Source organism: Nocardioides currus (genome assembly GCF_003057875.1).
Lineage (GTDB): Bacteria > Actinomycetota > Actinomycetes > Propionibacteriales > Nocardioidaceae > Nocardioides > Nocardioides currus.
Genome location: NZ_PYXZ01000008.1, coordinates 56413 through 114083, shown reverse-complemented (window position 1 = coordinate 114083; position 57671 = coordinate 56413). Strand labels below are relative to the sequence as shown.

General features: G+C 72.0%; 48 protein-coding genes (2 of these 48 only partly in view). 28 read left to right on the top strand and 20 right to left on the bottom strand.

Annotated elements, in window-relative coordinates:
- The 9 genes in view from C7S10_RS17220 to C7S10_RS17180 are tightly spaced (at most 12 nt apart) and all read left to right on the top strand, a layout consistent with a single transcriptional unit that may run on beyond the window.
- Positions 1-419, top strand: partial view of a nitrilase-related carbon-nitrogen hydrolase gene (locus C7S10_RS17220; protein ID WP_108345769.1) — the end only. The gene continues 430 nt to the left of window position 1, outside the view; 419 of the gene's 849 nt are visible here — the last part of the coding sequence; its start codon lies off the left edge, out of view; the stop codon is at positions 417-419.
- Between the two features lies 1 nt (position 420).
- The gene (gene hydA / locus C7S10_RS17215; RefSeq protein WP_108345674.1) at positions 421-1860 is read left to right on the top strand and encodes a dihydropyrimidinase; all 1440 of its coding nucleotides are present in this window, start codon (positions 421-423) and stop codon (positions 1858-1860) included.
- Positions 1861-1872: 12 nt separating this feature from the next.
- Positions 1873-2901 (top strand): TIGR03842 family LLM class F420-dependent oxidoreductase, encoded by a 1029-nt coding sequence (locus tag C7S10_RS17210; RefSeq protein ID WP_108345673.1) that lies wholly within the window; start codon positions 1873-1875, stop codon positions 2899-2901.
- Between the two features lie 5 nt (positions 2902-2906).
- Positions 2907-3779 carry an ABC transporter permease gene (locus tag C7S10_RS17205; protein WP_108345768.1) on the top strand — a complete coding sequence of 291 codons (873 nt, stop codon included), beginning with the start codon at positions 2907-2909 and terminating at the stop codon, positions 3777-3779.
- A complete protein-coding gene (locus C7S10_RS17200) occupies positions 3779-4603 on the top strand; it encodes an ABC transporter ATP-binding protein (protein WP_108345672.1) in 825 nt (274 codons plus the stop codon). The genes C7S10_RS17205 and C7S10_RS17200 overlap by 1 nt, the downstream gene beginning before the upstream one ends.
- A complete protein-coding gene (locus C7S10_RS17195) occupies positions 4600-5421 on the top strand; it encodes an ABC transporter permease (protein WP_108345671.1) in 822 nt (273 codons plus the stop codon). The genes C7S10_RS17200 and C7S10_RS17195 overlap by 4 nt, the downstream gene beginning before the upstream one ends.
- Positions 5422-5431: 10 nt before the next feature.
- Positions 5432-6598, top strand: coding sequence for an ABC transporter substrate-binding protein (locus C7S10_RS17190; RefSeq protein WP_108345670.1), 1167 nt, complete (start codon positions 5432-5434; stop codon positions 6596-6598).
- Positions 6599-6600: 2 nt separating this feature from the next.
- On the top strand, positions 6601-7929 hold the full coding sequence (locus tag C7S10_RS17185) for an aspartate aminotransferase family protein (protein WP_108345669.1): 1329 nt from the start codon (positions 6601-6603) through the stop codon (positions 7927-7929).
- Positions 7926-9437, top strand: coding sequence for a CoA-acylating methylmalonate-semialdehyde dehydrogenase (locus C7S10_RS17180; RefSeq protein ID WP_108345668.1), 1512 nt, complete (start codon positions 7926-7928; stop codon positions 9435-9437). Before C7S10_RS17185 ends, C7S10_RS17180 begins: the two co-directional genes overlap by 4 nt.
- 3 nt (positions 9438-9440) lie before the next feature.
- On the opposite strand, the gene C7S10_RS17175 is transcribed toward C7S10_RS17180, so the two are convergent.
- Positions 9441-9734 (bottom strand): Dabb family protein, encoded by a 294-nt coding sequence (locus C7S10_RS17175; protein WP_108345667.1) that lies wholly within the window; start codon positions 9732-9734, stop codon positions 9441-9443.
- Positions 9731-10423 carry an SGNH/GDSL hydrolase family protein gene (locus tag C7S10_RS17170; RefSeq protein WP_108345666.1) on the bottom strand — a complete coding sequence of 231 codons (693 nt, stop codon included), beginning with the start codon at positions 10421-10423 and terminating at the stop codon, positions 9731-9733. The genes C7S10_RS17175 and C7S10_RS17170 overlap by 4 nt, the downstream gene beginning before the upstream one ends.
- 233 nt (positions 10424-10656) lie before the next feature.
- On the opposite strand from C7S10_RS17170, the gene dnaK reads away from it, so the two are divergent.
- The 4 genes from dnaK to C7S10_RS17150 are packed head-to-tail and all read left to right on the top strand — an operon-like array spanning position 10657 to position 14773.
- The gene (gene dnaK, locus C7S10_RS17165) at positions 10657-12534 is read left to right on the top strand and encodes a molecular chaperone DnaK (protein WP_108345665.1); all 1878 of its coding nucleotides are present in this window, start codon (positions 10657-10659) and stop codon (positions 12532-12534) included.
- Positions 12531-13157, top strand: coding sequence for a nucleotide exchange factor GrpE (gene grpE, locus C7S10_RS17160; RefSeq protein WP_243395445.1), 627 nt, complete (start codon positions 12531-12533; stop codon positions 13155-13157). Before dnaK ends, grpE begins: the two co-directional genes overlap by 4 nt.
- A 6-nt stretch (positions 13158-13163) precedes the next feature.
- Complete coding sequence (gene dnaJ / locus C7S10_RS17155) at positions 13164-14351, top strand: molecular chaperone DnaJ (protein ID WP_108345664.1); 1188 nt, start codon at positions 13164-13166, stop codon at positions 14349-14351.
- On the top strand, positions 14348-14773 hold the full coding sequence (locus tag C7S10_RS17150) for a heat shock protein transcriptional repressor HspR (protein WP_108345663.1): 426 nt from the start codon (positions 14348-14350) through the stop codon (positions 14771-14773). The genes dnaJ and C7S10_RS17150 overlap by 4 nt, the downstream gene beginning before the upstream one ends.
- Here C7S10_RS17150 and C7S10_RS17145 read toward each other — a convergent pair.
- From C7S10_RS17145 to C7S10_RS17130, 4 genes are read right to left on the bottom strand one after another with little or no spacing between them, the layout of a single operon-like run.
- Positions 14737-15519 carry a lysophospholipid acyltransferase family protein gene (locus C7S10_RS17145; protein WP_108345662.1) on the bottom strand — a complete coding sequence of 261 codons (783 nt, stop codon included), beginning with the start codon at positions 15517-15519 and terminating at the stop codon, positions 14737-14739. The genes C7S10_RS17150 and C7S10_RS17145 overlap by 37 nt on opposite strands.
- Before the next feature lie 48 nt (positions 15520-15567).
- On the bottom strand, positions 15568-16299 hold the full coding sequence (locus tag C7S10_RS17140; protein WP_108345661.1) for a pentapeptide repeat-containing protein: 732 nt from the start codon (positions 16297-16299) through the stop codon (positions 15568-15570).
- Entirely contained in the window at positions 16296-17228 is a 933-nt protein-coding gene (locus tag C7S10_RS17135) for a PfkB family carbohydrate kinase (RefSeq protein WP_108345660.1), read from the bottom strand. Before C7S10_RS17135 ends, C7S10_RS17140 begins: the two co-directional genes overlap by 4 nt.
- Entirely contained in the window at positions 17225-17779 is a 555-nt protein-coding gene (locus C7S10_RS17130) for a cysteine hydrolase family protein (protein ID WP_108345659.1), read from the bottom strand. The genes C7S10_RS17135 and C7S10_RS17130 overlap by 4 nt, the downstream gene beginning before the upstream one ends.
- 100 nt (positions 17780-17879) lie before the next feature.
- On the opposite strand from C7S10_RS17130, the gene C7S10_RS17125 reads away from it, so the two are divergent.
- The 4 genes from C7S10_RS17125 to C7S10_RS17110 all read left to right on the top strand — a co-directional run bounded on the left by C7S10_RS17125 (position 17880) and on the right by C7S10_RS17110 (position 22471).
- On the top strand, positions 17880-18248 hold the full coding sequence (locus C7S10_RS17125) for a DUF445 domain-containing protein (RefSeq protein ID WP_108345658.1): 369 nt from the start codon (positions 17880-17882) through the stop codon (positions 18246-18248).
- Positions 18205-18753 carry an Abi-alpha family protein gene (locus C7S10_RS23220; protein ID WP_480241882.1) on the top strand — a complete coding sequence of 183 codons (549 nt, stop codon included), beginning with the start codon at positions 18205-18207 and terminating at the stop codon, positions 18751-18753. Before C7S10_RS17125 ends, C7S10_RS23220 begins: the two co-directional genes overlap by 44 nt.
- Before the next feature lie 251 nt (positions 18754-19004).
- Complete coding sequence (gene clpB / locus C7S10_RS17115; RefSeq protein WP_108345657.1) at positions 19005-21590, top strand: ATP-dependent chaperone ClpB; 2586 nt, start codon at positions 19005-19007, stop codon at positions 21588-21590.
- An 83-nt stretch (positions 21591-21673) separates the two neighbouring features.
- The gene (locus C7S10_RS17110) at positions 21674-22471 is read left to right on the top strand and encodes a CPBP family intramembrane glutamic endopeptidase (protein WP_108345766.1); all 798 of its coding nucleotides are present in this window, start codon (positions 21674-21676) and stop codon (positions 22469-22471) included.
- Positions 22472-22480: 9 nt separating this feature from the next.
- Here C7S10_RS17110 and C7S10_RS17105 read toward each other — a convergent pair whose 3' ends face one another.
- Positions 22481-22876, bottom strand: coding sequence for a DoxX family protein (locus C7S10_RS17105; protein WP_108345656.1), 396 nt, complete (start codon positions 22874-22876; stop codon positions 22481-22483).
- 4 nt (positions 22877-22880) lie between these two features.
- The gene (locus C7S10_RS17100) at positions 22881-24287 is read right to left on the bottom strand and encodes an FAD-binding oxidoreductase (protein WP_108345655.1); all 1407 of its coding nucleotides are present in this window, start codon (positions 24285-24287) and stop codon (positions 22881-22883) included.
- Positions 24288-24320: 33 nt separating this feature from the next.
- Here C7S10_RS17100 and C7S10_RS17095 point away from each other — a divergent pair, with 33 nt between their 5' ends.
- Positions 24321-25241: a 2-hydroxyacid dehydrogenase gene (locus C7S10_RS17095; RefSeq protein WP_243395444.1), complete on the top strand. Its 921-nt coding sequence runs from the start codon at positions 24321-24323 to the stop codon at positions 25239-25241.
- 17 nt (positions 25242-25258) lie between these two features.
- Here C7S10_RS17095 and C7S10_RS17090 read toward each other — a convergent pair whose 3' ends face one another.
- Entirely contained in the window at positions 25259-26398 is a 1140-nt protein-coding gene (locus C7S10_RS17090) for a CDP-glycerol glycerophosphotransferase family protein (RefSeq protein WP_108345654.1), read from the bottom strand.
- A gap of 37 nt (positions 26399-26435) precedes the next feature.
- Here C7S10_RS17090 and C7S10_RS17085 point away from each other — a divergent pair, with 37 nt between their 5' ends.
- Positions 26436-27773 carry an NAD(P)-binding protein gene (locus tag C7S10_RS17085; RefSeq protein WP_108345653.1) on the top strand — a complete coding sequence of 446 codons (1338 nt, stop codon included), beginning with the start codon at positions 26436-26438 and terminating at the stop codon, positions 27771-27773.
- A gap of 4 nt (positions 27774-27777) precedes the next feature.
- On the opposite strand, the gene C7S10_RS17080 is transcribed toward C7S10_RS17085, so the two are convergent.
- On the bottom strand, positions 27778-28494 hold the full coding sequence (locus C7S10_RS17080) for an NYN domain-containing protein (protein ID WP_165807205.1): 717 nt from the start codon (positions 28492-28494) through the stop codon (positions 27778-27780).
- A 264-nt stretch (positions 28495-28758) separates the two neighbouring features.
- Between C7S10_RS17080 and C7S10_RS17075 the strand changes: the two genes are divergently transcribed.
- Positions 28759-30525 carry a sensor histidine kinase gene (locus C7S10_RS17075; protein WP_133176548.1) on the top strand — a complete coding sequence of 589 codons (1767 nt, stop codon included), beginning with the start codon at positions 28759-28761 and terminating at the stop codon, positions 30523-30525.
- On the opposite strand, the gene C7S10_RS17070 is transcribed toward C7S10_RS17075, so the two are convergent.
- The 3 genes from C7S10_RS17070 to C7S10_RS17060 are packed head-to-tail and all read right to left on the bottom strand — an operon-like array spanning position 30522 to position 32070.
- Complete coding sequence (locus C7S10_RS17070; protein WP_108345650.1) at positions 30522-31328, bottom strand: NAD-dependent epimerase/dehydratase family protein; 807 nt, start codon at positions 31326-31328, stop codon at positions 30522-30524. The two genes, C7S10_RS17075 and C7S10_RS17070, sit on opposite strands and share 4 nt — an antisense overlap.
- Before the next feature lie 5 nt (positions 31329-31333).
- Positions 31334-31810 carry a YdeI/OmpD-associated family protein gene (locus tag C7S10_RS17065; protein WP_207769432.1) on the bottom strand — a complete coding sequence of 159 codons (477 nt, stop codon included), beginning with the start codon at positions 31808-31810 and terminating at the stop codon, positions 31334-31336.
- Positions 31807-32070 carry a hypothetical protein gene (locus C7S10_RS17060; RefSeq protein WP_133176547.1) on the bottom strand — a complete coding sequence of 88 codons (264 nt, stop codon included), beginning with the start codon at positions 32068-32070 and terminating at the stop codon, positions 31807-31809. The genes C7S10_RS17065 and C7S10_RS17060 overlap by 4 nt, the downstream gene beginning before the upstream one ends.
- A gap of 189 nt (positions 32071-32259) precedes the next feature.
- Between C7S10_RS17060 and C7S10_RS17055 the strand changes: the two genes are divergently transcribed.
- From C7S10_RS17055 to C7S10_RS17040, 4 genes are read left to right on the top strand one after another with little or no spacing between them, the layout of a single operon-like run.
- Positions 32260-33627 (top strand): hypothetical protein, encoded by a 1368-nt coding sequence (locus tag C7S10_RS17055; protein WP_108345648.1) that lies wholly within the window; start codon positions 32260-32262, stop codon positions 33625-33627.
- On the top strand, positions 33620-34207 hold the full coding sequence (locus tag C7S10_RS17050; protein WP_207769431.1) for an AAA family ATPase: 588 nt from the start codon (positions 33620-33622) through the stop codon (positions 34205-34207). Before C7S10_RS17055 ends, C7S10_RS17050 begins: the two co-directional genes overlap by 8 nt.
- The gene (locus C7S10_RS22605; protein ID WP_207769450.1) at positions 34204-34491 is read left to right on the top strand and encodes a hypothetical protein; all 288 of its coding nucleotides are present in this window, start codon (positions 34204-34206) and stop codon (positions 34489-34491) included. The genes C7S10_RS17050 and C7S10_RS22605 overlap by 4 nt, the downstream gene beginning before the upstream one ends.
- A 43-nt stretch (positions 34492-34534) precedes the next feature.
- A complete protein-coding gene (locus C7S10_RS17040) occupies positions 34535-35473 on the top strand; it encodes a hypothetical protein (protein WP_108345647.1) in 939 nt (312 codons plus the stop codon).
- Positions 35474-35475: 2 nt separating this feature from the next.
- On the opposite strand, the gene C7S10_RS17035 is transcribed toward C7S10_RS17040, so the two are convergent.
- Positions 35476-36633, bottom strand: coding sequence for a pyridoxal phosphate-dependent aminotransferase (locus C7S10_RS17035; protein WP_108345763.1), 1158 nt, complete (start codon positions 36631-36633; stop codon positions 35476-35478).
- Between the two features lie 29 nt (positions 36634-36662).
- On the opposite strand from C7S10_RS17035, the gene C7S10_RS17030 reads away from it, so the two are divergent.
- Positions 36663-37298, top strand: a complete 636-nt coding sequence (locus tag C7S10_RS17030) for a class E sortase (protein WP_108345646.1) — start codon at positions 36663-36665, stop codon at positions 37296-37298.
- A gap of 10 nt (positions 37299-37308) precedes the next feature.
- Positions 37309-37839 carry an orotate phosphoribosyltransferase gene (pyrE, locus tag C7S10_RS17025; protein WP_108345645.1) on the top strand — a complete coding sequence of 177 codons (531 nt, stop codon included), beginning with the start codon at positions 37309-37311 and terminating at the stop codon, positions 37837-37839.
- On the opposite strand, the gene C7S10_RS17020 is transcribed toward pyrE, so the two are convergent.
- Together C7S10_RS17020 and C7S10_RS17015 are read right to left on the bottom strand one after the other, a co-directional pair.
- The gene (locus C7S10_RS17020; protein WP_108345644.1) at positions 37802-50152 is read right to left on the bottom strand and encodes a DUF11 domain-containing protein; all 12351 of its coding nucleotides are present in this window, start codon (positions 50150-50152) and stop codon (positions 37802-37804) included. The genes pyrE and C7S10_RS17020 overlap by 38 nt on opposite strands.
- A 118-nt stretch (positions 50153-50270) precedes the next feature.
- The gene (locus tag C7S10_RS17015; RefSeq protein WP_108345643.1) at positions 50271-50999 is read right to left on the bottom strand and encodes a DedA family protein; all 729 of its coding nucleotides are present in this window, start codon (positions 50997-50999) and stop codon (positions 50271-50273) included.
- Between the two features lie 67 nt (positions 51000-51066).
- Here C7S10_RS17015 and C7S10_RS17010 point away from each other — a divergent pair, with 67 nt between their 5' ends.
- Positions 51067-51705: a TrmH family RNA methyltransferase gene (locus tag C7S10_RS17010; protein ID WP_108345762.1), complete on the top strand. Its 639-nt coding sequence runs from the start codon at positions 51067-51069 to the stop codon at positions 51703-51705.
- 5 nt (positions 51706-51710) lie between these two features.
- Here C7S10_RS17010 and C7S10_RS17005 read toward each other — a convergent pair whose 3' ends face one another.
- The 4 genes from C7S10_RS17005 to C7S10_RS16990 form a co-directional block, all read right to left on the bottom strand.
- On the bottom strand, positions 51711-55016 hold the full coding sequence (locus tag C7S10_RS17005; RefSeq protein WP_108345642.1) for a N,N-dimethylformamidase beta subunit family domain-containing protein: 3306 nt from the start codon (positions 55014-55016) through the stop codon (positions 51711-51713).
- 86 nt (positions 55017-55102) lie between these two features.
- The gene (locus C7S10_RS17000; protein WP_108345641.1) at positions 55103-55591 is read right to left on the bottom strand and encodes a SigE family RNA polymerase sigma factor; all 489 of its coding nucleotides are present in this window, start codon (positions 55589-55591) and stop codon (positions 55103-55105) included.
- On the bottom strand, positions 55588-56469 hold the full coding sequence (locus tag C7S10_RS16995; RefSeq protein ID WP_108345640.1) for a hypothetical protein: 882 nt from the start codon (positions 56467-56469) through the stop codon (positions 55588-55590). The genes C7S10_RS17000 and C7S10_RS16995 overlap by 4 nt, the downstream gene beginning before the upstream one ends.
- Positions 56470-56523: 54 nt before the next feature.
- On the bottom strand, positions 56524-57057 hold the full coding sequence (locus C7S10_RS16990) for a sigma factor-like helix-turn-helix DNA-binding protein (protein ID WP_165807204.1): 534 nt from the start codon (positions 57055-57057) through the stop codon (positions 56524-56526).
- Between the two features lie 151 nt (positions 57058-57208).
- Here C7S10_RS16990 and fbaA point away from each other — a divergent pair, with 151 nt between their 5' ends.
- Positions 57209-57671, top strand: the 5' portion of a protein-coding gene (fbaA, locus tag C7S10_RS16985; RefSeq protein WP_108345638.1) for a class II fructose-bisphosphate aldolase. It continues 572 nt past the right edge of the window; the window shows 463 of its 1035 coding nt (coding positions 1-463); the start codon lies at positions 57209-57211; its stop codon lies beyond the right edge, outside the window.

Here is a 57671-nt window from a genome sequence, read left to right as displayed (position 1 = left end):
CGGTCGGCAAGGTCGGCGTCTACATCTGCTACGACCGGCACTTCCCCGAGGGCTGGCGCGAGCTCGGACTCGCCGGCGCCCACATGGTGTTCAACCCCAACGCCACCAAGCCCGGTCTCTCCAACCGGCTGTGGGAGGTCGAGGGCCCGTGCGCGGCGGTGGCCAACGGCTACTTCGTGCTCCAGCCCAACCGGGTCGGTCGTGAGGACAACGAGTACGGCGACGACGCGGTCGACTTCTACGGCACCAGCCAGGTCATCGACCCCCGCGGCAACTTCGTCGGCGAGCGCGGGTCCGCGGAGTCCGAGGAGCTGATGATCCGCGACATCGACCTCGACATGGTGCGGCAGATGCGCGACGACTGGCAGTTCTACCGCGACCGCCGGCCCGACTCCTACACCCAGATCGCGCAGGCCTGACGTGGGCACGCTGCTGGTCCGCGGCGGGACGGTCGTCAGCGCCTCCGGCCGCACCGAGGCAGACGTGCTGGTCGACGGCGAGCGCATCGTCGCCGTACTCCAACCGGGCTCGACGCTGCTCGGCCACGACCTCGCGTCCTCCGTCGACACCGTCGTCGACGCGACGGGCAAGTACGTCATCCCGGGCGGCATCGACGCCCACACGCACATGGAGCTGCCCTTCGGCGGCACCAACGCCAGCGACACCTTCGAGACGGGCACCACCGCCGCGGCGTGGGGAGGCACCACCTCGATCATCGACTTCGCCGTCCAGAAGACCGGCGAGGCGGTCGAGACCGGGCTGGCGGCCTGGCACGAGAAGGCCGGGGGCAACTGCGCCGTCGACTACGGCTTCCACCAGATCATCGGTGGCGTCGACGAGCAGTCGCTGAAGGCCATGGAGACGTTGGTGGACGAGGGGATCACCAGCTACAAGCTCTTCATGGCCTACCCCGGCGTCTTCTACTCCGACGACGCGCAGATCCTCAAGGCGATGCAGAAGGCCGCCGACCTCGGCCTGATGACGATGATGCACGCCGAGAACGGCCCCGCCATCGACGTGCTCGCCGAGCAGCTCTACAACCAGGGGAAGACCACCCCCTACTTCCACGGCATCGCCCGGGCCTGGCAGCTCGAGGAGGAGGCCACGCACCGCGCGATCATGCTGGCCGACCTGACCGGCGCCCCGCTCTACGTCGTCCACGTGAGCGCCAAGCAGGCCGTCGAGCAGCTCGCGGCGGCCCGCGACCGCGGCAAGAACGTGTTCGGCGAGACCTGCCCGCAGTACCTCTACCTCTCCCTCGAGGAGCAGCTCGGCGCGACCGGCGACCCGACGTGGGGCGACTTCGAGGGCGCCAAGTGGGTCTGCTCCACGCCGCTGCGCTCGCGGGCGGAGGGACACCAGGACGCGATGTGGCAGGGCCTGCGCACCAACGACCTCCAGATGGTCTCCACCGACCACTGCCCCTTCTGCATGAAGGACCAGAAGGAGCTCGGCCGGGGTGACTTCCGCGCGATCCCCAACGGCATCGGCTCCATCGAGCACCGGATGGACCTGCTCTACCAGGGCGTCGTCACCGGCGAGATCACCCTCGAGCGCTGGGTCGAGCTGACCTCGACGACGCCGGCACGGATGTTCGGGCTGTACGGCACCAAGGGCGTGATCGCCCCGGGCGCGGACGCCGACATCGTGGTCTACGACCCGGCCGGCCACACGTCGATCGGCCTCGAGAAGACACACCACATGAACATGGACCACTCCGCCTGGGAGGGCTTCGAGATCGACGGCCACGTCGACGTCGTCATCTCCCGCGGCGACGTCCTCGTCTCCGACGGCGCCTTCCACGGCCGCGCCGGCCACGGCCGCTTCCTCAAGCGCGGCCTGACCCAGTACCTCACCTGAGAGGCATCACCCATGGACTTCGGTGTCGTCCTGCAGACGAACCCACCCGCTTGGCGGACCGTCGGCCTCGCCAAGCAGGCCGAGGAGCACGGCTTCGACTACGTCTGGACCTTTGACTCCCACCTGCTGTGGCAGGAGCCCTACGTCATCTACTCCGCGATCCTCGCCGAGACGCACCGCGTGATCGTCGGGCCGATGGTCACCAACCCCGCTACGCGCGACTGGACGGTGACCGCGTCGGTCTTCGCGACGCTCAACGAGATGTACGGCAACCGCACGGTCTGCGGCATCGGGCGTGGCGACTCCGCGGTCCGCGTGCTCAACGGCAAGCCCACCACGCTCCAGGAGGTGCGCGAGGCGACGCACGTGATCCGCGAGCTGGCCAGCTGCCGGCCCGTCGAGGTCAACGGCACGACCCTGCAGTTCCCGTGGGCGCGGACCTCCGAGCTGGAGGTGTGGATCGCGGCGTACGGACCGCTCGCGCTGAAGGCGACCGGCGAGGTGGGCGACGGATTCATCCTCCAGCTCGCCGACGTGGACATCGCGACCTGGATGATCGCCGCCGTCCGCGACGCCGCGGAGAAGGCCGGCCGTGACCCCGACGCCATCACCTTCTGCGTCGCGGCGCCGATGTACGTCGGCGACGACACCCCCGAGTCATGGGCGCACATGCGCGAGCAGTGCCGCTGGTTCGGCGGGATGGTCGGCAACCACGTCGCCGACATCGTCGCGAAGTACGGCGACAGCGGGGACATCCCCCAGGCCCTCACCGACTACATCAAGGGCCGTGAGGGCTACGACTACAACGAGCACGGCCGGGCCGGCAACACGCACGCCGAGTTCGTGCCCGACGACATCGTCGACCGCTTCTGCGTGCTCGGCACGCCCGAGGACCACATCGCCAAGCTGCAGGCGCTCCGCGACATCGGGGTGCACCAGTTCGCGGGCTACCTCCAGCACGACAACAAGGAGGAGACGCTGCGGGTCTACGGCGAGACGATCATCCCCGAGCTGCGCGACCACGTGGTCGCGAAGGCGTGACGCCGATGCGTCGGAGCCTGCGTGCGGTCCTGCTCGGCGTCCTCGGCGTCGCGCTGGTCGCCGCGCTCTGGGACCTCTACAAGGCGTTCGGGCCCGAGGACGGGGTCCTCGTCGGGGAGCGCACGCTGGTCCTGCCGCGCGCGACCGACCTCGCGATGCCGCACACCTGGGAGATGGTGCAGCGCCTCTTCGAGCCGGCGACCGGCCTGCCCGGAGCGCCGACGGCGTTGGGTGCGGTGGTCGACGCGGCCGGGTTCACGCTCGGGATCGCGGCCCGCGGCTGGCTGGTCGGGGTCACGGTCGGCCTGCTGCTGGCGCTGCTGATGACGCGGTTCAAGACGGCCGAGTCCGGCCTGCTGCCGTGGGTGGTGCTGAGCCAGACCGTCCCCCTGATCGCGATCGCTCCGCTCGTACGCCGCTGGGGCGCCCAGGTCGAGATCGGCTCGTTCTCCTGGGAGAACGAGCACTCGGTGGCCCTGATCGCGGCCTACCTCGCGTTCTTCCCGGTCTCCATCGGCGCGCTGCGCGGCCTGAAGTCGCCGGCCCGCACCCACCTCGAGCTGATGCACGCCTACGGCGTCGGCTGGTGGCGCACGCTGCTCACGCTCCGGCTGCCGGCCAGTGTCCCGTTCCTGCTGCCCGCGCTGCGGCTCGCCGCGGCCAGCGCCGTCATCGGCTCGGTCGTCGCGGAGGTCTCGATCGGGCTGCGCGGCGGGATCGGCCGGATGGTCGTCGAGTACGCCCAGTCGGCCGGCGGCGACCCCGCCAAGGCCTGGGCGCCGATCTTCGGCGCGGTGGCGGTGGGCCTCGTGGCCGCCGGCGCCGTTGGCCTGCTCACCCTCGCCCTCAAGCCCTTCCGACTGACGGAGACCAGCTGATGACCCCCGCATCCACGGCCGCCATCGAGGTCACCGGCGTCGACCGCATCTTCCGCCGCCGGCGCGACGAGGTGGTCGCCCTGCGCGACGTCAGCGTGAGCGTCGCCGCCGGTGAGTTCGTCTCGCTGATCGGGCCGAGCGGGTGCGGCAAGAGCACCCTGCTGCGCCTCGTCGCCGACCTCGACACCCCCACCGCCGGCAGCATCTCGGTGTTCGGCAAGACCCCGCGCCAGGCCCGCCGCGACCAGGACTACGGCATCGCGTTCCAGCAGGCCGGTCTGCTGCCGTGGCGGACCGTCGCCTCCAACATCGAGCTGCCGCTCAAGCTCCACGGCGTCGGCTCGGCCGAGCGCAGGGCCCGTTCCGACGAGCTGCTCGAGCTCGTCGGCCTCGAGGACTTCGGCAAGCACCACCCCGACCAGCTCTCCGGCGGCATGCAGCAGCGCGTCGCGATCGCCCGGGCGCTGGCCGAGAGCCCGCGCCTGCTGCTGATGGACGAGCCGTTCGGCGCGCTCGACGAGATCACCCGCGAGCGGATGCAGAACGAGCTCGTCCGGATCTGTCGAGACACCGGCGCGGCCGTGCTGTTCGTGACGCACTCGATCCCCGAGGCGGTCTTCCTCTCCGACCGGGTCGTGGTGATGTCCCCCCGGCCCGGGCGCATCGTCGACATCGTCACCGCGGGCGGGGCCGGCCTCGGCAGCTCGCACGAGCGCACCGACGAGGTGCGCGACGCGGCGGAGTTCTTCCACACCGTGGCGGCCGTCCGCGAGCACCTGCACGGGTCGCCCGTCGCCGGGGTGCGGGGGGTGGAGAGCCGATGAGCGCCGCCGTCACCACCGCCGTCGCCGAGGCGACGCGGCCGAGGCTGCGCCTGCGCGACCTGCGGCTCGGGACGGTCCTGGCCCCACTCGTCGTCGGGGTGGTCTTCCTCGGCGGCTGGCAGCTCCTGGTCGACGGCCTCGGGATCGACCCCTACATCGTGCCGGCGCCCAGCGCGATCTGGGACCAGGTCGTCGCCGGTTGGTCCAACATCGTGGACGGGATGCAGGTCACGGGTCGCAACGCCCTGATCGGGATGCTGGTCGGAGGGGTGATCGGCGTGCTCGGCGCGATCCTCGCCAGTCTCTCGAAGGTGGTCGACCAGATGGCGGTGCCCATCGTCTCGGCCCTCTCGGTGGTGCCGATCGTCGCGCTCGCGCCCGTGCTCTACACGATGTTCGGCGCGGCCGTCGACACCGGAAGGATCGTCGTCGCCGCCCTCGCGGTCTCGATCCCGGTCTACTTCAACACCCTGCGCGGCCTGCGCCAGGTGTCGACCGTCCATCGCGAGCTCATGTCGGCGTACGCCGCGACACCGACCCAGGTGATCCGCACCGTCACGCTGCCGACCGCGACGCCGTACGTCTTCACCGGACTGCGCATCGCCTCCTCGCTGGCGGTGATCTCGGCGCTGATCGCGGAGTACTTCGGCGGCCCCGTCGGCGGGCTCGGCAAGGCGATCACCTCCGCCGCGGCGAGCAGCAACTACCCCCTCGCCTGGGCCTACGTCACCGGCTCGATCGTGCTCGGGCTCGCCTTCTACGTCGTCACCCTCCTGGTCGAGCTCTGGTTCGCCCGGCACACACCACCCACCCCCTGAGGAGCAACAGATGAGAAGAACACGTTGGAACGCCCCCGGGCTCAAGATCGGCATCGCGGCGCTCACTCTCGCCCTGACCGCCACGGCGTGCGGCGGCGACGACGGCGACGCCGACGCCGACGCCGGGGACTCCGGCTCCGGCTCGGGCGACCTGACCCCGGTCTCCCTCCAGCTCCAGTGGGTGGCGCAGGCCCAGTTCGCCGGCTACTACGCCGCCGTCGAGCAGGGCTTCTACGAGGACGAGGGCCTCGACGTCACCATCGCCGAGGGCGGTCCCGACATCGTCCCGCAGGACGTGCTCGCGGCCGGTGACGTCGACTACGCGATCTCGTGGGTGCCCAAGGTGCTCGGCTCGATCGAGCAGGGCGCCGGCATCACCGACGTCGCCCAGATCTTCGAGCGCAGCGCCACCACGCAGATCTCCTTCAAGGACAAGGGCATCACCTCGCCCGCCGACCTGAAGGGCAAGAACGTCGGCAGCTGGGGCTTCGGCAACGAGTGGGAGCTGTTCGCCGGCATGCAGGACGCCGGCGTCGGGCTCAAGGACATCGAGCTCGTGCAGCAGGCGTTCGACATGAACGCCTTCCTGGCCGGCGACATCGACGCGGCGCAGGCCATGACGTACAACGAGTACGCCCAGGTCCTCGAGACCGTGAACCCCGACACCGGCGAGCTCTACCAGCCCGACGACCTCAACGTCATCGACTGGAACGACGTCGGCACCGCGATGCTCCAGGACGCCATCTGGGCCTCGAGCGACCGGCTCTCCGACGAGGCGTACGCCGAGCAGACGGTCGCCTTCATCAAGGCCTCGATCAAGGGATGGGCGTTCGTGCGCGACGACCCGCAGGCCGGCGCCGACGCGGTGACCGCGGCCGGCTCGCAGCTCGGCACCAGCCACCAGCTGTGGATGACCAACGAGATCAACAAGCTCATCTGGCCCTCGACCGACGGCGTCGGCATGATCGACGAGGCGGCCTGGGACCAGACGGTCGACATCGCGCTCAACACCGAGAACGAGACCGGCGCGACCATCATCACCGAGCCGCCGCCCGAGTCGGCCTACACCAACGAGTACGTCGAGCAGGCGCTCGAGGAGCTGCGTGACGAGGGCGTCGACGTCGACGGTGCCGACTTCTCGCCGATCGAGGTCACGCTCAACGAGGGGGGCAACTGACCATGACGCAGGCAGCAGCAGGGGACCTCGACCGCCACGTCGTCGAGCTGGACCGCGCCCACGTCTTCCACTCGTGGTCGGCGCAGGGGGCGCTGGCGCCGATGGTGGTGGCCGGGGGCCTCGGCTGCCGCGTGTGGGACCACGCGGGCCGGGAGTGGCTGGACTTCTCCAGCCAGCTGGTGAACGTCAACATCGGGCACCAGCACCCCCGGCTCGTGGCGGCGATCCAGGAGCAGGCGGCGCTCCTGACCACGATCTCGCCCCCGACGGCCAACCTGGCCAGGGGCGAGGCCGCCAAGCGGATCGTCGATCGCGCACCCGACGGCATGAACAAGGTGTTCTTCACCAATGGCGGCGCCGACGCCAACGAGAACGCCATCCGGATGGCGCGCCAGTTCACCGGTCGCGACAAGGTCGTCTCGACCTACCGCAGCTACCACGGCAACACCGGCGCCGCCGTGGTCGCCACCGGCGACTGGCGGCGCGTGCCCAACGAGTACGCCCGGGCGCACGTCCACGTGTTCGGGCCGTTCCTCTACCGCTCGGAGTTCTGGGCCAGCACCCCCGAGGAGGAGTGCGAGCGCGCGCTGCGCCACCTGGCCCGCGTCATCGAGTGCGAGGGACCGGCCTCGGTCGCGGCCATCCTGCTCGAGACCGTGCCCGGGACCGCCGGCGTGCTCGTGCCCCCGCCGGGCTACCTCGCCGGCGTCCGGGAGCTCGCCGACAAGCACGGGATCATGCTGATCCTCGACGAGGTGATGGCCGGGTTCGGCCGCACCGGTGACTGGTTCGCCTTCGACGCCCACGACGTCGTGCCCGACCTGATCACCTTCGCCAAGGGCGTCAACTCCGGCTACATCCCCGCCGGTGGCGTGGTCATCAGCGACCCGATCGCCGCGCACTTCGACGACGTCGTCTACCCCGGCGGTCTCACCTACAGCGGACATCCGCTGGCGATGGCCTCGATCGTGGCGTCGATGGACATCATGGCCGACGAGGGCATCGTCGAGAACGCCGCGCGCATCGGGCGCGACGTGCTGGGCCCGGGCCTCGCCGAGCTGGCCGAGAGGCAACCCCTCATCGGGGAGGTGCGCGGGCGGGGCGTCTTCTGGGCGCTGGACCTCGTTGCCGACCCGGAGACCCGCGAGCCGGTCGCACCGGCCGTGATGGGTCGGGCCAAGGCCCTCATGCTGGAGCGGGGCCTGCTCCCGTTCCTGGCCGACAACCGCATCCACGTGGTGCCACCGTGCGTGGTCACCGACGACGAGGCCGGCACCGCGCTGGCCGTCTACGACGAAGCCTTCACCCTGCTCACCAAGGAGCTCGCATGACCAGCGCCACTTCTGACCTGCCCGTCCTCGACCACTGGATCGACGGCGCGACCAGCGTCGGGTCCTCCGACCGGACCGGCGACGTCTTCGACCCGGCTCGCGGCGTCGTACAACGCCGTGTCCGCCTCGCCTCGGCCGCCGACGTCGACACCGCCGTCGGCGTCGCCAGGAAGGCCTTCTCGTCGTGGGGCCAGGCCTCCATCGCCAAGCGCCAGTCGGTGATGTTCGCCTTCCGCGAGCTCCTCAACAGCCGCCAGGACGAGCTGGCCGCGATCCTCACCTCCGAGCACGGCAAGGTCCTCTCGGACGCGGGCGGCGAGATCGCACGCGGGCTCGAGGTGGTGGAGTTCGCCTGCTCGCTGCCGCACCTGATCAAGGGCTCGATGTCGGAGAACGTCTCGACCGACGTCGACGTCTTCTCCCTCAAGCAGCCGCTCGGGGTGGTCGGGATCATCAGCCCCTTCAACTTCCCGGCGATGGTGCCGCTGTGGTTCTTCCCGATCGCCATCGCGACGGGCAACTGCGTGATCCTCAAGCCCAGCGAGAAGGACCCGTCGGCGGCCAACTGGCTGGCCGCGCTGATGGCCGAGGCGGGCCTGCCGCCCGGTGTCTTCAACGTCGTGCACGGCGACAAGGAGGCCGTCGACGCGATCCTCACCCACCCCGACATCGCCTCGATCTCGTTCGTCGGCTCCACCCCGATCGCGAAGTACGTCTACGAGACCGGCACCGCCCACGGCAAGCGCGTCCAGGCCCTCGGCGGGGCGAAGAACCACATGCTCGTCCTCCCCGACGCCGACCTCGACCTGGTCGCCGACTCGGCCGTCAACGCCGGCTTCGGCTCCGCGGGCGAGCGCTGCATGGCGGTCAGCGTGGTGCTGGCCGTCGACTCGGTGGCCGACCCGCTGATCGAGAAGATCACCTCGCGGATGGCGACCCTGACCATCGGCGACGGCACGCGGGGGACCGACATGGGTCCGCTCATCACCCGCGAGCACCGCGACAAGGTCGCCTCCTACGTCGACGTGGCGGCCACCGACGGCGCGAGCGTCGTCGTCGACGGCCGCGGCCAGGAGGTCGACGGCGACCCCGAGGGCTTCTGGATGGGCCCGACGCTGATCGACCAGGTGCCGACGACCTCGACCGCCTACACCGACGAGATCTTCGGCCCGGTGCTCTCGGTGGTGCGCGTGTCCGGCTACGCCGAGGGCATCGAGCTGATCAACTCCGGCCTCTACGGCAACGGCAGCGCGATCTTCACCAACGACGGCGGGGCCGCCCGCCGCTTCCAGCGCGAGGTCGAGGCGGGCATGGTCGGCATCAACGTGCCCATCCCGGTGCCCGTCGCCTACCACTCGTTCGGCGGCTGGAAGTCCTCGCTCTTCGGCGACGCGAAGGCCTACGGCCCCCACGGCGTGGACTTCTTCACCCGCGAGAAGGCGATCACCCAGCGCTGGCTCGACCCGTCCCACGGCGGGCTCAACCTGGGCTTCCCGCAGCACACCTGAGCGTCAGGCGAGCGGCTCGTAGTCCAGCTCGAGGAAGTCGGCGACCTCGAGCACCCAGCGCTCGGCCACGAAGGCCGTGTGGACCGGGTGCTCGTTGTAGCCGGCGTACGCCGCGGCGTCGGCGAACTCCATCGAGAAGCCGAAGGTGAAGTCGTTCTTGGCGCTGGTCTGCGCGAGCTGCTCGAAGCGCTCGACGCCGGGGATGGTCGACAGCTCACGCGCGGTCGCGAGGAAGTCGGCCTCCTCGGACGAGCCGGTCGGGTGCACGAGGCGGAAGGCGACGGTGTGGCGGATCACAGCAGCCCCCGTGCGGAGAGCTCGTCGGTGACGTGCTGGCCGAAGGCGGCGTGGCCGGCGTCGGTGAGGTGCAGCCGGTCGGGCAGGTAGCTGAGGTCGTCCCATCCGGTGGTGTCGATGAAGGGGACGCCGTACGCCTTGCACAGCGTCGCGAGCGTGGCGTCGACCCGGGGGACGAAGCCGGCGCGCGACGGCGCGGACGCGGGACCGACGACGACCACGGTGCGCCCGCGCAGCGACGACATCAGCGAGCGGAAGCCCGCCTGGATGTCGACGGCCGGCTGGTCGTAGTCGTTGAGGCCCCCGGCGACCACGACGAGGTCGGCGCCGCGCGCAGCGCCGGTGCGGGTGGCGAAGCGGCGGTCGCCGCACGGGCTGGCGTGGCGGGAGAAGCCCGACCCGGAGAAGCCGGCCACGGTGACGCGACCGGGCAGCCGGCTCGGCCACGACGAGCGGAGGTCGGCCAGGCCGAGGCCGACCGTCCAGGAGTCGCCGATGACCGTGATCGGCTCGCCGGTCCCGGTGACGGCCTGAGCACGGGCGGCCGCGTCGCGCGCGTGACGCTCGCACAGGGCCGCCTCCGAGCCGCGGGCGCGGGCGGCCAGCGTGGTGACCAGCAAGGTCGCCAGCAGCGCCGTCAGGACGAGGACGACAGGGAGCGGGAAGCGGCGCGAGGCCCGAGCGAGCACGGGGAAATCATGCGGTACGTCCGGCCTCTGCGCGACCTGTTCCGGGTGAGACTCCCAACACTCGGCAAATTCGTCGTCCCGATCGGGAACACCGTGGCCGCTCTCCTGCGTTGACTCCCATGAACAGAGTTGAGTTGCATCGACTCAACTTGTTTGCCATCCTGACCGCCGCCGCGGCAGGATGGGCGGCACGGCAACACCCCACCAGAACTTGTATCCAGGAGGTACACCCCATGGCTCGAGCGGTCGGCATCGACCTCGGCACGACGAACTCCGTCGTGGCCGTCCTCGAAGGTGGCGAACCCACCGTCATCGCCAATGCAGAAGGCGCCCGCACGACCCCCTCGGTGGTCGCGTTCGCCAAGTCCGGCGAGGTCCTCGTCGGTGAGGTCGCCAAGCGGCAGGCCGTCACCAACGTCGACCGGACCATCCGTTCGGTCAAGCGCCACATGGGCACGGACTGGACCGTCGACATCGACGACAAGGGCTTCACGCCCCAGCAGATCAGCGCCTTCGTGCTCCAGAAGCTCAAGCGCGACGCCGAGGCCTACCTCGGTGAGACCGTCACCGACGCCGTCATCACCGTCCCGGCCTACTTCTCCGACGCCCAGCGCCAGGCCACCAAGGAAGCCGGCGAGATCGCCGGCCTCAACGTGAGCCGTATCGTCAACGAGCCCACCGCGGCCGCGCTGGCCTACGGCCTCGACAAGGGCGACGACCAGACCATCCTCGTCTTCGACCTCGGTGGCGGCACGTTCGACGTGTCCCTGCTCGAGATCGGCGAGGGCGTCGTCGAGGTCAAGGCGACCTCGGGTGACAACCACCTCGGTGGCGACGACTGGGACAACCGGATCGTCGAGTGGATGGTCAAGAAGTTCAAGGACAACAACGGCGTCGACCTCGCGGCCGACAAGATCGCCAAGCAGCGCCTGCAGGAGGCAGCCGAGAAGGCGAAGATCGAGCTGTCGTCCTCGAGCGAGACCACGGTCCACCTGCCCTACATCACCCACGGCGAGGGCGGCCCGCTGCACTTCGAGGAGAAGCTGACGCGCAGCGAGTTCCAGAAGCTCACCGCCGACCTGCTCGACCGCACCCGCGAGCCGTTCAAGAGCGTGCTCAAGGACGGCGGCGTCGACGTCGCCAAGATCGACCACGTCGTGCTCGTCGGTGGTTCCACCCGCATGCCCGCCGTGAGCGACCTCGTCACCGAGCTCCTCGGCGGCAAGCAGCCCAACAAGGGCGTCAACCCCGACGAGGTCGTCGCCGTCGGCGCCGCGCTCCAGGCCGGCGTCCTCAAGGGCGAGGTCAAGGACGTGCTGCTCCTCGACGTCACCCCGCTCTCCCTCGGCATCGAGACCAAGGGCGGCGTGATGACCAACCTCATCGAGCGCAACACCACGATCCCGACCAAGCGCTCGGAGATCTTCACCACCGCCGACGACAACCAGCCGTCGGTCGAGATCAAGGTCGCCCAGGGCGAGCGCCAGATGTGGGCGCAGAACCAGCCCCTCGGCAACTTCGAGCTCACCGGCCTTCCGCCGGCTCCCCGCGGCGTGCCGAAGATCGAGGTCACCTTCGACATCGACGCCAACGGCATCGTGCACGTCTCCGCCAAGGACCACGCGTCCGGTCGCGAGCAGTCGATGACGATCTCCGGCGGCTCCGCGCTGTCGAAGGACGAGGTCGCCCGGATGGTCAAGGAGGCCGAGCAGTACGCCGAGGAGGACGCCAAGCGTCGCGACGCCATCGAGGTGCGCAACCAGGCCGACAGCCTCGTCTACTCCACCGAGAAGTTCCTCGGCGAGAACGCCGAGAAGCTGCCCGAGGACGTCAAGACCGAGGTCCAGGCCGACGTCGACGCGCTCAAGGAGACCCTGGCCAAGGAGGACGCCTCGTCCGAGGAGCTCCAGGCCGGTGTCACCAAGCTCGGTGAGTCGAGCCAGAAGATGGGCGCCGCGATGTACGCCGCCGCGGAGGCCGAGAACGCCGGCGCTCCCGCCGACGGTGCGAGCGACGACGCGACCGGCTCCGACGACGACATCGTCGACGCCGAGATCGTCGACGAGGCCGACGCGAGCGAGGGCGAGACCCCCGAGGGTGAGTCCAAGTGACCTCAGCCGGCGGCTCCTTCGGGGACGGCGCGGCCGAGATGGCCAACGAGACCGAGGTCGAGGTGCCCGTCGAGGGCACCTCGGCCCCGGCCGGCCCTGCTGAGGACATCAGCGGCGTCGACAACTGGGTGGAGGAGGGCGGACCCCTGGAGCCCCAGGACGTGGTCGAGGTCGAGCAGGCGGGCCCGAGTGCCGACGACCAGCTCGTCGAGCGCACGGCCGACCTCCAACGCCTGCAGGCCGAGTTCCTCAACTACAAGCGCCGCGTCGACCGCGACCGTGAGCTGATCGCCGACAACGCGACGTACAAGGTGCTGACCCCGATCGTCGAGGTGCTCGACACCATCGACCGTGCCCGCGAGCACGGCGAGCTCGACGGCGGGTTCAAGGCCGTGGCCGAGCAGCTCGAGCGCATCGTCGCCGGGCTGGGCCTGACTCGCTTCGGCGAGCCGGGCGACGCCTTCGACCCCACGCTGCACGAGGCGCTGAGCCACCTCGGCACCGACCCCGAGGTCGAGGTCGTCACCGCCAAGGTCGTCGCCAAGGCCGGCTACAAGATCAACGACCGGGTCGTGCGCGCCGCCCAGGTGCTCGTGGTCGACCCGGCTGAGCCCGACGCGTGAGGCCAGATGGCTGACAACGACGGATTCCGTAACGACTGGGCGAGCAAGGACTTCTACGCGGTCCTCGGTGTGGGCAAGGACGCCACGGCCGACGAGATCAAGAAGGCCTACCGCAAGCTCGCTCGGGCCAACCACCCCGACTCCAATCCCGACGACGCCGCGAAGCATGAGTTGTTCAAGGCGGTCGCCGAGGCCTACGACGTCGTGGGTGACGCCGACAAGCGGAAGAAGTACGACGAGTTCCGTCGGATCTCCGCCAGCGGCGGTGGCTTCGGCGGTGGCTTCCCGACCGGCTTCAACCGCGGCGGGACCGGTGGCTCGGGCGGGTTCGACATCAACGACCTGCTCCGCGAGCAGGCCGGTGGCGGTGGCTTCGGCGACATGTTCGGCGACCTCTTCGGCGGGGGAGCCCAGCGCCAGCAGCGCCGGGCCCCTCGTCCCGCGAAGGGTGCCGACGTCGAGGCGAGCACGACGCTGTCGTTCGAGGACGCCCTCGACGGCACCACGATCTCGCTGCGGCTGACCGCCGACGCCCCGTGCTCGACCTGCAAGGGCACCGGCGGCAAGCCCGGCACGCGTCCGCACATCTGCCCCACGTGCGAGGGGGCCGGCTTCGTGGTGGCGAGCAGCGGCGGCGGGTTCGCGATGAACGAGACCTGCCCGGCCTGCGGTGGTCGCCAGCTGGTGTACGACGACCCGTGCCCGACCTGCCACGGCTCGGGTCACGCGCCGTCGACGCGCACGATCTCCGCGCGGATCCCGGCCGGGGTCAAGGACGGCCAGAAGATCCGCCTGCGCGGCAAGGGCGGCAAGGGCGAGAACGGCGGCCCCGCGGGCGACCTGATCGTCACCGTGCGCGTCGGTGCCCACCCGGTCTTCGCCCGCAGCGGCGACAACCTGACCATCGACGTGCCGGTCTCCTTCGACGAGGCGGCCCTCGGCGCGGAGATCAGGATCCCCACGCTCGGCGGCCCGCCCGTCACGCTGAAGATCCCGGCCGGCACCCCCAACGGACGCACGTTCCGCGTGCGCGGCAAGGGCGTGACGAAGAAGGACGGGTCCGTCGGCGACCTGCTCGCCAGCATCCAGGTGCAGGTCCCGGCCACCCTCGGCGACACGGCGCGGGAGGCCCTCGAGGCCTACCGCGCCGCCACCGGTCCGTCCTCGCTCCGCGCGAAGCTGCTGGCCGAATGAGCGGCTTCGGTGGTCCCGCGCCCGACGCGGCCGTCTACGTGATCAGCGTGGCGGCCGAGCTGACCGGGCTGCACCCGCAGACCCTGCGCACCTACGAGCGGATGGGGCTGATCACCCCCGGCCGCACGGCCGGGGGTGGTCGCCGCTACTCCCACCACGACCTCGAGCTGCTGCGGGTGATCGCCGACCTGACGGCTCACGGCATCGGGATCGAGGGCGTACGCCGCATCCTCGAGCTCGACAACCAGGTCACCGCCCTCCAGCACGTCAACGAGGAGCTGCGCGCCGAGCTCGCGGCCACCCGGGCGGCGCTGCGCCAGACCCGGGCCGCGGCCAGGTCGGCCCGCCCCAACACCCTCCCGATCCTGCGGCACCCCGAGACCGGTCAGACCGTCATGGTCTGGCGTCCGAGCGAGGACTGAGGCACCCCGGCCGGGTGGGGCGCGGGCTCCCCGCGCAGCTCGGCCACCCGGCCGACCAGCACGGTCATCACCTCGTCCGCCACGCGCCGTACGGTCGCCTCGTCGACCGGCTCGTCGCCCCGCACACCCGCGAGCGCGCGGACATCGATGGGCTCGCCGACCGAGACCGCGACCCGCGGTCGCCGGACCGTGTTGCGGAGCAGGCGGCCCAGGATGCCGGTCTTCCCGACGAGGCGCTCGGCGCCGACCATCGCGACCGGCACGACCGGGGCCCCGGTGCGCAGCGCGAGCCGCACGGCTCCGGTCTTCGAGCGCTCGGGCCAGTGCTGCGGGTCACGGGTGATCCGCCCCTCGGGGAACAGGCCGACGGCCTCGCCGGCCTCGAGCGCCGCGGCGGCGGCGTCCAGCGCACCCGCCGCAGAGGCGGTGCCGCGCAGCACCGGGATGAACCCGAGCCGGCGGGCCAGCGGCCCGACCAGCCCGGAGCGGAAGACGCCGCCGGTCGCCATCAGCCGCAGCGAGCGGCCCAGGCGTCGACCGACCAGCGCGAGCAGGATGCCGTCGGCGAAGCTGGTGTGGTTGGCGATCACGATGACCGGGCCGTCCGGGAGCTCGGCGTCGGGGACGGCCCGTCGGGTCAGCTCGAGACGACCGACGGCGGCGACCACGGAGCCGAGGAGGCTGGCGGCGACGGCGTAGAGGAGGGCTGCCCGGAGGCCGGGACGCTGCCACGTGCTGGTGTCCATGGGCCGAGTCTGGACCTTCGGAGCTGGTCGGCGCGTGGGTGCTGGTGCTCAGATCCGGAGCACGGCGCGCTGCGCGATCGTCAGGAACAGCGCGCCCGACAGGTCGGCGCCGGTGGCGTCGGCGCCACGCAGGTCGGCCCCGAGCAGGTCGGCGTCGGTGAGGTCGCAGCCACGCAGGTCGACGCCGAGCATCACGGCACCGCGCAGCGCGGCGCCACGCAGGTCGAGGTCTCGCAGGTCGCGACCGGCCAGGTCCTGACCGGCGAGGTCGAGGGCGTCGGGCCACCGTGACCGCACGCCCGCGCTCGCCTCGCCGAGCACCGCGCCCACCTCGCCGCGCAGCTCGTCGACGTCCAGGGCGAGCAGCTCGTCGGGTGTCCCGCCCACCAGGCCAGCGACGTGGTCGAGCAGCGGACCTGCGGCGCCGGCCGTGCGGCGTACGCACTCGTCGAGCAGCGCGAGCATCTCGTGCAGCTGCCGCATCACGGACAGCACGGCGCCCATCTCGCCGAGGTTGCCGCCCTCGCGCCACGACACCCCGCCGTAGGTCACCTGCGCCACATGCTGGCCCGCGCCGAAGCAGTCGAAGGCCACGCAGCCGGGCCAGCCGTCCTCTCGCAGCGTCGCGTGGATGGAGCAGCGGTCGTCGGTCGCGAGGTTGTGGCAGGGGGTGCCGCCCGGCTTGGTGACCGGGAAGCTCTCGCCCGCGGAGAAGGGCAGCAGCACGCAGCACAGCGCGAAGCACTGGGAGCAGTCGGCCTGCAGGACGGGGAGGTTCATGCCTGCTCGGCCAGGAACGCGTCCACCTCGGCGGTCGTCGGCGCGGTGGCCGGTCCGCGCCGCGTCACCTTGATCGCGGCGGCGGCATTGGCCCGCCGGCACCCCTCGACCCACGGGGTCCCGGCGGCCACCTCGGCGAGCAGGGCGCCGGTGTGGGTGTCGCCCGCCCCGTTGGTGTCGATCGGCGTCTGCGGGAAGCCCGGCACGACCACGGTCTCGCCCGCGACCTGCACCGCGCAGCCTTCCGGTCCGTCGCGCACGATGGTGACCGCGTCCCCGCGCAGCAGGGGCGCGATCTCGGCGGTGATCTCGGCCAGCCCGTCGCTGCGTGGGGTGCCGAGGATCGCGACCGCCTCCTCGAGGTTGCTCGACCAGACGTCGGTCAGGGCGAGCATCTCGGTGCGTACGGCGGGGGAGAGCCCCGCGAAGGCCGACCCCGGGTCGAGCACGACGACGACCCCCTCGTCGAGCGTGCGCAGCCAGGCCAGCAGCGGCTCGCCGGTCTGCGCCAGCGCGAGCGAGAAGCCGGTCACGCAGACCAGGTCGCCGGGCCGCGGGGCCGACGTCGCGAGGGAGTCGGTGGTGATCTCCCGTTCCGCCCCGAGCGTGGTGACGAACGTGCGCTCGGCGCTCGGCTCGATCAGCACCACGCAGATGCCGGTGTCGTGGTCGGGCACCGGAGGGGCGCTGAGGGCGACGCCCTCGTCGGCGAGCGCCTGGCGCACGAGGTCGCCGTGGGGCCCGGTGCCGTGGGCGCCGGCGTGCACGCAGTCGGCGCCGGAGCGCGCGGCCGCGACCAGCACCGTCACCGCGCCACCGGCGTAGTCCGTGACCGAGGTCGCCATCACGTTCTGGCCCCGGTCGGGCAGGTCGGGGATCTCGATCACCACGTCGACCAGGGCCTGGCCGGTGTGGATCACCCGCGTCACCCCAGCACCTCGGCCAGCACCTCGGACGTGGTCGCGATCGTGATCTGCGGGGGGTAGAGCGACATCACGTCCAGCGCCTTCTGGTGGTTGTCCGGCGTCGACCCGGCGCACGCGTCGGACACGACGGTGATCGTCGCGCCGGCGTCGGCCGCGGCCAGCGCCGTGGAGATCACGCAGCAGTCGGTGGCCACCCCGGCCAGGACCAGCCTCGGTGTCGCGCCCGTGACCGCGACGAGGCCGGGGCCCCACTTGCCGAAGGTCGGCTCGGTGACGACCGTGGCGGTCAGGTCCGCGAGCTCGTCGACGACGTCGAAGAGACGGTCGTCGGCGGGCACGTCGGCGAACGGCCACGCCTCGAGGTACGCCGCCCAGCTGCCGTGCGCCGGGCGCGGAGCCACCCACCGGGTGACCACGGTCCGCGGACCTGCGGCGGCGGCGAGGCGGCGTACGGGCTCGACGATCGCGGGGAACATCGGAGAGCCCCAGTCACTGTCGGGAGCGGCGAAGATGCGCTGCGGGTCGATCACGACCAACCAGGCGTCGGGGTGCATGGGCCCACGATGTCAGGAAAGCGTCGGTGACCCCGCCGTAACCTCGTGTGCTTGACAAAGTTACCCAGATTGTCGAGCATGGTGAGGAGAGAGGGTCGACGTGGATGGTCGGGAGTGGGTCGCGTTCGCCACGATCCCCGCGATCGACCGCACGGTCGGTCCGTTGCGCGGCGTCGCCCGGGTGGTCGTCGGCGCGCGGTCCTACGACACCATCACGTCGTCCTTCGCGGACGAGGCGGTCACGCGGACCGTCGTCCCCTTTCGCGACCCCGAGTTCAGCAAGGTCCAGGCCGAGCGCATGCGCAGCATGTTCGCCGAGCGGACCGCGGCCCTGCCGCCGGCCGACTTCGTCGAGATGATGCGCTCCGCGTTCCGCGAGGACGACTGGATGCTCTACGCGCACGGCGCGGTGATGGGCTTCGTCGGTGGCCTCGCCCACCTGGCGATCTTCGGAGTGGGAGGCGGATGAGGATGAGCGAGATCCAGCTGCGTGGCGTCGCCGAGGCCGTGCCGGGCCTGGTGCGGATCGCGAGCACGACCCTGTTGCGTACGGCGGAGCGCGGCGTGGCCGAGATCGTGCACGACCTCCGGATGGTCGTCGAGGCGCCGGAGCCCACCCCCGAGCCGGGCCCGGACCTCCGCGCCCGGGCCGCCCGCCTGCTCGAGCGCTCCCGCGACGTGCGCGAGGCGGACCCGGTGCACCCGGCCTACGACCGGATCCGCGGGCGGGGGTGCGGGCGGTCGAGCGGGTGCCGTCCCTGCTGCACAACCTGGCGCGGCTCGGGCTGGTGTGGTTCTCGAGGGAGGAAGTCAGCGACCCCCTCGACTACCAGGTGCTCGAGGCGCAGCCCGTCGACGTCCCGGTCGGTGTCTCCCGCCGTCGGCTGCGGTTCGTGCGCCGGTCGGTCCACCTGACCCCGTTCGGTGAGGACTTCTGCCGAGCGGCGTTCGGCGACGGTCCGGCTCAGCGGTAGAAGCCGCCCTGGAGGGCGATCGCGTTGATGGTGGCCAGCGCGAGGAAGGCGCCGACGACGTAGCGGTTGTCGGTCCAGTGCTCCTTCAGCCACTTCACCCGGGCACGGTGCCACCGTGGCCCCGCTGCCGCGTGGCGGCCATCACGGATATACCCGAAAATTCGCAGAGTTGAGTGGAATCGACTCAACTTCTGGCGCGTTGTGAGAAGCAGGACCATCGTGGGTCCAGCACGGACGACCAGGAGGAAGAGTTGAGCCAGTTCGGCGCCGAGAAGTTCACCACCCGCAGCCGCGAGGTCATCGAGGCCGCACAGCTGTCCGCGACGACGGCCGGCAACACCCAGACCGAGCCCATCCACCTGCTCGTCGCGCTGCTGCGACCCGACGACGGCACGGCGCGCAACCTCGTCACCAAGGCCGGCCTCGACGCCGCGGTCCTGACCGCGCAGGCCGAGCAGGTGATGAACGCGCTGCCGAAGGCGAGCGGCGCCACCGTCCAGCAGCCCGCCGCGAGCCCGGCGCTCACGCGCGTGCTGGCGGCCGCCCTCGACCTCGCGGGCAGCATGAAGGACGACTTCGTCGCCACCGAGCACCTCCTGATCGCCGTGGCCACCGTCGAGTCGTCGGCCCGCACCGTGCTGACCGACGCCGGCCTGACCGAGGCCGGTCTGCGCGAGGGCCTCACGGCCGTGCGGGGCAACCGCCGCGTGACGAGCCAGGACGCCGAGTCGACGTACGAGAGCCTGGAGAAGTTCTCCGTCGACCTCACCCAGGCGGCGCAGGACGGCCGCCTCGACCCGGTCATCGGGCGTGACGCCGAGATCCGCCGGGTCATCCAGGTGCTGAGCCGGCGCACCAAGAACAACCCTGTGCTCATCGGCGAGCCCGGCGTCGGCAAGACCGCCGTCGTCGAGGGCCTCGCCCAACGCGTCGTCGACGGCGACGTGCCCGACTCGCTCAAGGGTCGGCGGGTGCTCAGCCTCGACCTGGCCGCCATGGTGGCCGGCGCGAAGTACCGCGGCGAGTTCGAGGAGCGGCTCAAGGCCGTGCTCGAGGAGATCAAGGACGCCGGCGGGCAGGTCATCACGTTCATCGACGAGCTGCACACGGTCGTCGGCGCGGGCGCCGGCGGCGACTCCGCGATGGACGCCGGCAACATGCTCAAGCCGATGCTCGCGCGCGGCGAGCTGCACATGATCGGCGCGACCACCCTCGACGAGTACCGCGAGCGGATCGAGAAGGACCCCGCACTGGAGCGCCGCTTCCAGCAGGTCTTCGTCGGCGAGCCCAGCGTCGAGGACACCATCCAGATCCTGCGCGGCATCCAGGAGAAGTACGAGGCCCACCACGGCGTCCGCATCACCGACGCCGCGCTGGTGGCGGCCGCGACGCTCTCCGACCGCTACATCACCGGGCGCCAGCTGCCCGACAAGGCCATCGACCTGATCGACGAGGCCTCCTCCCGCCTGCGCATGGAGCACGAGTCGTCCCCCGAGGAGATCGACCAGCTCCGTCGCCAGGTGGACCGGCTGAAGATGGAGGAGTTCGCCCTCGCCAAGGAGTCGGACGACGCCTCGATCGAGCGGTTGGCCGTGCTCAAGGCCGACCTCGCCGACAAGGAGGAGGAGCTGCGCGGGCTCGAGGTCCGCTGGGAGCGGGAGAAGTCCACCCTCGAGGGCGAGGGCGAGCTGCGTCGCCAGCTCGACGCGCTGCGGATCGAGGCCGACAAGCTGCTGCGCGAGGGCGACCTCGCGGGCGCCAGCAAGATCAACTACGAGTCGATCCCCGCGCTGGAGCAGCAGATCGCGAGCGCCGAGACGACCGAGGAGCAGGTGGTCGAGAAGCTCGTCGGGGACGAGGTCGGGCCCGAGCAGATCGCCGATGTCGTCGAGGCCTGGACGGGCATCCCGACCGGCCGGCTGCTGCAGGGCGAGACCGCGAAGCTCCTCGAGATGGAGTCGGTGATCGGCGCCCGCCTGATCGGGCAGCACGACGCCGTGGTGGCGGTCAGCGACGCCGTACGCCGCTCGCGGGCCGGGATCGCGGACCCGAACCGTCCGACCGGGTCGTTCCTCTTCCTGGGCCCGACGGGCACGGGCAAGACCGAGCTGGCCAAGTCGCTGGCCGACTTCCTCTTCGACGACGAGCGGGCGATCGTCCGCATCGACATGAGCGAGTACAGCGAGAAGCACTCGGTCTCGCGGCTCGTCGGCGCGCCTCCCGGCTACGTCGGCTACGACGAGGGCGGCCAGCTGACCGAGGCCGTCCGGCGCCGGCCGTACAGCGTGGTGCTCCTCGACGAGGTCGAGAAGGCGCACCCGGAGGTCTTCGACATCCTGCTCCAGGTGCTCGACGACGGCCGGCTGACCGACGGGCAGGGCCGCACGGTCGACTTCCGCAACACGATCCTGATCCTGACCAGCAACCTCGGCTCGCAGTTCCTCGTCGACCCGATGCTGGCGCCGGAGCAGAAGAAGCAGTCGGTGATGGGGGTCGTGCGGGCCTCGTTCAAGCCCGAGTTCCTCAACCGGCTCGACGAGATCGTGATGTTCGAGGCGCTCACCAAGGACGACCTCGCGCACATCGTCGACCTCCAGCTCGCGCTCCTCGAGCAGCGGCTGGCGGTGCGCCGGATCGGCATCGACGTGACCGACGCGGCCCGCGCCTGGCTCGCCGAGACGGGCTACGACCCGGCGTACGGCGCCCGCCCGCTGCGCCGCCTCATCCAGTCCGCCATCGGCGACCCGCTGGCGCGGCTGCTCATCGGCGGCGAGGTCGTCGACGGCGGGACCGTCACCGTCGACGTGGGCGAGGACGGGCTGGTCCTGGCGGCCTGACCCCGGGTCGAGTGCGCAGCGCCACGGTGACTACTACCGGGAGCGCACTCGACTCCTTCGGGGCATGAGGGATGCTGGCATCCGTGAGACACGAAAGCCCGGTCCCCGGCGGGGTCCCCGACCTGGCGAAGGCGCTGCTGTGGACCGAGCTGGCCCTCGTGCTGTTCGTCTCGCTGGGGCGCTCGGCGGTCTACTCGGTCGTCAGCCTGGTCTCGGCGCTCACCGCGCCCGGCCCGCTGTCGTCGCAGGCGGCCAACCTCAACAACACGCTGGCCCCCGACCGGCCGTGGCTCGACCTGACCTACCAGCTGCTGCGGATCGCCTTCGCGCTGGTGCCGGTCGCGCTGGCGGCGTACCTGCTGGTCCGATCCGGCTCGGACCTGAGGGAGACCTGGGCCCGTGGGGGCGGGTGGGCGCAGTGGGGCGACCTCGGCCGCGGTGCCCTGCTGGCGGCCGGGGTGGGCTCGGTCGGGGTGGTGTTCTACCTCGCGACGTACGCCCTCGGCACCAACCTCACCGTGGTCGCCCAGTCGCTGCCCGGCGAGTGGTGGCAGGTGCCGGTGCTCGTGCTCGCGGCCGCCGAGAACGCCGTGCTCGAGGAGTTCGTGGTGCTCGGGTTCGTGCAGGTGCGGCTGCGCCAGCTCGGCTTCGGGGACCGCGCGGCGATCGGGCTGGCGGCCCTGCTGCGCGGGAGCTACCACCTCTACCAGGGGCTCGGCGGCTTCGTCGGCAACGTGGCGATGGGCCTGCTCTTCGGTTGGCTGTTCAGCCGGTGGGGCCGCGTGCTGCCGTTCGTGGTCGCCCACACGCTGCTCGACGTCGGCGCCTTCGTGGGCTACGCCGCGCTCGCCGGCCGGGTCGACTGGTTGCCGACGCTCTAGTCCTCGCCGCTAGTCGTCCGAGCGCCGCAGCCACCCGCCACCGAAGAGCGCGACGAGCACCAGCACGGGCTGGAAGAACAGCCGGATCAGTCGCGCGCGGTCGGTGTCGAGGCCGAAGGCGTCCGTGCCCTCGACGTACTGCGCGATGTTGCCCGGGAAGATCGCGACGTAGAACAACGCGAGCAGTGCCCCGATCAGCCGCCTCTTCTTCGGCAGCGCGACGAAGGCCGCACCGAGACCGATCTCGACCACGCCGGAGGCGAGCACGGTGAAGTCCTCGTCGAGCGGGAACCACTCCGGCACCTGCGCCTGGAACTCCTGGCGCTGCGTCGTCAGGTGCAGCACCCCAGCGCCGACCATGGCGGAGCCGAGCAGGACACGGGCAAGGGTGCGGGACGCGCTCATGCGGTCACTGTAGGGGCAGCACCTTGCCGGGGTTCATCAGTCCGGCGGGGTCGAGCGCGGCCTTCACCGCACGCATCAGGTCGACCTCGACGTCGCTCTTGTACGCCGCCGCGGCCGCCGCCTTCCCGGAGCCGAGACCGTGCTCGGCGCTGATCGAGCCGTCCAGCGCGGCCGTGGTGTCGTGCACGATCCGGGACAGCTCGACGGCATGGACCAGGAAGTCCTCCGGCTCGAGCGAGGGCGGCCGGCTCAGGTTGTAGTGCAGGTTGCCGTCGCCGACGTGGCCGTAGACGATCGGGCGGATCCCCGGCAGCGCCTCCTCGAGGGCCGGCCCGAGCCGCGCCACCAGGTCGTCGAGCGAGCTGATCGGGACCGAGACGTCGTGCTTGACGGTCGGCCCGAGCGACTCCTGCGCCTCGGACACCCGCTCGCGCAGGGCCCACAGCCCGGCGCGCTGCGCGGGCGAGCCCGCGATCGCGGCGTCGAGGACGAGATCCTTCTCGACCGCGTCACCCAGGGCGCGCTCGAGGTCAGCGTCCACGTCCGCTCCGGCGGGGCCGGCCAGCTCGACCAGGCCGAACCACTCGGCGGTGCTGTCGAGGGGGTTGGTCACGCCGGCGGCCAGCACCAGCTCGAGTGCCGGTCGCGAGACCAGCTCCCACGTGGTGAGCCGGTCGGCGGCGTGGTCGCGCAGCAGCGGGAGCAGCGTGGCCGCCGCTGCGACGGAGGGCAGCGCGACCCAGGCGGTGGCGCGCGCCGGGGTCGCGGGCTGCAGCGTCAGGACGGCGGCGGTGACGACGCCGAGCGTGCCCTCGGCTCCGATGAAGAGCTGGGTCAGGTCGTAGCCGGTGTTGTCCTTGCGCAGCGAGCGCAGCCCGTCCCACACGCGTCCGTCGGGCAGCACCACCTCGAGCCCGAGGACCTGGCTGCGCATCATCCCGTAGCGCAGCACGGCGGTGCCGCCGGCGTTGGTGGCGATCGTGCCGCCGACCGTGCAGCTGCCCTCCGAGCCGAGGGAGACCGGGAAGAGCCGGCCCGCCTCGGCGGCCGCCTCCTGCACCTCCGCGAGCACCACGCCCGCCTCGACGGTGATGGTGCCGCCCTCGGCGTCGACCTCGCGCACCCGCCTCATCCGGCCCAGCGACAGCACGAGCTGGGATCCGTCGTCCGTCGGCACCGCGCCTCCGCACATGCCGGTGTTGCCACCCTGCGGCACAATCGCCACCCCCGCGTCGTTGGCGAGCCGGACGGCCGCGGCGACCTCGTCGGTCGAGCCCGGCCTCAGCACCGCGAGCGGCGTCCCGCGGTAGGCGCCGCGCCAGTCGACGGCGTACGCCGCGGTGTTGGCCTCCGCCGTCAGGACGTGCTCGTCGCCGAGGGCGGCACGGAGGTCGGTGAGCAGGTCGGGCATGGAGACATCCTCCACCTCGGCGAGGATGGCGGCGTGAGCCAGTCGCCTGTCGTCCGTGTCGGCCCCCTGATGCCCTTCCTGGAGACGGAGCTCGAGCGTGCGTACGCCGCCCCGTCGCTCGCCGACGTCGGCTCGCCGGCCGCGGGGTTCACGGTCGCGGTTGCCGGTGGCGGGACGGTGGTCGGCGCCGCGGAGCTGGACGCCCTCCCGGGCCTGCGGGCGATCGCGAACTTCGGCGTCGGCTACGACAACATCGACGTCGAGGAGGCGACCCGGCGCGGGGTGGTCGTCTCCAACACCCCCGACGTGCTGACCGACGCGGTGGCCGACCTGAGCGTGCTGCTCGTCCTCGACGTGCTGCGGCAGGGCAGCGCCGCCGACCGGTTCGTACGCCGCGGGGAGTGGGCCGCGGGGAAGCGCTACCCGCTCACCCGTGAGGTGCGCGGGTCGGTGGTCGGCATCCTCGGCCTCGGTCGGATCGGCGAGGCCGTCGCCGAGCGGCTCGTGCCCTTCGGCGCGGAGATCGCCTACCACTCGCGCAGCGCCAAGGACGTGGCGTGGGCCTACCACGAGAGCACCGTGGCCCTCGCCGAGGCGAGCGACGTGCTCGTGGTGCTGACCCCCGGCGGTGCGGGCACCGAGCACCTCGTCGACGCGGCCGTGCTCGACGCGCTCGGACCCGACGGCTTCCTAGTGAACGTCTCCCGCGGGTCCGTCGTCGACGAGGTCGCTCTGGTCGCCGCCCTGGAGGCGGGCCGGATCGCGGGTGCGGGCCTCGACGTCTTCGCCGACGAGCCGCACGTCCCGGCCGCCCTGCTCGATCGCGACGACGTGGTGCTGCTGCCGCACGTCGGCAGCGCGACCGACCAGACGCGCGAGGCGATGGCGCGGCTGGTGCTCGACAACGTCGCCGCCTTCCTGGAGCGCGGTGAGCTGGTCACACCGGTGAACTGACTCGCGGGTTTGACCCCTCAGGCGGTGATCGCGGCGCCGTCCTGCTTCGCCCGCACCAGGCGGTCGCGCAGCCGCACCAGCTCGGCCACCGCGTCGTGGAAGCGCAGCGTGCTGTCGCCGACCTGGAGGTCGTCGAAGTAGAAGTGCCGCATGGCGAGCCGGTCGAGGTGGTGCTCGTCGTGGTGCAGCCGCGAGCCCAGGAGCGCGGCGAGGTCGGCGACGTCGGACTCGTCGACCACGTCGGCGCAGTGGCCGACCGGCACCTCGTCGCGGAACCGCTCGCGGTCCTGGTGGCGGTCGGTGATGATGATCGGCTTGTCGGTGCACAGGTAGAGCCAGTCGAGGCCCACCGAGGACACGTCGGTCACCATCGCGTCGCAGTCGGGCATGACGGCCAGGATGTTGCCGGTGAGCACGGTCGTGTGGCCGGCGTCGGGCTCGCGGGCCGCGGCGGCCTCGACGAGGTCGAGGATCGCGAGGTGCCCGGACCGGATCGCGGGGGCGAGGCTGGTCACCACCTTCGGGTGCGGCTTGTAGACGACGCGGACGTCGTCGACCTCGAGGATGCGGCGGACCACCTCCGGGCCGATCGTGTCGACCGAGGTGTAGTCGTTGTAGTCCGCGTCGCCCTCCCACGTCGGGGCGTAGAGGACCGTGCGCCGCGGGCTGGGCGCGAGCAGGGGAGCGGGGCGCAGGTCCAGCTGCGGACGCCCGATGCGCACCAGCCGGCCCGCGTCGAACTCCAGCAGCGTGTCGAGGTGGCGCTTCACCGCAGCCTCGCCGGCGACGAACACCCGGTCGTAGGCCTTGGCGTTGTTGCTCGCCATGCTCTGCTTGTCGCTCTCGCCGTGGTTGATGTGCACGTGCAGCATCGACGCGTCGACGAGCGACTGGAAGTTGAGCGGCGAGTTGTTGCAGTAGAGGACGACCTTGGCGTCGAGGGCGGCGTACAGCTCGGTGAGCTCGGCGAACGACGGCGCCAGCAGGATCGGCAGGCTCGTACGCCGCGCCAGCAGGTCGGCGACGGCCGGCTCGCGGACCACGATCGCCACCGGGTGGGCGGCATGGAGTCCCTCGAGGACCTCGAGCCACTGGCCGATCTGGTAGCTGCGCGAGGGGTCGTCGGCGTAGTAGGCGAGGACCTGGGCGTCGTTCACGAACGAATTCTAGTGAGCGATGTGCAACCGTGGGGTCATGTCCCGCACGATCGACGCCGACTACCTCGTCGTGGGTGCCGGCGCGACCGGGATGGCCTTCGTCGACGCGCTCGTCGACCACTCCGACGCGCGGGTCGTCATCGTCGATCGGCGCCGGGGCCCGGGCGGCCACTGGCTCGAGGCCTACCCCTTCGTCCGGCTGCACCAGTCGTCGGCGTTCTACGGGGTCGCGTCGACGCTGCTCGGTGGCGGCCGGCTGCAGGACAGCGGCCCCGAGGCCGGCCTCCAGGAGCGGGCGAGCCAGACGGAGATCACCGACTACTACGCACGCGTGCTCGAGCGACTGCGGGCGACCGGACGCGTCGACTTCCTGCCCGGCACCGACGTCGGGAGCCTGGAGGTCCCCACGTCGTGCCGGGTCGTCAACGCCCACCACCTCGCGCCGACGATCCCCGCCGAGACGCCGCCGCCGTTCCTCGTCGAGCCCGGCGCCCGCGTGGTCGCGGTCAACGAGCTCGCCCGGCTGGAGGAGCTGCCGGCGTCGTACGTCGTCGTGGGCTCCGGCAAGACCGCGACCGACGCCTGCGTGTGGCTCCTCGAGCACGGCGTCGACCCCGGCGCGATCTGCTGGGTGCGTCCGCGCGAGCCGTGGATGCTCAACCGGGCGGTCGTCCAGCCCGACCCCGCGATCTTCCTGGGCATGGCCGCCGACGTCATGCAGGCCGGCGCCGCCGCGACCACGCTCGACGACTTCTTCCTGCGGATGGAGGAGGGCGGCGTGATGCTGCGCATCGACCGCGACCGGCTGCCGACGATGGCCAAGGCGCCCACGCTCGCCCGGTGGGAGCTCGACCGGCTGCGCACGATCGAGGACGTCGTACGCCGCGGACACATCAGGTCCGTCGACGCCGGCCGCCTCCACTTCGACGACGGCACGGTCGAGGTGGCCCGCGACGCCCTCGTCGTGCACTGCGCGGCCGACGGGCTGCGGCAGCCGCCGCTCGTCCCGGTCTGGCGCCCGGAGGACATCACGCTGCAGCCGGTCCGGGCCGGGTTCCCGTGCTTCGGTGCGGCCCTGACGGGCTACGTCGAGGCCACGCGCACCGACGACGCCGAGAAGAACCGGCTCTGCCCGCCGTCCAACTACGGCAACTCGCTGGCCGACTGGGCGGCCATGACGGTGCGCGGTGCCCGCGCCACGGCGACGTTCTCGGCCGAGCCGGACATCAAGGAGTGGGCGGACGGGGTCGCGCTGAACCCGGCCCGCGTCCCGGCCGGGCACCCGCCGTCGGCCGCCCTCGACGACGCCCGCGCCAGGCTCGCCGAGCACGGCGGGCCGGGCACGGCCAACCTGGCCGCGCTCGGCGGTCTCTGAGCCTTCAGGCGCTGTGCTTGCCCGACCCGTCGGAGCCCGGCTCGCTCGACAGGTCGACGAACTCGTGGCACAGGGTGCGCACGTCGTCGGGGGTCGGGGTCGTGCCGACGGCGATGACCTGGATGCCCGAGTAGTTCAGCCGCTGGACCAGTGGGTGCAACGAGACGAGGTCGCCGACGATGACCACGACGTCGACGGCCGACTCGCGGGCCAGGTCGACCGCGTCGATGGTCAGCGCGACGAGCGCGCGCTGGTCGTGGGCCTCGCCGAAGTGGTGATAGGGCTGGATCCCGTGCTGCTGCAGCGGCGTCGGCCACCACGCCCGGGAGATCGCCGACGTGAAGTCGCCGTACGCCCGGCAGACGCTGACCGTGCCCTGGTCGACCAGGGCGGCGAAGAGCGCGTCGGCTGACGAGGCGGCGGTCGTCGCGACGTCGATGAGGACTGCGAGACGGCGGGTGGGGTGCGGCAGGATCTGGCGACGCCGCCGCGGCAGCGCCGGGGTCGCGACGGTGACGGGCACGACGCCGCTGAGCGGGTCCTCGCGCGGGGGCGTCCACTTCGGCACCAGCGGCGAGTCGTCGCCGGGCGGCCTGCCCTGGCGCTCGACGGTCTCCGACGTCGTCAGCCACTCGCGCACGAGCGCGCTCAGCGAGACGTCCTTGTCGCCCTTGGACAGGGCGGCGAGGTCGTTCTTCGAGACCATCGGTCTCGGCAGCACGGGCGCCGCCTTCGGTCGTTGACCAGAGCTCATGGCTTTCACGCATCTCCCCAGATGAGTTCCTACACGCTCGAGGATGGTGGGCAACGAGCGTCGATGAGGGGGAAACGGGTCGGACTTGACCATGCGGTCTGGACCACCGGGCGATCTGGTGATGAGGTGTCCGGGGGAATGGAGCGGTCTTGCTGCGCCGGGGGGCGCAATTGTGGTGCGCTTGTCCCAGCGAATGGGGGCACTCGGGTGTTTTCGCGGTGAGGGGAGAACGTGGACGAGGACGAAGCGGGGTCGACAGGGGGCTCCAGCACGTGGTCGGACGCCTCCACGAGGGCGTCCTTGCAGGTGCTCGCCGAGGGGGCGGCCGCGCTGGCCGGCTTCGGCGAGGCCGCCGTCAGCGTGCGCCAGGGTGACTTCTTGGAGGTCGTCGCGACGTACGGCGACGGCACCTCCGCCATGATCGGGACCCAGATCTCGCTCGACGTCCTCCAGGGCGAGCTCGACAAGTCCGAGCAGTGGGGTGTCCTCCACTTCGTCCCGGGCGAGCGCGTCGGCGACGAGATGCTCGCCTACAGCCACATCGCCCACCACGAGGTCCCGGACGCGCCCGACGCCTGGGACCCGCTGGACCTCCTCATCTCGCCCCTCCTCGACGATGCGGGTGAGATCCGCGGGCTGCTCGCCGTGGACTCGCCGGTCAACGGGCTGCGACCCGGGGCCGCCCAGCAGGCCGCCCTCACCAGCTATGCCGGGGTCGCCCGCACCCAGGTGCTGCTGGCCCTCGAGCGCGAGGAGCTCCAGACCAGCGTCCGGCTCTCGGCCGAGGTGCGCGAGGTCGTCCGCGCGGCCCTGGGCGAGGACTCGCTCGACAAGGTCGTCGAGGCCAGCCGGACGGTCGTGGCCGAGTGCTTCGACGCGGTCGGCATGTGGCTGTCGGCGTTCGACCCCGGCGGCGGTGCGGCCAGCGCCTGGTGGTCGCACTACGGCTACGAGCTGCCGATGCTCGACGAGCTCGACGAGCTCGCGGTCCGGCTCGCCCACCTCTTCTGGGAGCGCCAGGAGGTCGTCCAGCTCACTCGCGAGCAGCCCGACCACCCCGGTCTCGCGCCGGCCGACGTCGCGCTGGTGTCGGAGTTCCTGGACCGGATGCGGCTCGGCTCGGCGCTCTTCGTCCCACTCGGCGCGGGGCCCGAGTGCCTCGGCTACCTCGCGCTGACCCGGGTGGTCGGCATGGCAGCGTGGAGCGAGATGGAACGTGCGGCCGCCCTCGACATCGCCCACGACCTCGGCCGCGCCATCGCCAACGCCCGTCAGCTCGAGCAGCAGCGTGGGCTGGTCGACCGCTTGCGCGAGCTCGACCGCTACCGCACCGAGCTGATGAACACCGTCGCCCACGAGCTGCGCAGCCCGCTGGCCTCGGTGTCGGGCTACCTCGAGCTGATCGAGGAGGAGGACCTGTCGGTCGACGTACGCCGCTCGGTCGAGGCCGCGACCCGCGGCGCCGGCCGGCTCGAGGCCGTGGTCGAGGACCTGCTCGCCGTCGCCCACGTCTCCGACCCCGACGCCGAGTTCGACCCGGTGCCGGTCGACCTGCGCGAGGTCATCGCCGCCGTGGTGGACGAGTGCTGCCACGTCGCCTCGACCCGGTCGATCGCGCTGTCGATCGACGACGCGACCGACGCCCTGGTCGTGCAGGGGCAGGCGGAGGACCTGCACCGGCTCTTCGCCAACCTGGTGAGCAACGCCGTGAAGTACTCCCACGAGGACTCGTCGGTGCGGGTGGTGCTGTCCCGCCACGAGCAGGACGCCGTGGTCGAGGTGGTCGACCAGGGGCTCGGGATCTCGGAGGAGGACCAGCACCAGCTGTTCAAGGAGTTCTTCCGGTCCAACAACCCCGAGGCGCGGTCGCGACCCGGCACCGGTCTCGGGCTGGTGATCGTGGACCGGCTCGTGCGCCGCCACGCCGGCGTGCTGTCGCTGACGTCCGCGCTCGGCCACGGCACGACCGTCACGGTCCGCCTGCCGGCGGCCAGCTAGCCGATCGCCGCGTAGCCCTCGCGGTAGCTCGGCCTCGTCGGCGCCCAGCCCGTCGCTCGCAACCGGGCGTTGGACAGCCGCTTGCCGTGGCCCTGCTCCGGGTCGGACGTGGGTGGTCGCGGACCGCCGATGCGGTCGGCGATGAAGGCCGCCACGTCGCCCAGCTGTGCGGGCTCGTCGTCGGTCCCGAGGTAGAGCCGCTCGGGCTGCGCAGGCATCGTCAGCAGGTGCACGACGGCGGTGGCCGCGTCCTCGCGGTGGATGCGGTTCGTCCAGCGGTGCGGGTCCTCGACCCGCCCCTCGCGGACCTGGTCGAGGAGCCGCGTGCTGCTCCCGCCGTACAAACCGCTCAGGCGCAGGACCGTGCCGTGCGGCAGGCGCTCGTGGAAGACCTGCTCGGCCTCGACGAGCATGCGGCCGGGGCCGTCCGTCGGGCTGGTTGCCGCGTCCTCGTCCTCGAGGGCGGGTCGCTCCGTGCTGCCGTGGACGGCGGTGGAGGAGACGAGCACGGCGCGCTCGGGTGACGTCGCCAGGGCGTCGAGGGCGCGGCGCATCCCGTCGACGTACGTCGCCCGGTAGCTCTCCTCGGTCCGCGGGCGCGCGGTGAGCGCGACGACGACGAACCGTGGTTCGAACCCGGCGAGGTCGGGTGCCTGCTTGGTCAGGTCGACGGCCTGACCGCGCAGGGGAGGCGGGACCTGTGCCGCGTTGCGCCGCAGCGCCAGCACGTCGTGTCCCTGCCCGGCCAGCCGCAGGCCGACCGCCGCGCCGAGGTCGCCGCAGCCGACCAGGAGGACGCTCATCCTCGTCACCCGCCGAGCAGGGCGGCGACGACCTTGTCGAGGCGTCGCTGCCGGGTCTCGTCGGTCTTCGCGTCCGCCACTGACAGGACGTGCGCCTTCTGCTTGCTCGGCGAGAGGGCCTGCCAGGCCGCCGCTGCCCCCTCGTCGGCGTCCAGCAGGGACTGCAGCTCGGTCGGGACCTCGACCGTGCGCGGTGCGTCGTCGACCTCCAGGCGCACCTCGACCTCGTCACCGGCCGCTCTCCCGGTGGCCGCGCGCGTCGCCGCGTTGAACGAGATCATCGAGCGCCCGCCCATCGAGCCGGTGGTGGTGCGGTAGGTGAAGTCGCCGTCGATCGTCACGACCACCGGCACGCGCTTGCCGCGGCCGAGGCCCGCCAGCACCTCGTCCGGGACGACGATCCCGACGTTGTTGCCGCCCGTCGCCTCCAGGGTCGTGCGGAACGTCTGGTGGTCCATGGCTGCCTTCCGGTCGTCGGTCATGTCGTCGACTCCAGCGGGTCCGCCGGGAGATCGGCCGGGTCGACGACGGAGGGGTCGAGGAACTGGTGGGCGTCGCCCATGAAGGTGTGCACGAAGCCGCAGCGCAGGCAGATCACGCCGTCCGCCGATCGGTTGAGCCACTCGAGGTCGAGAAAGGTCATCCTGGTCGTGGTCATCTTGATCTCGCGGCTCGCGAACCGCAGCCCCCCGCAGACGTGGCAGGCCAGGAAGGACTGGGTGGGCTTCACGAACACGTGCACGGATGGGGCCTCCGATCAGACGGGATCCGAGCCTAGAGCCCCGCGATTCGCGCTCGTTCTCCACAGGCCCAGACTGCTCGTTGTGTCGAACGTGCGTTCGATCGAGAATGGAGGCATGGCCGCAGCTCTCACCTACACCGACTCCCCGGCGACGCCGGCGATCGATGAGCTGAGCGCGACCTGCTGGAGATGGCGACGGCCCGTCGTCGCTTACGCCGCCTGGCCGAGGTCGACGAGATGCTGCTGGCCGCCCAGTGGGCAGCCGTCCACGGCGAGCCCCGCGACGATCGCGACCCGATGATCCACCCGGGCGGCGACGGCACTCCAGAGCTGCGGGAGTACGCGCTGGCCGAGCTGGCGATGGCGCAGGAGACGCACGCGATGACCGCTCGGTCCTTGATCGCCGACACCCTCGACCTGATGCACCGGCTCCCTCGTACGTGGGCGGTCGTGGCGGCCGGGAAGTGCGAGCCTTGGGTGGCACGGAGGGTGGCCGTCATCTCGCGACCTCTGCTGGCCGGTCCGGTCGACCTGGTCGATCGGGCGGTGTCGCGCGCGATTGCCGGGCATGCGCCCTCGACGGTGCTGGAGCTGGCGCGCGCCAAGGTCATCGAGGCCGATCCGGAGACGCACGCCGCCGAGCGCGATCGGATCCGCCACGAGCGCTACGTCCGGCTGTCGCGGTCCGACGAGTTCGGCTATCGCCACGTCATCGCCCGCGTGACGGCTGGCGATGCGGCGTGGGTCGACGCGACGGTCGAGCGGGTGGCGGAGATCCTCGCGTCGACCCATGGTCACGACCACAACCACGACGAGCTCCGCTCGATCGCGATGGGCTGGCTGGCGCGGCCGGTCGACCTCCTCAAGCTCCTGCTCGACCATGCCCAGACCGACGCATCCGCCGAGCCCGAACAGCCGGCCTGGGCTCCGGACCACCTGGCCGACACCGTCGAGCGCCTGTGCGCCCTGCCGACTCGCAAGCTCGCTGCGCTGCGGGGTCGTGGCCACCTCTTCGTCCACGTCACCGACGCGGCGCTGCGATCCGGCACCGGCGTCGCGCGGGTCGAGGGCGTCGGCCCGGTGATGGTCGAACAGCTCGCCGAGCTGCTCGGTCATGCCGACGTGACCCTGCAGCCCGTCCTCGACCTGGCGGCCCGGCCCCGTTCGGACGCCTACGAGCACCCGGAGCCCGTGAAGGACCACGTGTGGGTCCAGGCCGGGGGCGACGTGTTCCCCTTCAGTCCGCGCAGCGCCACCCGCGGGCAGGTGGACTTCGACCACTCATCGCCGTACGACCCTGCCGGCCCGCCGGGCCAGACCGGCCCGCACAACAGCGGTCCCCTCCGACGTCGACACCATCGGTGGAAGACGCACGGCCGCTACCGGTGCCGCACCGCCGGCCCGGGTCGACACCTGTGGCAGACGCCCAACGGCCTCTGCTTCCTCGTCGACCGCTCCGGCACGCGACGGCTCGACGACGACGAGGCCGAGCTGATGCTCAGCGCGCCCGAGGGTGTCGAGATCCATCCCGACCCGGGACGATGGGCGCATGGGTAGGCGCAACGTCCTCGTCGAGGGCGTCTCCGGCACGGGCAAGACCGCGGTGTGCCACGAGCTGGGGCGGCGAGGGTTCCGCGCGGTCAACGGAGACCGCGAGCTCGCCTATCAGGGCGATCCGGCCACGGGTGAGCCGACCGACACGGCGTCGCACGAGCACCACGTCTGGGACGTGGCACGGGTTCGAGCGCTGGTCGCCGACGACCGTGAGCCGGTGACCTTCTTCTGCGGCGGGTCGCGCAACTTCGCCCAGTTCATCGACCTGTTCGACGACGTCGTCGTCCTCGACGTGGACCGGGAGACGCTCGGCCGGCGCCTCGACCTGCGCGGATCGGACGAGTGGGGCTCGAGCCCGTCCGAACGTGCGCTGGTCCTGCGCCTCCACCAGACCAGGGAGGACATCCCGAGGAACGGCACCGTCGTCGACGCCACCCGCCCGTTGTCAGACGTGGTCGACGAGATCCTCGCCCTGACCATGCCCGCGACGCATCACCGGATACAAAAACGGGCTCGGACAGACATCAATCGCGGCTCCGGGCGTGACGGTCATCTCCCCGCCACGACCGAAGGACGACAGTGACCGAGTACAGCCCGACCGACCTGACCGCCGAGAGGCCAGCCAGCCTGGGCTCGTCGAGCATGTCAGCGCCGTCTGCCGGGCCAACGCCGTGCTCAACGACGTCTCGGTCGCCCACCCTCGCCGAACGCAACCCCACGATCATCGGCTTCAAGAACGGCGTCGGCGCCGAGGCTCACGCGCTCTACCTCGAGCACGGGCTCGGCGCCCGTGACGACGCGGCCGCGATGCAGTTCCTGGTGCCGGACTGGACGTTCGACCCCAAGCGCCCCTGCCTCGTGCGGTGACGCGGGGAGGCACGCCCAACCACCTCGATGGTGGAATGAGCGCGTGAGCACCCCGAGCGTGGCCCGCCCCCGCCAGACGACCATGGCCGGGGCGATGGTGATGCTCGCCGGCGTCTTCGTCGTGCTCTCCGTGTGGGACGCCGTCTCGCGCCTGCGCTCGATCGAGACGCGCGAGGCGATCGAGGGGTTCCTCGCCGACGCGCCGGGTCGTGACCTGGGCCTGTCGGTCGAGTCGATGATCCAGACCCTCCAGGGCATCGCGACCGTCGCCGCGCTCTGCTCGGTGGCCGCCGTCGCGCTCGGCTGGCGCGTGCTCCAGGGCAGCCGTCAGGCCCGTGTGGTGCTGTCGGTCCTGGCCGTGCCGATCTTCGTCACCGGGCTGGTGGCCGGCGGCTTCATGTCCTCGCTGCTGGCCGTGGCGACCGCGATGCTGTGGCTGTCCCCGTCACGCGAGTGGTTCGCCGGCACGCCACTGCCGGAACCGGTGAAGCCCCTGCCCGCCGGGCTGCCCGCGCAGCCGGTCGCGCGTGGCCTCCCGACCACGGCCGCCCGGCCGACGGCGCCGCAGCCCGTGCGGGTCGCGCTCATCGCCACCGTCGTGGTCGCGGGTGTCGTCTTCGCGATGACGCTCGTCAGCCTGGTGTTCCTCGCCGCGCAGCCCGACGTCGTCCTCGAGGAGCTGCGCAAGCAGAACCCCGACCTCGAGGACCAGGGCATCAGCGAGTCACTGCTCCTCACCACGTCCTACGTCTCCGGCGCGATCGCGCTGGTGTGGTCGGGCGCGGCCGTCGTCCTCGCGGTGCTGATGGCCGGTCGCCGATCCTGGGCCGCGCGCGTGCTGCTGGTCTCGGCCGTCGCGTGCGCGGTGCTCTGCCTCGTCGCGACGTTCGCCTCGCCGGTCGCGCTGGTCCCGGCGGTCGCGGCCCTCATCACCACGAGCTCGCTGCGGCGGCCCGAGACGAGGGCCTGGCTGAACGGCTGAGCTCAACGGCTGAGGTCGGCCGCCGCGAGTCGCTCGACGCCGGCCGCGATGACCTCCGGCTCCTTGCAGAACGCCCAGCGGACCAGGTGTCGACCGGCGTCCTCGTCGTCGTAGAACGGCTGGTGGGGGATGGCGACGACCCCGGCGACCTCGGGCAGCGCCAGGCAGAAGGACATCCCGTCGTCCCAGCCCAGGTGGCTGATGTCGGTGCTGGCGAAGTAGGTCCCCTCGGACGCCCACGCGGTCAGGCCCGCCGTCGCCAGGCCGGCGACGAGCAGGTCGCGCCGGGACTGCAGCGACCGCGCCAGCTCGCGCGGGAAGTCGGGCTCGTGGTCGAGCGCGTGCGCGACCGCCGGCTGCAGCGGTGAGCCGGACGTGAAGGTCAGCCACTGCTTGGCGGCCAGCACGGCACTCACGAGGGCGTGCGGTCCGGTGGCCCAGCCGACCTTCCAGCCGGTGAACGAGTAGCTCTTGCCGGCGCTCGACAGCGTCAGGGTGCGCTCCCACATGCCCGGCAGCGTGGCGAGGGGGACGTGCACGTGGTCGTCGAAGACGAGGTGCTCGTAGACCTCGTCGGTGACCACGACCAGGTCGCGCTCGACGGCGAGGTCGGCGACCGCCTGCAGCTCGTCGCGGGTGAGCACCGTCCCGGTCGGGTTGTGCGGGGTGTTGAGCAGGATGAGCCGGGTCTTCGGGGACACGGCCGCACGCAGCGCGTCGACGTCGAGGCGGAAGTCGGGGGCGCGCAGCGTCACGGGTCGGCGTACGCCGCCGCACATCTCGATCATCGCGAGGTAGGAGTCGTAGTAGGGCTCCAGCACCACCACCTCGTCGCCCGGGTCGACGAGGCCGAGCAGGGCGGCCGCGATCCCCTCGGTGCACCCGGTCGTGACCACGACCTCGCGGTCGGGGTCGAGCTCGATCCCGTAGTGACGCTGCTGGTGTCGTGCGATCGCCTGCCGCAGCGCCGGCACCCCGAGCCCGGGCGCGTACTGGTTGGCCCCGTGCTCGAGCGCCGCGACCGCCGACGCGATCACCGACGGCGGGCCGTCGGCGTCGGGGAAGCCCTGCCCGAGGTTGATCGCGCCGGTCCGCACGGCGAGGGCCGACATCTCCGAGAAGATCGTGGGCGGGACCTGGGCCAGGCGGCGGGCGAGCATGGCCACGACCCTAGTGCGAGACTCCAGCCATGGTCAGGCGGCTCGGGGCGCTCATGGTGGTGGCCGGGCTCGTGCTCGGCGGCTGGGTCGCCTGGCAGGTCTGGGGCACCAACTGGCAGTCGGAGCGGCGACACACCGCGCTCGTCGAGGACGCGACCCGGGTCTGGACCGAGCCCGGAGCGGCCCCCACGATCGAGAGCGAGTACGGCGACGTGTCGGCCGTGGTCCGGATCCCGGCGTTCGGCCAGGACTACGCCGTGCCGCTGCTGGAGGGCACGTCCGACGAGGCGCTCGCGGCCGGCTTCGGGCGGTTCGCCGACTCCGCCCGGCCGGGGGCGCGGGGCAACTTCGCCCTCGCGGCCCACCGCATCACCCACGGAGAGCCGTTGCGCGACATGCCCGGGCTCGACGTCGGCGACGAGGTGGTGGTGGAGACCGCGCGGGCGACGTACACCTATGTCCTGGACACCGCAGGGGACGCGCTCGAGGTGCCCTTCACGGCCGGATGGGTGCTCGCGGCCCTGCCCCGCAACCCCGACGGAGGCGTGCAGCCGAGCCAGGCGGACGGGCAGCGGCTGATCACCCTCACCACCTGCTCGGAGCTGTTCCACACCGACGACCGGCTGGTGGCCTTCGGCCACCTGGTCGAGACGGAGCCCCGCTAGGCTCGCGCGCATGGCCGACACCGCCCTCGCCGCTGACATCGACGCGCTCTGCCGACTGACGGGGGAGTTCACCCTCCGGTCGGGCCAGGTCGCCGACACCTACTTCGACAAGTACCTCTTCGAGGCCGACCCGGCGCTCCTCGACCGCGTCGCGACGCAGATGCTCGACCTCCTCCCGCAGGACACCGAGCTGCTGGGCGGCCTCGAGATGGGCGGCATCCCGATCGCCACCATGGTCAGCGCCAAGACCGGCACCTCGGCGCTGTTCGTGCGCAAGAAGGCCAAGGAGTACGGCACCTGCAAGCTCGCCGAGGGGCCGGACGTGGCCGGTCGGCGGGTGACGATCATCGAGGACGTCATCACCACCGGCGGCGCCGTCCGCGACGCGACCAACGCCCTGCGCGAGGCCGGCGCGATCGTCGAGGTCGTGGTCTGCGCGATCGACCGCTCGCCCGCCGGCGAGAACCCGCTCGCCGACGTCGGACTCGAGATCCGCTCCGTCCTCACTCGCGCCGAGCTGGACGCCGCGTCGAGCGCCTGATCAGCAACAGCCCGCCCGCGACCAGCAGCGCGCTCAGCGCCCCGAGCGGGAGCAGGCCGGCGCCGAGCCCCGTGTCGGGCAGGACCCCGTCGTCGTCATCGTCTGTGCCCGGCCCGGGCGCGGGCTTGTCGGGTCCGTCCGACCCGTCGTCGTCCTGCTGGTCCGGCTGCGTCACCCGGACGACGTCGCCCGCCGACTCCGACTCCACCTGACCGCCCGGGAGGTCGGTCGAGGCGGTCGCGACGTTGCGGACCGCACCGTCGGCGTCCGGGGCGAGCCGGGTGACGACCGTGATGGTCGTGGCGGCGCCTGGAGGCAGCGAGGCGATCGTCGCGGTCGTGGTCGAGCCCTTCGTGGCCACGCGGCCCTGACCGTCCTCGATCCGCGCCCCGACCAGGCGGAGCTCGTCGGGCAGCTCGTCGACGACGGTGACGTCCCTGGCCGCGGACGGGCCGAGGTTGCGGACGGTGATCTCGAAGTCGACCTTGTCGCCCGGGTCGGCCTTGGCGACCGAGGCGACCTTGGTGATCTCGAGCTCGGGGCAGACCGTGACGCGTGCGCCGCGGGCGTTGGCGCAGCTGCCCGAGCCGAGCGCCTCGGTGACGCTGGCGCTGTTGTTGGCCTGGTCGGGGTCGGGGGTGCTGGAGGTGACGGTCGCGACGTTGGTGACGTCGCCGGTGAAGTCGGGCGCGACGGTGGCGCGCACGGTGATCGTCTCCGTCGCTCCCGGGGCCAGGGTGTCGACCCGGCACGAGACGTCGCGGCCGGTGACGGCGCAGGAACCGCCGGCCGTCATCGTCGCGCTCACGTCGCCGAGGGCCGCGATCAACGAGTCGGCGACGACCACGTCGCGAGCCGTCGACGGTCCGGCGTTGGCGACGGTGAGCGTGAAGGTGACCGGTCCGCCGGCCACCGGCTCCGCGGGCGCCAGCGTCTTGGTGATGGACACGTCGGCGGTCGGCTTGGCGGTGCCGTCGGTGGTGGCCGTGTTGTTGCCGGGGGTGCTGTCGGTCGGTGAGGACACGGTGGCGGTGTTGGAGACGGCACCGGTGAAGCCGGGAGGTACGGCGCCGGCGACCGTGACCCGCACCGTGTCGCCCGGCGCCAGGGAGCCGAGCTCGCAGGTGATGACGTTGCCGGCGGCGACCGCGCACGGGTTGGGCGTGGCGCCGGTGGTGGCGGTGACGCCGGTGAGCGCGTCGATGACGTCGTCCGTGACGACCACGTCGCGGGCCGTGGACGGGCCGGCGTTGGTCACCGTGAGCGTCCAGCCCGCGGCCTTCCCGGGGACCGGGTCGATCGGGTCGGCGGTCTTGGTGATGGACACGTCCGCGCCCGGTGAGGTGGTGCCGTTGGTGGTCGCCGTGTTGTTGCCGGGCGTCGTGTCGGTCGGCGAGGTCACGGTGGCTGTGTTGTCGATGTCGCCGGTGTAGCCCGCGGGAAGGCGGCCGGTGACGGTGACGGTGACGGAGTCGCCCGGGTCGAGCGCGCCGAGCTCGCAGGTGACGACGTTGCCCGCGGCGACCGTGCACGGGTTGGGCGTGGTGCCGGTGGTGGCCGTGACGCCGGTGAGCGCATCGATGACGTCGTCGGTGACGACGACCTGGCGGGCGACCGAGGGGCCGTCGTTGGTCACGACCACCCGCCAGGCGGCGTCCTGGCCGGGGACCGGGTCGATCGGGTCGGCGGTCTTGGTGATGGACACGTCGGCCTGCGGGTCGGCGGTGCCGTTGGTCGACGACTCGTTGTTGCCGGGCGTGGTGTCGGTCGGTGAGTCCACGGTGGCTGTGTTGTCGATCGCGCCGGTGTAGCCGGCGGGAAGGCGGCCGCTGATGGTGATCGTCACCGAGTCACCCGGCGCCAGGGAGCCGAGCTCGCAGGTGACGACGTTGCCGGCGGCGACCGTGCAGGGGTCGGGCGTGGTGCCGGTGGTGGCGGTGACCCCGGTGAGGGCGTCGATGACGTCGTCGGTGACGACGACCTGGCGGGCGACCGAGGGGCCGTCGTTGGCCACGACCAGCTCCCAGGCGGCGTCCTGGCCGGGGACCGGGTCGAGCGGGTCGGCGGTCTTGGTGATGGAGACGTCGGCGCGCGCGTTGGCGGTGCCGTTGGTCGTGTCGGAGTTGTTGCCCGGGGTGACGTCGGTGGGTGACGTGACCACGGCGGTGTTGTCGACCGCGCCGGTGTAGTCGTCCGGGAGCCCGCCGGTGAGCGTGAGCGTGACGGTGTCGCCCGGATCGAGGTCGCCGAGCTCGCAGGTCACCTCGTTGCCGGCCGCGATCGTGCACGGAGCGGTGGCGGTCAGGCCGGTGATCGCGTCGATGACGTCGTCGGTGACGACGACCTGGCGCGCGACCGACGGGCCGGCGTTGGTCACCGTGATGGTCCAGCTGGCGTCCTGGCCGGGCACCGGGTTGACCGGGGTGGCGGTCTTGGTGATCGCGACGTCGGCCTGCGGGTCGGCGGTGCCGCTGGTGGTCGACTCGTTGTCGTCGGGAGTGTTGTCGGTGGGCGAGTCGACGGTGGCGGTGTTGTCGACGGCTCCGGTGAAGTCAGCCGGCACCGCACCGGTGATCGTGATCGTCCGGCTCGACCCCGGCGCAAGGTCGCCGAGGTCGCAGGTGACGACGTTGTCCGCCGCGACGGTGCACGGGTTGGGCGTGGTGCCGGTCGTCGCGGTGACGCCCGTCAGGTCGTCGAGCACGTCGTCGGTCATCTCCACGTCGCGCGCCACCGAGGGTCCGGCGTTGGTCACCGTGACGGTCCAGGACGCGTTGCGGCCGGGCACCGGGTCGATCGGGGTGGCGGTCTTGGTGATGGAGACGTCGGCCTGCGGGTCGGCGGTGCCGTTGGTGGTGCTGGTGTTGTTGCCGGGGGTGACGTCGGTCGGGGAGGCGACGGTGGCGGTGTTGTCGACGGCGCCGGTGAAGCCAGCCGGGAGGCCGCCGGTGAGGGTGATGGTCCGGCTGGCGCCCGGGGGCAGGTCGCCGAGGTTGCAGGTGACGTCGTTGCCGGCCGCGATGGTGCACGGTGCGGTGGCGCTCAGGTCGGTGATGGCGTCGAGGACGTCGTCGCGGACCACGACGTCGCGCGCCACCGAGGGTCCGGCGTTGGTCACCGTGACGGTCCAGGACGCGTTGCGGCCGGGGACCGGGTCGATCGGGGTGGCGGTCTTGGTGATGGAGACGTCGGCCTGCGGGTCGGCGGTGCCGTTGGTGGTGCTGGTGTTGTTGCCGGGAGTGTTGTCGGTGGGCGAGGCGACGGTGGCGGTGTTGTCGACGGCGCCGGTGAAGCCTGCCGGGAGGCCGCCGGTGAGGGTGATGGTCCGGCTGGCGCCCGGGGGCAGGTCGCCGAGGTTGCAGGTGACGTCGTTGCCGGCCGCGATGGTGCACGGTGCGGTGGCGCTCAGGTCGGTGATGGCGTCGAGGACGTCGTCGCGGACCACGACGTTGCGGGCCACCGAGGGGCCGCCGTTGGAGACGACGAGGGTCCAGCTGGCGTCCTGGCCGGGGACCGGGTCGATCGGGGTGGCGGTCTTGGTGATGGAGACGTCGGCCTGCGGGTCGGCGGTGCCGTTGGTGGTGCTGGTGTTGTTGCCGGGGGTGACGTCGGTGGGCGACGCGACGGCGGCGGTGTTGGACAGGGCACCGGTGAAGCCCGGCGGCACACGACCCGAGATCGTCACGGTGACGGTCTCGCCGACACCGAGGTCCCCGAGGTCGCAGGTCACCGCGTTGCCGGCCGCGACGGCGCACGGGTCGGGCGTCGTCCCCGTGGTCGCGCTCAGCCCGGTGAGGGCGTCGTCGACGTCGTCGGTGACGAGGACCTGGCGGGCCACCGACGGGCCGACGTTGGTGACGCTCAGCGTCCAGCTCTGGTCGCGACCCGGCACCGGGTTGGCCGGAGCCGCGGTCTTGGTGATCGACACGTCGGCCTGCGGGTCGGCGGTCGCGGTGACCGTGGAGCTGTTGTTGCCGGGGTTGTTGTCGGTCGGGGAGGCGACCGTGGCGGTGTTGTCGAGCCGGCCGGTGAAGTCGGCCGGGACGCGGCCGGTGATGGTGATGGTGACCGAGGCGCTCACGCCGCCGACGCCGAGGTCGCCGACCTCGCAGGTCACCTCGTTGCCGGCGGCGACGACGCACGGGGCGCTGGCCGTCACGTCGGTGAGCGCGTCGTCGACGTCGTCGGCGATCACGACGTCGCGGGCGACCGACGGTCCGGCGTTGGTGACCGTGACGGTGTAGCTGATGTCGCGGCCGGGGACCGGCACGGTGGGCGCCGACGTCTTGACGATCGACAGGTCGGCACCCGGCAGCGTCGTGGGATTGGCCGTCGCCGAGTTGTTGCCCGGCGTGGTGTCGGTCGGCGAGCTCACCGTCGCGGTGTTGCTCAGCTGGCCGGTGAAGTCGGCGGGCACGCCGCCGGCCAGTGTGATGACCACCGTGGCGCCGGGGGCGAGGTCGCCCAGGGTGCAGGTGACGTCGTTGGCGGCCGCGACTGCGCACGGGTCGGGCGTGGCGCCGGTGGTGGCGGTGAGTCCGGTGATCGCGTCGTTGACGTCGTCACGCACGACGACGTTGCGTGCGGTCGACGGACCGGTGTTGCCCACGACGACCGTCCAGGTCACGTCGGTGCCGGGCACCGGGTTGCTGGGCGAGACGGTCTTGGTGATGCCGACGTTGGCGTTGGGAGCCGCGGTCCCGGTCGCCGTCGCGCTGTTGTTGCCCGGCGTGGTGTCGGTCGGCGAGCTCACCGTGGCGGTGTTGACGAGGTCGCCCGTGAAGCCGGCCGGCAGTCCACCCGACAGGGTGATGGTCCTCGAGCCGCCGGGGGCGAGGTCGCCGAGCGTGCAGGTGACGTCGTTGCCGGGGTCGACGGTGCACGGGTTGGGGGTGGCGCCGGTGGTGGCGGTGAGTCCGGTGATGGCGTCGACGACGTCGTCACGCACCACGACGTTGCGCGCGGTCGACGGGCCCGCGTTGGCCACGACGACGGTCCAGGTGACGCCGGCGCCCGGGACAGGGGAGGTCGGGCTCAGCGACTTGGTGATCGAGACGTCGGCCCGCGCCTGCGCGGTGCCGTTCGCGGTCGCCGAGTTGTTGCCGGGAGTGTTGTCGGTGGGCGACGCGACGGTGGCGGTGTTGTCGAGCGCGCCGGTGAAGCCGGCCGGGAGCGTGCCGGTGAGGGTGAGCGTCACCGTCTCGCCGACGTCGAGGTCGTCGAGGTCGCAGGTGACGTCGTTGCCGGCCGCGACGGCGCACGGCACCGTGGCGGTGAGGCCGGTGAGGGCGTCGTCGACGTCGTCGCGCACCAGCACGTCCCGAGCCACGCTGGGGCCGTTGTTGGTGACCGTCACGGTGTAGGTGACCGCCTGGCCCGGGACCGGGGTGGCGGGCGTGAGGGACTTGGTGATCGACACGTCGGCCGCCGGCGCGGCGGTGCCGGTGACCGTGGCGCTGTTGTTGCCGGGGGTCGAGTCCGTGGGGGAGGCGACGGTGGCGGTGTTGGTGAGGTCGCCGGTGAAGTCGGCCGGCAGTCGACCGGTGATCGTGACGACGACGGTGGAGCCGGGCCCGCTGGCCGGCAGGTCGCCCAGCGAGCAGGCGACGTCGTTGCCGGCGCTCACCGTGCAGGGGTCGGGGGTGGCGCCGGTGGTGGCGGTGACCCCGGTGAGGACGTCGGCGACGTCGTCGGCAACCGTGACGTTGCGCGCCACCGAGGGACCGCTGTTGGTGACCACGACGGTGTAGGTGACGTCCCGGCCGGGCACCGGGGCGGCCGGGCTCAGACCCTTGGTGATCGAGACGTTGGCGTCGGGGTTGGTCGCGCCCGACGCGGTCGAGGAGTTGTTGCCCGGGGTCACGTCGGTCGGCGAGGCGATGGTCGCGGTGTTGGACAGGATGCCGGTGTAGCCCGCCGGGACGCCGGCTGCGACCGTGACCGTGACGCTTGCGCCCGGGGCGAGGTCGCCCAGCGAGCACGCGACGACATTGCCGGCGGCGACGGTGCACGGGTTGGGCGTGGAGCCGGTGGTGGCGGTGAGCCCGGTCAGGGCGTCGTTGGCGTCGTCGTCCAGGGTGACGTTGCGCGCCACCGAGGGGCCGTTGTTGGTCACCACGAGCGTGTAGGTCACCTGTCGTCCCGGCACCGGGTTGGCCGGGGTCGCCGTCTTGACGATCGACACGTCGGCACGCGGGTCGGCGTTGCTGGTGGTGGTCGCGGTGTTGTTGCCGGGCGTGGTGTCGGTGGGCGACGCGACGGTGGCTGTGTTGTTCAGGGCCCCGGTGAACCCGGGTGGCACGCCGCCGGTGATGGTCACCGTGACGACGGCTCCGGGCGCGACGTCGCCGAGGGAGCAGGTGACGTCGTTGCCGGCCGCGACGGTGCAGGGGTTGGGGGTGGCGCCGGTGGTGGCGGTGAGCCCGGTGATCGGGTCGACGACGTCGTCGCGGACGACGACGTTGCGAGCCACCGACGGTCCGGTGTTGCGCACCGTGAGGGTCCAGGAGACAGGCTGGCCGGGCACCGGTGCCGTCGGGGAGACGGACTTGGTGATCGACACGTCCGCGGCCGGGGCGGTGGTGGACGTCGCGGTGGCGCTGTTGTTGCCGGGCGTGGTGTCGGTGGGCGAGGAGACGGTGGCGGTGTTGTCCAGCGCGCCGGTGAACCCGGGCGGCACGCCTCCGCTGATCGTCATCGTGACGACGGCACCGGGAGCGAGGTCGCCGAGCGAGCAGGTGACGTCGTTGCCGGTCGCCACGGAGCAGGGGTTGGGGGTGGCGCCGGTGGTGGCGGTGAGCCCGGTGATCGCGTCGTTGACGTCGTCGCGGACGACGACGTTGCGGGCCACCGAGGGGCCGGCGTTGCGCGCGGTCACGGTCCAGGTGACGGGCTGGCCCGGCACCGGGTTGGCCGGGCTGACCGACTTGGTGATCGACACGTCGGCCGAGGCGCCGATGACCGTGGAGACCACGGACTCGTTGTTGGCGGCGGCCACGTCGATCGTGTCCGAGCTGACGCGCCCGGTGTTGGTGAGGGTGCCGGTGAAGCCCGGGGCGATCGTGGCCTCCACGCTACCGATCACCCGGGCCGGCAGGTTGGCGCGGAAGACGGGGCCCGAGCAGAAGACGGTCGGTGCGGTGGGGTTGTCGGCGGTGCCGGGATCGGTCGGCGGGCGCAGCTCGCACTCGGCGGTCGCGGGGACCCCCTGCAGCGTCGGGCGGTTGATGACCACGTCGGTGAGGCCGCTGGGCAGCTGGTCGATCAGTTGTGGGTTGAGGGCGTCGGACGGTCCGTTGTTGTAGACCGACAGCGTGTAGGTGACCCGCTGGCCGGCGACGGGGTTGGCCGGCGAGATGGTCTTGATCATCTCGAGGTCGGAGAGCCGCGAGATCGGCGAGGTGACGGTGCTGCTGTTGTTGCCGGGGGTCGGGTCGGGCGTCGTGCTGTCGGTGCGCGCGGTGTTGGCGATCGTGTTGCCCGCGAAGCCCGACGCGACGGTGCCGGTGATCGTGACGACGCGTTGGCCCGGCAGGCGGTCGCCCAGGTTGCAGGTGACGAGCTGTCCCGCGATGTCGCACGGGGTCACGGTGCCGTGGATCGCGGAGACGACCGTGACGCCGTCGGGCACCCGGTCGGTCACCGTGACGTTGCGCGCGGTCGAGGGCCCGGCGTTGGAGAAGACGATGGTCCACACGACCTGCCGGCCGGGCACCACCGAGTCGGAGCTCGCGGTCTTGGTGACCGAGACGTCGGCCCGGTCGTTGATCGTGACCGTCGCCGAGCTCGAGTTGTTGTCGGGCGTCGGGTCGGTCGTGGACGAGGCGACGGTCGCGGTGTTGGTTCGCGGCCCCGTCGCCGCGGCGGGGGGCGACCCGGCGACCACGGTGATGGTCACGGCGGCTCCGGGCTGGAGGGTGCCGAGGGCGCAGTCGACCTGCTGGGCCGCCACCGTGCACGAGCCGGTCGGGGTGGTGGCCGTGGCCGGCACGAGCCCGCCCGGGAGGGTGTCGGCGACGGTCACCGCGGACGCGGCCGACGGGCCGTTGTTGACGACCGTGAGGGTGAAGGTGACCCCCTCGCCGGCGGCGATCTGGGCGTCGGAGGCGAGCTTGATGATCTGGAGGTCGGAGCGTGGCGCGACCGGCGTCGTGATCGTGCTGCTGTTGTTGCCCGGCGTGGTGTCGCTGGCGCTGGTCACCGAGCCGGTGTTGGACACCGGCGCCGTACGACCCGCAGCGACCAGGACCCGGATCCGCACCAGCGCGTCGGCACCGTTGGGGAGCACAGGCCGGGTGCAGGTGACCTGCTGGCCGGTGACCTGGCAGGTGCCGCCCTCGAAGGTCGCCTCGCGGATCGCCAGGCTGGCGTCGAGGGTGTCGGTCACGACGACGGTGCGCGCGTCCGACGGGCCGGCGTTGGTGACGCGCAGGCTGTAGACGGACTCGGCGCCCGGGGTCATCGTGTCCGGCGTGACCGACTTGGCGATGCGGACGTCGGACGACTCGGTGGCGTTGGTGGTGAAGGCGGCGCTGTTGTTGCCCGGGGTCGGGTCGGGGGTGGTCGAGGAGACGCCGCCGACGTCGCGCAGGGCCGTGCCCGCGGGGACACCGGAGGCGATCGCACCGGTGACGGTGACCGTGACCAGGCCGCCCGGGGCGATGGCGCCGATCGGGCAGGTCACGGTCCGGTCGGCCGCCGTGCAGGACGTCCCGGCCGGGGTGCTCGTGGAGGAGACGAACGTGACGCCCTCGGGGAAGGCGTCGGTGAGGACGACGCCGGTCGCGGTGGACGGGCCCGCGTTGCGCACCTGGAGGGTCCAGGTCCCGTTGGTGCCGGCGTCCGCTGTTGCGGGTCCGGTCTTGGTGACCGACACGTCGGCGGAGCTGACGACGTCGGTGGTGGCGGTCGCGGTGTTGTTGTCGGGCGAGGGGTCCGTCGGGGTCTGCGACGTCACCGAGGCGTCGTTGACCAGCGGTCCGGTGGGCGACCCGGGCGCGACGGTGCCGGTGACGACGACCACGAAGTCGGCGCCGCTGGCGAGCGTGGGCAGGAGGCAGGAGACGTTGTTGCCTGCGGTGGCGCTGCAGTCGGCGCCGGGCGAAGACACGGCCACGCCGGTCACCCGCGCCGACACGGCGTCGGTGATCCGCACACCGGTCGCCTGCGACGGACCGTTGTTGCGGGCGGTCAGCCGGAACGTCACCTGCTGACCCGCGACCACCGGGTTGGGGGTGGCGGTCTTGCTCATCACCAGGTCGGCCTGGGCGCCGGTCGGCAGGACGTAGGTCGCGCTGTTGTTGCCGGCGACCGGGTCGGGGGTGGGCGACGAGACGGTCGCCGTGTTGGTCGCACCGGTCCCGCTCCCGTCGCCCGGCGTCCGGGCCTGGACAGTGACCGTGGCACTGGCACCGACCGGCAGGTCGCCGACGGCGCAGGTGACCTGCGTCGGTGTGCCCGACGCCGTGCAGGTGCCCTGGCTGCTCGTCGACCCGAGATAGGTCAGCGCCGCCGGCACCGGGTCGACCACGCTGACGGCACGGGCCACCGACGGCCCGTTGTTGGTCACCACGATCTCGTACGTCGCCACGGCACCGTCGATGACCGGGCGCGGCGTCGCGGTCTTGGTGATCGCCAGGTCGGCGCTCGTCGTGATGGGCGCGGTGGACGTGCCGGTGTTGTTGCCCGGCGTGGGATCGGTGGTCGGGGAGGACACGGTGGCCGCGTTGACCAGGTCGCCGGTCGCGCCAGGGGCCAGCTGGCCGCCGACGGTGACCTGGACCGAGCGACCGGACGCGAGCGCGCCCAGCGCGCAGGTGACGGTCCCGGCGGCCACGCTGCAGGTGCCGGCCGTGGGGGTGGCCGAGATCGCCGAGATGCTGCCCGGGACGGGGTCGGCCAGCGTCACGGCGGCGGCGTCGGAGGGACCGTTGTTGGTGACCGTCACGAGGTACTGCACCGGTCGCCCGGCGACGATGGGCGAGGTGACGGCCTGCTTCGTCACGACCAGGTCGGCGCGCGGCGCGGCCGGGGTGACGGTGGCGGAGGCCGCGTTGTTGGCCGCGTTGGGGTCGGGCGTCGCGGAACCCACGCGGGCGTTGTTGGTCAGCGCGGCGGTGGTCGCGTTGGAGGGGACGCCGGCCGTGACGACGACCTGCATGGTCTGGCCGGGGTCGAGCCCGGCCGCTGTGCAGGAGACCTGGTTGCCGGTGATGGTGCAGGTGCCGCGGTTCGTGGTCGCCGTACGCACGGCGAGCGAGCTGGGGAGGGTGTCGGTGAGGGCCACCGTGGCCGCGCGCGAGGCGCCGTTGTTGGTCGCGACCAGGGTGTAGGTGACGTCGGTGCCCGGGACCGGGTTGGCCGGCGAGACGCTCTTGGTCAGGGACAGGTCGGCCTGCCGGTTGACCGTGGTGCTCACCGAGGCGGTGTTGTTGGCCGGGTTGGGGTCGGAGGTGGTCGCGCTCACGCGGGCGACGTTGGTCAGCGACGTGGCGTCGGAGTCCGGTGGCACGCGGACGACGACGGTGATCGTCGGCGCGGCGCCGGACGCGACCGTGCCGAGGTCGCAGGTCAGGGTCTGGCCGTTGACCGCGCAGGTGCCGGTCGAGGGGTTGCTCGAGACGTAGGTCGCCCCGGTGGGCAGTGTGTCGACGACCGAGACGCCCGACGCGGCCGTGGGGCCGGCGTTGCGGGCGGTGAGGGTGTAGGTGATCTGGTTGCCCGCGGTGACCGGCTCTGGCGCCGCGGTCTTGGTGATCGACACGTCCGCCTCGTCCGCGACCGGGGTGAGGACGTCGGCGGTGCGGTAGGTGTAGTCGCGACCGATCGTCTCGGCGCGATAGCTCAGCAGCGCGCTGTTGCTCAGGGTCGTGCCCGCGGCCGCGGAGTCCACCCGGGTCTGGAAGGTGACGGTCGTGGTGTTGGCCGGCGCGAGACGCCCGCCCGCGCTGGCCGTCGCTGTCTGCCCGACCCTGACCCGCACGGTGCGGCTGGCGGCGTCGTACTCCGCCTGGTCGTCGCCGGCGGCGTCGGTCTTGGCGCCCTGGTTGCCGCCCGCCGTGATCCGCATCGAGCCCGGGACATAGGTGGTGTTGGGCGGGACGACGTCGGTGATCACCGAGTTGATGGCCGCGTCGTCGCCGGTGTTGCTGAACGTCATGGCGTACTCCAGGACGTCACCGGTCTTGGCGGGACTGTTCCCGGAGAGGTTGGTGGCGGTCTTGGTGCCCTGGATGGTGGGCGCGTAGAGGTCGATCTGGGTGGTGAGCGCGGCCGGGTAGTAGAAGTCGCCCGTCGAGGCGAAGCGGAGGCTCGCCGACGTGGCGCCGTTGGGGATGACGCCGGGGGCGTCGACGACCTTCGCGTCGATGCCGAGGTTGTTGAGGGAGGCGGGGTTGCGGTTGGTGAGGTTGGCGCCACCGACCGTCACCCGGCTGCCGAAGAAGTTGGCCGACGGGCTCTGGGCGTCGGCGAGGCGGGAGCTGTTGACCTGGAAGTAGTCGCCGGTGATGCCCTGGTCACCCTCGTAGGTGACGGTGCCGAACTTGGCGCCCACGGCACCGGACGGGGGAGCGAGGAAGCCGGAGATGGAGGTGTCGACGACCTCGGTGCCGGTGACGGTGGCGTAGCCGGAGAAGACCGACAGGTCGCGCAGCGGGGCCGAGGGGTCCTCGATCGCGACGACCAGGCTCCAGCCGGCGTAGCGGTCGGCGCCGGTGGCCGCGGCGATGTCGGCGCCCCAGTAGGTTCCGGCACCGGCGCCCTGGACGATGCTGGTCACGTCGCGGTAGGCCGAGTAGTCGTTGGTCGCGCTGGTCTGGTTGTCGACCTGCCCGGCGCTCAGCGTCGTGTAGCCCGCTGCGCCCGGGGCGCGGAACTTGATGTTGCCGACCGTTCCGGTCGCGGCCGTGCCTCCGGTGCCGGCCGTGCGGGCGGCGCCCCAGAAGAGGCCGGCGTACAGCACGCGCGCGCCCGTCGGGATCGTGAGGTTGGCCGAGGACGAACGGGTGGTGGTGGCGTCGGAGTCGACGTCCAGGAAGGACATGGTGAAGTTGTTGTTGCTGCCGGCGACGGCGCCGCTCTGGGTCTGCGCGCAGTTCGTCGCCGTACCGCACGTCATCACGGTGTTGCCCGTGACCTGCAACGACCCGTTGGTCTGCGCGGAGTAGACCTCCGTGAACGGACGGATCACCGCCGCATCGGCGGGAGACGCCGGCACGATCACGACCAGCGCGAGCCCCATCACCACCATCAGCAGGGCGGCGGCGGCGCGCAGCACCGACATGACGGATGTGGGTCGTGCGTGCGGTGCCATCGTGCCCCTCGCCGAGTCGACCGGGCGGACGACCCGCCGGTGCCGCTACAACTTCGATTCGGGGCCGAGGATACGGTAGATTTTGCCGATTCTTGGAGGTCCTGTTGATCTTCGGGTGCTAGACGTCCTGGCCCGCGATGTTGCGGTCGGGCACCCCGTCCCCGTCGTTGTCCGCGGCCTCCGGCCCGGCCGTGCGCTTGTGGCGCCACCACTCCCAGGCGATCGGGATCACCGAGAAGGCCAGGATCGCGATGATCGCGTAGTCGATGTTCTCCCCGAGCCACGGGAAGGCCGCGCCGAGGAAGTAGCCCAGCAGCGTGATCGACAGGACCCATCCGACCGCGCCCACGAGGCTCCAGAAGAAGAACCGCCGTCGGTCCATCCGGGTCACCCCGGCCACGACGGTGATGTAGGTGCGCACGAACGGGACGAAGCGGCCGATGACCAGCGCCTTGTTGCCGTGCTTGTCGAAGAAGGCGGTCGTCTGGTCGAAGTACTTGCGCTTGAGGATCCGTCCGTCGCGCTCGTAGAGCGGCGGCCCGATGGCGCGACCGATCTCGTAGCCGGCCACGTTGCCGCCGATCGCCGCGACGACGAAGAGCACCATCGCGATCACCAGGTCGATCGAGTGGTGACCGGGGACGATGCTGATCTTGTCGCCGGCGATGAACAGCCCCATCGCGAACAGCAGGGTGTCGCCCGGCAGGAACGGGAAGAACAGTCCGCACTCGACGAAGATGATGGCGAGGCTGAGCCAGAAGAGCGTCTGCCCGAACTGGTCGAGGAGCCAGTTGGGATCCATCCAGTCCATGCCCAGCAGGAGCGGATGCAGATCCAGGAGCGCCATCACGCCGGTCAGCCTAACGGGAGGACCCGCATAGGGTTGCCTCGTGGAGCGAGCGCCGTACGACCCGATGCCGCACGGCCCGCCCGAGGTCGGCGTCGGTCCGTGGGAGGGCGAGTGGCCGGTCGGTGAGGAGTACGACGCGGAGCTGCTGCGCGAGGGCGACCGGCGCAACGTGGTCGACCGCTACCGCTACTGGAGGCTCGAGGCGATCGTCGCCGACCTGGACACCCGGCGGCACGGATTCCACGTCGCGATCGAGAACTGGCAGCACGACTTCAACATCGGCACGATCGTCCGCACGGCCAACGCCTTCCTCGCCGCCGAGGTCCACATCGTCGGCAACCGGCGCTGGAACCGTCGCGGTGCGATGGTCACCGACCGCTACCAGCACGTGCGGCACCACCCGACGCCCGAGGACCTGGCCTCCTACCTGCACGAGCGCGGTGTGCGGCTGCTCGGCATCGACAACCTCCCCGGCGCTGCGCACCTCGAGACGATGGCGCTGCCACGCGAGGTGTGCTTCCTCTTCGGCCAGGAGGGCCCGGGGCTCTCCGAGGTGGCGCGCGAGGTGTGCGACGGGACCTTCTCGATCGCGCAGTTCGGTTCGACCCGCTCCATCAACGCCAGCTCGGCGGCGGCGATCGCGATGCACGGCTGGATCCGCGAGCACGCGGACCTGTCGGGCGGCGACGCCTGGCGCGGCTGAGGTGCTCATCGGTCCTGGAAGACGAACCGGACGTCGGCGAAGAAGTTGACGCCTCGCGCCACCCGACGCGGGAAACGGCTCCTGCCGGCGATGACGAACCGGCCGTTCCCCGCCCTGGCGGCGCGCAGCGGCCCGGACTTCCACACCTGGGTCTTGTAGAAGTGCGTGGTCCGCGCGGCACCGCCCGCGGGCAGGTAGTAGGAAGCGACGTAGGAACGGCCCTCGCTCAGCGCGACGGGGGCGTCCACCTCGATCACGCGCCAGCCCCCCTTCGTCGGCCGGGACCCCGCCCTCGGCAGCGTCACCTTCGCCAGTCGCGTGCCGTTGCTGGACCACAACGACACCGATCTCGGTGCCGGGGTGCCGCGCACCTGGAAGTAGCGCAGCGCCGTGACAGTGCCGTCCCTCGTCGCGCTGAACTGGACGCCCACCTCGGTCCCGCGCCTGGCTGAGGGTCTCGACGTCGGCTTCGTGCCGCCGAACAGGGTGGCGCTCCGCAGGCCCTGCGCGGGGTGGGCGGGATCGCCCGGGTTGCCGGTGTCACCTGGGTTGCCCGGGGTGCCCGGTGTGCCCGGGGTGCCCGGCGGCGTGGCGGGCCCCGCGGCCGTGGTGAACGTCCACGAGAGCGGCTCGAGGTCGACTCCGTCGTCGGACGTGACGCCGGCGAGGTCGACCGTGACCTGCGCCAGCGCCGGCAGGGCGGCCGAGGGGGTGAAGGTCAGTCGGCGGCCACCCTCGGAGGACGAGACGCTGCCGGCGACCGGCGAGCCGCCGGAGCGGAGCGTGAAGGAGTGGCCGGGCTCGACCGGCGCGCTGAAGCCCACGGTGACGGAAGCGTTCGTCGCGACGCCGGTCGCGCCCGGGGCGGGCTGGCGGTCGGTCACGGCCAGCGTCGGCGCCCCGTCCGGTGCGCCCGACGGCTGGAACAGCACGTCGACGTAGTAGTTGGTGTTGCGGAAGCTCTGGTCGGGGAAGCCGGTGGGCGAGTTGGCGTAGACCCCGGACTCGCCGCCGGCGAAGCCACCGGGGACCGAGAGCGGGTCGGCCTCGATCCCGGCGAGCTCGAAGGCGTCGCTGAGGACGGCGTACCTGCCCTGCGGTGCCGTGTAGGAGACGACGTAGGTCTGCCCGGCCTGCACGGCCACCGGGCTGGCGAAGGAGACCTGCTGCCAGCCGGTGGCGCTCTCCGCGGAGAACGTCGCCTGGGCGAGCTCGACGCCGGTCGCGCTCCACAGCCGGCCGACGTGCACGCCGTCGTTGCCGGGACCCTTGTAGAACCGGACGCCGGTGACCTGGCCGTCGCGGGTGGGCACGAACCGCAGGCCGAGGTGGCTGGCCGAGGTGTCGCTGTCGGCCGGGGTCTCGGGGACCTCGTCGCCGAAGATCGAGCACGGGCAGGCGACGTCCGGGTGGCGGGTCCGGGCCGGTCCGATGTTGGCGCTGTCGTCGACCGCGCGGACGCGGACCGCGCGAGCGCCGTACCCGTGCTGGGTGTAGGTGTAGCTCCAGCTCGTGGTGCCGGTGGCGGGGTGCCACGTGGCCCCGCGGTCGGTGGAGACCTCGACGCCGGCGACCTCGCCGCCGCCCGCGTCGGTCGCGGTGCCCTCGATCGTCACCCGGTCACCGTTGGCCTGCTGGCCGGCGGCACCGGAGGTGATCGCGACCGTGGGCCCGACGGTGTCGGTGGACGCGCTCGCCGGTGTCAGCGTCGGCATCAGGGTGGTCGGCTGGGCGCCCATGTCGGCCAGCAGGTTGACCTGCGCCTGCTGCATGCGGTCGTCGGCCGGCGGCGGCGTCCCCGGTGCGTCGTGGGTGTCGTCGAGGCCCCACGTCCACTGGACGGTGCCGGCGCCGAAGACCAGCGCGCCGCTGGCGGCGCGGTACATCGTCAGGTGGTGGGTGGTGGTGCCGGGTCGGATGTACGTCGGCTCCTCGAGGTTGCCGAACCCGTGGACGTACTGCGGCGTGGGGCCGACCGTGGTCGAGAGCCTGATCAGGCCGGGCGGGCGGAAGCCGTTGTCGAGGTCCTCGTCGGACTCGTAGCCCACCGTCGACGGTGTGAGCTGGCGCGACTCGCCGGCGGGCAGCCCCGCGAGGCTGGTGTTGCGCCACAGCCGCAGGCGGCCCTCGCGGGCGTCGACGGTGAGTGCGAGGTCGTCGTGGTTGGCCTTGAAGATCGTGCCCGTCACGGCGTTCTCGGGCAGCCCGGCGCCGTTGGCCTGCGACGCGTAGCGCGGGTCGCGGAACGTGCCGGTCCACTCCGCCGACGGGTCGACCTTGCCGAACTGCCAGGTCTCCTTGTAGCTCGTGAGCGTGCGGTAGGACGTCGAGCTGCCGTCGATCGAGGGCTCCCAGCGCACGCGCCAGTACATCTCGTTGCCCGAGAGGAACATCAGGTTGACCCCGGCGTCGCGGGCGGCCTCGACGTTGGCGCGCTGCCGGCCGGACCAGTACTCGTCGTGGCCCACCGACAGGAACGTCCGGTGGTTGCGCAGCAGGTCGCCGCGACGGTCGGTGTCGGGCCCGGCGATGTAGGAGACGTCGTAGCCGTTGCGCTCGAGGAAGCGCACCAGCGGGAACTCGTTGGCGAAGTAGTAGTCGCGTCCCCACGGGACGGCACCGCGCGTGACCATCGGCCGGTTGTAGGAGATCTTGTAGGCGCGGGCCGGGGAGCCGTGTGTGCCGCCGCCGTAGAAGTCGGCGCCAAACCGGTTGTAGGCCTGCCAGGTCGTGTCGGAGGTCTGGAACACGAGGTCGGAGTGGCTCGTGTCGTCGCGGACGATGAACGTGATGTGGCTGGCGCCGCCTCCCTGCCGGTTGAGCACGGCGATGTAGACGCCCGACACGGCGCTCGCGGGGACGTCCCACGACGCGGAGACGTCCCAGTTGCCGCAGTCGAGGAGGTCGGTGGTGACGTCGTTGATGCACGGCGGCTGCGACTGGGGCTGGATCGTGCCCGGCAGCGCCTGGACCAGCCGCGCCCCCAGTCCCTGGTAGTAGCCCGTGCGGTAGATCCGGATCGTGTACGGCGTCGTGGACCGCACCTTGAAGTCGATCCGCTCGCCGCGGTCGACCGAGATGTCGGTCGAGAACCCCTGCACGTCGGGGTCGCCGGAACCGGAGATGTCCCACTCGCTCGGCGGTGCGCCCGGCAGCTCGTTCTCGCAGGCGATGTCGTTCGCGCAGGCCGCGGCGGCGGCCGTAGCGGTCAGTGCCGCCTGCGGGGTCGCGAGCAGCCCCGCGACCAGCGCCCCCGCGATCAGGGCGTGCTTGATGTTCCCGAGTCCCCAGCCGTGCATCGGTGCCCCCATGACCCCATTGATCCGTGCCCCTACCCAGTGGCATGGCATCACGATCCGCGCGGCGATGAATCGCCTCATTTGGGGCAATCGAGCCCTCAGCGAGACGTCAGGGCGGCCTCCAGCGTCGCGAGCCCGCGCGAGCTGTGGCTCTTCACGGTGCCCTCGGCGATGCCGAGCTCGCGGGCGGTCTCCCGCACGTCGAGGCCGAGCCAGTGGCGCAGCACCACGACCTTGCGCTGCATCACCGGTAGGTCCTGGAGGGCCTCGAACAGCGCACTGCGCTCCTCCACCGGCAGCGGCTCGCGTGCGCTCGGATCGTGGCCGTCGAGGCCGGGCGTCTCGCGCCGGTGCGGCCGCCTGGTCTCGTCGATGTGCGAGCGCACGATGATCTGTCGCACGTAGGCGTCCTCGGCGCCCTGGCGGCGCAGGCGCGGCCACGCGACGTACAGCTTCGTCAACGCGACCTGGAGCAGGTCGTCGGCCTGGTGCCAGTCCCCGCAGACGGCGTAGGCGATCCGGCGCAGGTAGGTCTGGCGCGCGGCGACGTAGGCGGTGAAGGCCGCGTCGCGCTCGGCGGCCCTCACCGCAGGCCCTCGCCCGACGCGAGCTGCTGGCTGGCCCAGTCGACGAAGGCGTCGAGGTCGGCGAACGCGGTCGTGTAGGAGTCGACAATGGCCTCGCCGGCCACGACCCGGCCCAGCACCCAGACAGTCGCGCCGTCCGCCGTCCTCACCTCGGCGGCGACGACATGGTCGCCCTGCCCGGCGAGGGCCGGGGGCAAGTCGCCCGCGCGGCGCTGGCGCACTAGCCGCGCACCTTCGCTGGCGAGCAGCTCGCCAGCCGAGGTCATCGTCGCGGCTGGTGCGACGGGCTCGACTTCCCCTCCGCCGGTGGCGGCGTTCGCGACGTCGAGCGTGCGCTGGGTGGCCACCGCCGTGACCAGCCAGTCGGCGAGCGCTCCGACCGCGTCATTGGTGTGGATGCTGGTGCTGCCCTTGCCCTGCATGACCGCGAGGGTGAACTTCTCCTCGGCCCCGCGGGTGGACCGCAGCCCGACGGAGGTCCACCCGCGTCGGGTGTATCCCATCGGGTTGTCGATCTGCTCGACCACGGTCCAGCCCTTCGCGACGCGGAGCGTGCCGGCGTCGTCATAGGTCGCCGGGTTGCCGAGGAAGCTCACCGACGGCTGGACGGCCTCGGGCCGCTCCGACGTCGACTCCGACGGCGTGGGGCTGGGCGCCTCGGAGGCGACCTCGCCCGACCGGGCACCGTCGCCCCCCGGGGCGACCGCCCAGCCGATCCCGCCGACCACGATCGCGCTGGCGAGGGCCGCGGCTCCCAGCGCCGTACGCCGCCGGCGCAGCGCCGTACGTCCCGGGCCCAGGAAGTCGGTCGGTGGACGGTCGCGACCGTCGCCGAACGATGCGTCGAGCTCGGCGTGCCAGTCGATCCGTGTGGTCATCTCAGCCTCCCGTGGGTGTTCACGAGGAGAACGGACCCGGGATGCGATCGGTTGTCAGGCCGACTCAGGCAGCAGGAAGTTGAGGGCGGACCGGCCGCGTGCGGCGTGCAGGACGACGAGCTCGGGGCTGATCCCGACGGCGTCGGCGACCTCCTCGACGGGCAGGTCGAGCCAGTCGTGCAGGACGAGCGCCTTGCGCTGGATCGTGCTCAGCGACTGCAGGCCGTCGAAGAGCAGCGACTCGTCCTCGATCGGATAGTCGTCGCCGTGCGCGTTGCAGCTGCGCGGCGTGGGCGAGTCGGTGACGACGGCCCGGGCCAGCGCACGGTGCACGAAGGCGTCGGCCCCGGCGCCGTCCTGGATGGCGGACCACGCGTCGTACAACCCGCTCAGGGTCCCGAGCACGAGCGCCTCGGCCTGCGTCCAGTCGCAGCAGATGGCGTGCGCGAGCCGGCGCACGTGCGGGCCGCGCTCGGCGACGTAGTCGCTGAATGCCTCACCGGTGGGCAGGGCGTACGACGCCGTCGGCTGGTCGACGCCCTCGAGGGACGCGTCGATCTCGTGCACCCAGTCGATGCTGGTCGTCATGGTCCTCCCCTTCGTCCTACCGGTGTTGACGCTGTGACGGTGCAATTGGTTGCGCGGGACCTCGAACTGGCCCAGACCACCTGCGTTCGCGGACCAGCGGGTAGCCACTAGGGTCGAGGCGACCACCGAAACGCCTTCCCAGGAGCACGCCATGCCGATCGCCACTCCCGAGGTCTACGCGCAGATGCTGGACGCCGCGCAGGAGAAGTCCTTCGCCTACCCGGCCATCAACGTCTCGTCCTCGCAGACCCTCAACGCGGCCCTCCAGGGATTCGCCGACGCGGGCTCGGACGGCATCATCCAGGTCTCCACCGGCGGCGCGGAGTACCTCTCCGGGCCCAACGTGAAGAACATGGTCAGTGGCTCCGTGGCCTTCGCGGCCTACGCCGCCGAGGTCGCGAAGAACTACCCCGTCAACATCGCCCTGCACACCGACCACTGCCCCAAGGACAAGCTCGACGGCTTCGTCCGGCCGCTCATCGACATCTCGGCCGAGCGCGTGGCGCGCGGCGAGAACCCCCTCTTCCAGTCCCACATGTGGGACGGCTCCGCGGTGCCGCTGGAGGAGAACCTCGAGATCGCGCAGGAGCTGCTGGAGAAGTGCGCCGCGGCGA

Coding starts and splice junctions, on each gene's coding strand:
- C7S10_RS17180 (WP_108345668.1), top strand. CDS start 7,926: ATGACCAGCGCCACTTCTGACCTGCCCGTCCTCGACCACTGGATCGAC.
- C7S10_RS17085 (WP_108345653.1), top strand. CDS start 26,436: ATGTCCCGCACGATCGACGCCGACTACCTCGTCGTGGGTGCCGGCGCG.
- C7S10_RS17005 (WP_108345642.1), bottom strand. CDS start 55,016: ATGGGGGCACCGATGCACGGCTGGGGACTCGGGAACATCAAGCACGCC.
- C7S10_RS17010 (WP_108345762.1), top strand. CDS start 51,067: ATGCCGCACGGCCCGCCCGAGGTCGGCGTCGGTCCGTGGGAGGGCGAG.
- C7S10_RS17185 (WP_108345669.1), top strand. CDS start 6,601: ATGACGCAGGCAGCAGCAGGGGACCTCGACCGCCACGTCGTCGAGCTG.
- C7S10_RS17015 (WP_108345643.1), bottom strand. CDS start 50,999: ATGGCGCTCCTGGATCTGCATCCGCTCCTGCTGGGCATGGACTGGATG.
- C7S10_RS17035 (WP_108345763.1), bottom strand. CDS start 36,633: ATGCTCGCCCGCCGCCTGGCCCAGGTCCCGCCCACGATCTTCTCGGAG.
- C7S10_RS17190 (WP_108345670.1), top strand. CDS start 5,432: ATGAGAAGAACACGTTGGAACGCCCCCGGGCTCAAGATCGGCATCGCG.
- C7S10_RS17145 (WP_108345662.1), bottom strand. CDS start 15,519: ATGGACACCAGCACGTGGCAGCGTCCCGGCCTCCGGGCAGCCCTCCTC.
- C7S10_RS17065 (WP_207769432.1), bottom strand. CDS start 31,810: ATGACCGACGACCGGAAGGCAGCCATGGACCACCAGACGTTCCGCACG.
- C7S10_RS17150 (WP_108345663.1), top strand. CDS start 14,348: ATGAGCGGCTTCGGTGGTCCCGCGCCCGACGCGGCCGTCTACGTGATC.
- C7S10_RS17070 (WP_108345650.1), bottom strand. CDS start 31,328: ATGAGCGTCCTCCTGGTCGGCTGCGGCGACCTCGGCGCGGCGGTCGGC.
- C7S10_RS17100 (WP_108345655.1), bottom strand. CDS start 24,287: ATGCCCGACCTGCTCACCGACCTCCGTGCCGCCCTCGGCGACGAGCAC.
- C7S10_RS17030 (WP_108345646.1), top strand. CDS start 36,663: ATGGTCAGGCGGCTCGGGGCGCTCATGGTGGTGGCCGGGCTCGTGCTC.
- C7S10_RS17140 (WP_108345661.1), bottom strand. CDS start 16,299: ATGAACCTCCCCGTCCTGCAGGCCGACTGCTCCCAGTGCTTCGCGCTG.
- C7S10_RS17020 (WP_108345644.1), bottom strand. CDS start 50,152: ATGGCACCGCACGCACGACCCACATCCGTCATGTCGGTGCTGCGCGCC.
- C7S10_RS17050 (WP_207769431.1), top strand. CDS start 33,620: ATGGGTAGGCGCAACGTCCTCGTCGAGGGCGTCTCCGGCACGGGCAAG.
- C7S10_RS17055 (WP_108345648.1), top strand. CDS start 32,260: ATGGCGACGGCCCGTCGTCGCTTACGCCGCCTGGCCGAGGTCGACGAG.
- C7S10_RS17105 (WP_108345656.1), bottom strand. CDS start 22,876: ATGAGCGCGTCCCGCACCCTTGCCCGTGTCCTGCTCGGCTCCGCCATG.
- C7S10_RS17205 (WP_108345768.1), top strand. CDS start 2,907: ATGCGTCGGAGCCTGCGTGCGGTCCTGCTCGGCGTCCTCGGCGTCGCG.
- C7S10_RS17130 (WP_108345659.1), bottom strand. CDS start 17,779: ATGCACCCCGACGCCTGGTTGGTCGTGATCGACCCGCAGCGCATCTTC.
- C7S10_RS17200 (WP_108345672.1), top strand. CDS start 3,779: ATGACCCCCGCATCCACGGCCGCCATCGAGGTCACCGGCGTCGACCGC.
- C7S10_RS16990 (WP_165807204.1), bottom strand. CDS start 57,057: ATGACGACCAGCATCGACTGGGTGCACGAGATCGACGCGTCCCTCGAG.
- dnaK (WP_108345665.1), top strand. CDS start 10,657: ATGGCTCGAGCGGTCGGCATCGACCTCGGCACGACGAACTCCGTCGTG.
- pyrE (WP_108345645.1), top strand. CDS start 37,309: ATGGCCGACACCGCCCTCGCCGCTGACATCGACGCGCTCTGCCGACTG.
- C7S10_RS16995 (WP_108345640.1), bottom strand. CDS start 56,469: ATGACCACACGGATCGACTGGCACGCCGAGCTCGACGCATCGTTCGGC.
- C7S10_RS17210 (WP_108345673.1), top strand. CDS start 1,873: ATGGACTTCGGTGTCGTCCTGCAGACGAACCCACCCGCTTGGCGGACC.
- C7S10_RS17195 (WP_108345671.1), top strand. CDS start 4,600: ATGAGCGCCGCCGTCACCACCGCCGTCGCCGAGGCGACGCGGCCGAGG.
- dnaJ (WP_108345664.1), top strand. CDS start 13,164: ATGGCTGACAACGACGGATTCCGTAACGACTGGGCGAGCAAGGACTTC.